Source organism: Lactococcus sp. SK2-659, assembly GCF_020218185.2.
Lineage (GTDB): Bacteria > Bacillota > Bacilli > Lactobacillales > Streptococcaceae > Lactococcus > Lactococcus lactis.
In genome coordinates this window covers 457,278-514,948 of sequence record NZ_JAIWQZ020000002.1, presented here as the reverse complement: position 1 = coordinate 514,948, position 57,671 = coordinate 457,278, and the positions used below count along the sequence as shown (strand labels likewise).

The 57,671-nt window shown below is 34.7% G+C and carries 59 protein-coding genes (2 of these 59 cut by a window edge); 17 read left to right on the top strand and 42 right to left on the bottom strand.

Annotation, left to right across the window (positions count from 1 at the left end; all coding sequences use genetic code 11):
• From LDP15_RS09685 to LDP15_RS09650, 8 genes are all read right to left on the bottom strand, one after another.
• A protein-coding gene (locus tag LDP15_RS09685; RefSeq protein WP_225513393.1) for a PTS sugar transporter subunit IIC crosses the window boundary here: on the bottom strand, window positions 1-9 show its start. The gene continues 1,329 nt to the left of window position 1, outside the view; the window shows 9 of its 1,338 coding nt (coding positions 1-9); it begins with the start codon at window positions 7-9; its stop codon lies off the left edge, out of view.
• A gap of 292 nt (window positions 10-301) precedes the next feature.
• Window positions 302-1,033 carry a MurR/RpiR family transcriptional regulator gene (locus tag LDP15_RS09680; protein ID WP_012897241.1) on the bottom strand — a complete coding sequence of 244 codons (732 nt, stop codon included), beginning with the start codon at window positions 1,031-1,033 and terminating at the stop codon, window positions 302-304.
• 90 nt (window positions 1,034-1,123) lie between these two features.
• Complete coding sequence (locus LDP15_RS09675) at window positions 1,124-1,474, bottom strand: PTS lactose/cellobiose transporter subunit IIA (RefSeq protein ID WP_003131552.1); 351 nt, start codon at window positions 1,472-1,474, stop codon at window positions 1,124-1,126.
• Between the two features lie 84 nt (window positions 1,475-1,558).
• On the bottom strand, window positions 1,559-1,885 hold the full coding sequence (locus LDP15_RS09670) for a PTS sugar transporter subunit IIB (RefSeq protein WP_003131553.1): 327 nt from the start codon (window positions 1,883-1,885) through the stop codon (window positions 1,559-1,561).
• A 241-nt stretch (window positions 1,886-2,126) separates the two neighbouring features.
• Window positions 2,127-2,873, bottom strand: a complete 747-nt coding sequence (locus tag LDP15_RS09665) for a MurR/RpiR family transcriptional regulator (protein WP_010905323.1) — start codon at window positions 2,871-2,873, stop codon at window positions 2,127-2,129.
• Window positions 2,874-3,028: 155 nt separating this feature from the next.
• Entirely contained in the window at window positions 3,029-3,613 is a 585-nt protein-coding gene (locus tag LDP15_RS09660) for a YdcF family protein (protein ID WP_015425858.1), read from the bottom strand.
• A 3-nt stretch (window positions 3,614-3,616) separates the two neighbouring features.
• Window positions 3,617-4,957, bottom strand: a complete 1,341-nt coding sequence (locus tag LDP15_RS09655) for a DEAD/DEAH box helicase (protein ID WP_003131558.1) — start codon at window positions 4,955-4,957, stop codon at window positions 3,617-3,619.
• Between the two features lie 146 nt (window positions 4,958-5,103).
• The gene (locus tag LDP15_RS09650; protein ID WP_136122401.1) at window positions 5,104-6,042 is read right to left on the bottom strand and encodes a YafY family protein; all 939 of its coding nucleotides are present in this window, start codon (window positions 6,040-6,042) and stop codon (window positions 5,104-5,106) included.
• 88 nt (window positions 6,043-6,130) lie between these two features.
• Between LDP15_RS09650 and LDP15_RS09645 the strand changes: the two genes are divergently transcribed.
• Window positions 6,131-6,790, top strand: a complete 660-nt coding sequence (locus tag LDP15_RS09645; protein WP_042230077.1) for an FMN-dependent NADH-azoreductase — start codon at window positions 6,131-6,133, stop codon at window positions 6,788-6,790.
• A gap of 92 nt (window positions 6,791-6,882) precedes the next feature.
• On the opposite strand, the gene LDP15_RS09640 is transcribed toward LDP15_RS09645, so the two are convergent.
• From LDP15_RS09640 to mvaD, 5 genes are all read right to left on the bottom strand, one after another.
• On the bottom strand, window positions 6,883-9,237 hold the full coding sequence (locus tag LDP15_RS09640; RefSeq protein WP_057719673.1) for a carbon starvation CstA family protein: 2,355 nt from the start codon (window positions 9,235-9,237) through the stop codon (window positions 6,883-6,885).
• A 251-nt stretch (window positions 9,238-9,488) separates the two neighbouring features.
• Window positions 9,489-10,109: a superoxide dismutase gene (locus tag LDP15_RS09635; protein ID WP_003131560.1), complete on the bottom strand. Its 621-nt coding sequence runs from the start codon at window positions 10,107-10,109 to the stop codon at window positions 9,489-9,491.
• A gap of 157 nt (window positions 10,110-10,266) precedes the next feature.
• Window positions 10,267-11,310 (bottom strand): type 2 isopentenyl-diphosphate Delta-isomerase, encoded by a 1,044-nt coding sequence (fni, locus tag LDP15_RS09630; RefSeq protein WP_015425854.1) that lies wholly within the window; start codon window positions 11,308-11,310, stop codon window positions 10,267-10,269.
• A gap of 53 nt (window positions 11,311-11,363) precedes the next feature.
• On the bottom strand, window positions 11,364-12,353 hold the full coding sequence (locus tag LDP15_RS09625; RefSeq protein ID WP_015425853.1) for a mevalonate kinase: 990 nt from the start codon (window positions 12,351-12,353) through the stop codon (window positions 11,364-11,366).
• Complete coding sequence (mvaD, locus tag LDP15_RS09620) at window positions 12,340-13,296, bottom strand: diphosphomevalonate decarboxylase (protein ID WP_015425852.1); 957 nt, start codon at window positions 13,294-13,296, stop codon at window positions 12,340-12,342. The genes LDP15_RS09625 and mvaD overlap by 14 nt, the downstream gene beginning before the upstream one ends.
• A 305-nt stretch (window positions 13,297-13,601) precedes the next feature.
• On the opposite strand from mvaD, the gene mvk reads away from it, so the two are divergent.
• Both mvk and LDP15_RS09610 read left to right on the top strand, forming a co-directional pair.
• Complete coding sequence (mvk, locus tag LDP15_RS09615; protein WP_003131564.1) at window positions 13,602-14,534, top strand: mevalonate kinase; 933 nt, start codon at window positions 13,602-13,604, stop codon at window positions 14,532-14,534.
• Between the two features lie 62 nt (window positions 14,535-14,596).
• Window positions 14,597-14,788 carry a hypothetical protein gene (locus tag LDP15_RS09610; RefSeq protein ID WP_003131566.1) on the top strand — a complete coding sequence of 64 codons (192 nt, stop codon included), beginning with the start codon at window positions 14,597-14,599 and terminating at the stop codon, window positions 14,786-14,788.
• Window positions 14,789-14,864: 76 nt separating this feature from the next.
• On the opposite strand, the gene rsmI is transcribed toward LDP15_RS09610, so the two are convergent.
• From rsmI to tmk, 5 genes are all read right to left on the bottom strand, one after another.
• Window positions 14,865-15,740, bottom strand: a complete 876-nt coding sequence (rsmI, locus tag LDP15_RS09605; RefSeq protein ID WP_010905318.1) for a 16S rRNA (cytidine(1402)-2'-O)-methyltransferase — start codon at window positions 15,738-15,740, stop codon at window positions 14,865-14,867.
• Window positions 15,740-16,066, bottom strand: coding sequence for a DNA replication initiation control protein YabA (gene yabA, locus LDP15_RS09600; RefSeq protein WP_015425850.1), 327 nt, complete (start codon window positions 16,064-16,066; stop codon window positions 15,740-15,742). The genes rsmI and yabA overlap by 1 nt, the downstream gene beginning before the upstream one ends.
• Window positions 16,059-16,841, bottom strand: a complete 783-nt coding sequence (gene ricT, locus LDP15_RS09595; protein WP_057719678.1) for a stage 0 sporulation family protein — start codon at window positions 16,839-16,841, stop codon at window positions 16,059-16,061. Before ricT ends, yabA begins: the two co-directional genes overlap by 8 nt.
• Before the next feature lie 51 nt (window positions 16,842-16,892).
• A complete protein-coding gene (locus LDP15_RS09590) occupies window positions 16,893-17,753 on the bottom strand; it encodes a DNA polymerase III subunit delta' (protein ID WP_225513392.1) in 861 nt (286 codons plus the stop codon).
• 132 nt (window positions 17,754-17,885) lie between these two features.
• Window positions 17,886-18,521, bottom strand: a complete 636-nt coding sequence (tmk, locus tag LDP15_RS09585) for a dTMP kinase (protein WP_015425847.1) — start codon at window positions 18,519-18,521, stop codon at window positions 17,886-17,888.
• Window positions 18,522-18,698: 177 nt separating this feature from the next.
• Between tmk and yycF the strand changes: the two genes are divergently transcribed.
• From yycF to LDP15_RS09570, 3 genes are all read left to right on the top strand, one after another.
• The gene (gene yycF, locus LDP15_RS09580) at window positions 18,699-19,400 is read left to right on the top strand and encodes a response regulator YycF (RefSeq protein ID WP_003131580.1); all 702 of its coding nucleotides are present in this window, start codon (window positions 18,699-18,701) and stop codon (window positions 19,398-19,400) included.
• Entirely contained in the window at window positions 19,393-20,835 is a 1,443-nt protein-coding gene (locus tag LDP15_RS09575; protein WP_225513391.1) for a cell wall metabolism sensor histidine kinase WalK, read from the top strand. The genes yycF and LDP15_RS09575 overlap by 8 nt, the downstream gene beginning before the upstream one ends.
• 169 nt (window positions 20,836-21,004) lie before the next feature.
• A complete protein-coding gene (locus LDP15_RS09570; RefSeq protein WP_003131583.1) occupies window positions 21,005-21,817 on the top strand; it encodes an MBL fold metallo-hydrolase in 813 nt (270 codons plus the stop codon).
• Between the two features lie 45 nt (window positions 21,818-21,862).
• Here LDP15_RS09570 and groL read toward each other — a convergent pair whose 3' ends face one another.
• From groL to LDP15_RS09535, 7 genes are all read right to left on the bottom strand, one after another.
• Window positions 21,863-23,491: a chaperonin GroEL gene (gene groL / locus LDP15_RS09565; protein WP_015425845.1), complete on the bottom strand. Its 1,629-nt coding sequence runs from the start codon at window positions 23,489-23,491 to the stop codon at window positions 21,863-21,865.
• 87 nt (window positions 23,492-23,578) lie between these two features.
• Entirely contained in the window at window positions 23,579-23,863 is a 285-nt protein-coding gene (gene groES, locus LDP15_RS09560) for a co-chaperone GroES (RefSeq protein ID WP_003131589.1), read from the bottom strand.
• Window positions 23,864-23,982: 119 nt separating this feature from the next.
• Window positions 23,983-24,372 (bottom strand): single-stranded DNA-binding protein, encoded by a 390-nt coding sequence (locus LDP15_RS09555; RefSeq protein ID WP_015425843.1) that lies wholly within the window; start codon window positions 24,370-24,372, stop codon window positions 23,983-23,985.
• 88 nt (window positions 24,373-24,460) lie between these two features.
• On the bottom strand, window positions 24,461-25,801 hold the full coding sequence (gene nox / locus LDP15_RS09550) for a H2O-forming NADH oxidase (RefSeq protein WP_015425842.1): 1,341 nt from the start codon (window positions 25,799-25,801) through the stop codon (window positions 24,461-24,463).
• A gap of 161 nt (window positions 25,802-25,962) precedes the next feature.
• Complete coding sequence (ytpR, locus tag LDP15_RS09545; RefSeq protein ID WP_015425841.1) at window positions 25,963-26,589, bottom strand: YtpR family tRNA-binding protein; 627 nt, start codon at window positions 26,587-26,589, stop codon at window positions 25,963-25,965.
• Window positions 26,590-26,674: 85 nt separating this feature from the next.
• A complete protein-coding gene (locus LDP15_RS09540; protein ID WP_015425840.1) occupies window positions 26,675-26,992 on the bottom strand; it encodes a thioredoxin family protein in 318 nt (105 codons plus the stop codon).
• Between the two features lie 41 nt (window positions 26,993-27,033).
• The gene (locus LDP15_RS09535; protein ID WP_012897223.1) at window positions 27,034-27,318 is read right to left on the bottom strand and encodes a hypothetical protein; all 285 of its coding nucleotides are present in this window, start codon (window positions 27,316-27,318) and stop codon (window positions 27,034-27,036) included.
• A 102-nt stretch (window positions 27,319-27,420) separates the two neighbouring features.
• Between LDP15_RS09535 and pepA the strand changes: the two genes are divergently transcribed.
• Window positions 27,421-28,488 (top strand): glutamyl aminopeptidase, encoded by a 1,068-nt coding sequence (gene pepA / locus LDP15_RS09530; RefSeq protein WP_015425839.1) that lies wholly within the window; start codon window positions 27,421-27,423, stop codon window positions 28,486-28,488.
• 57 nt (window positions 28,489-28,545) lie between these two features.
• On the opposite strand, the gene LDP15_RS09525 is transcribed toward pepA, so the two are convergent.
• Complete coding sequence (locus LDP15_RS09525; protein ID WP_015425838.1) at window positions 28,546-30,951, bottom strand: transglycosylase domain-containing protein; 2,406 nt, start codon at window positions 30,949-30,951, stop codon at window positions 28,546-28,548.
• A 144-nt stretch (window positions 30,952-31,095) separates the two neighbouring features.
• On the opposite strand from LDP15_RS09525, the gene tyrS reads away from it, so the two are divergent.
• From tyrS to LDP15_RS09510, 3 genes are all read left to right on the top strand, one after another.
• Window positions 31,096-32,355 carry a tyrosine--tRNA ligase gene (tyrS, locus tag LDP15_RS09520; RefSeq protein ID WP_029344840.1) on the top strand — a complete coding sequence of 420 codons (1,260 nt, stop codon included), beginning with the start codon at window positions 31,096-31,098 and terminating at the stop codon, window positions 32,353-32,355.
• Window positions 32,356-32,478: 123 nt separating this feature from the next.
• Entirely contained in the window at window positions 32,479-32,949 is a 471-nt protein-coding gene (locus tag LDP15_RS09515; protein ID WP_042230071.1) for a hypothetical protein, read from the top strand.
• Between the two features lie 89 nt (window positions 32,950-33,038).
• The gene (locus LDP15_RS09510; protein WP_225513390.1) at window positions 33,039-35,081 is read left to right on the top strand and encodes a sodium:proton antiporter; all 2,043 of its coding nucleotides are present in this window, start codon (window positions 33,039-33,041) and stop codon (window positions 35,079-35,081) included.
• Between the two features lie 35 nt (window positions 35,082-35,116).
• Here LDP15_RS09510 and LDP15_RS09505 read toward each other — a convergent pair whose 3' ends face one another.
• The 5 genes from LDP15_RS09505 to LDP15_RS09485 all read right to left on the bottom strand — a co-directional run bounded on the left by LDP15_RS09505 (window position 35,117) and on the right by LDP15_RS09485 (window position 40,492).
• The gene (locus LDP15_RS09505) at window positions 35,117-35,551 is read right to left on the bottom strand and encodes an OsmC family protein (RefSeq protein ID WP_015425834.1); all 435 of its coding nucleotides are present in this window, start codon (window positions 35,549-35,551) and stop codon (window positions 35,117-35,119) included.
• 95 nt (window positions 35,552-35,646) lie between these two features.
• A complete protein-coding gene (locus LDP15_RS09500; protein WP_015425833.1) occupies window positions 35,647-36,252 on the bottom strand; it encodes an FMN-dependent NADH-azoreductase in 606 nt (201 codons plus the stop codon).
• A gap of 145 nt (window positions 36,253-36,397) precedes the next feature.
• Window positions 36,398-37,816 (bottom strand): MFS transporter, encoded by a 1,419-nt coding sequence (locus LDP15_RS09495; RefSeq protein WP_015425832.1) that lies wholly within the window; start codon window positions 37,814-37,816, stop codon window positions 36,398-36,400.
• 213 nt (window positions 37,817-38,029) lie between these two features.
• Window positions 38,030-39,250 (bottom strand): tRNA uracil 4-sulfurtransferase ThiI, encoded by a 1,221-nt coding sequence (thiI, locus tag LDP15_RS09490; protein ID WP_015425831.1) that lies wholly within the window; start codon window positions 39,248-39,250, stop codon window positions 38,030-38,032.
• 267 nt (window positions 39,251-39,517) lie between these two features.
• The gene (locus tag LDP15_RS09485; RefSeq protein WP_015425830.1) at window positions 39,518-40,492 is read right to left on the bottom strand and encodes a TDT family transporter; all 975 of its coding nucleotides are present in this window, start codon (window positions 40,490-40,492) and stop codon (window positions 39,518-39,520) included.
• A 154-nt stretch (window positions 40,493-40,646) separates the two neighbouring features.
• Between LDP15_RS09485 and LDP15_RS09480 the strand changes: the two genes are divergently transcribed.
• Both LDP15_RS09480 and LDP15_RS09475 read left to right on the top strand, forming a co-directional pair.
• Window positions 40,647-41,468, top strand: coding sequence for a LysR family transcriptional regulator (locus tag LDP15_RS09480; RefSeq protein ID WP_015425829.1), 822 nt, complete (start codon window positions 40,647-40,649; stop codon window positions 41,466-41,468).
• A gap of 294 nt (window positions 41,469-41,762) precedes the next feature.
• Complete coding sequence (locus LDP15_RS09475; protein WP_015425828.1) at window positions 41,763-42,707, top strand: L-lactate dehydrogenase; 945 nt, start codon at window positions 41,763-41,765, stop codon at window positions 42,705-42,707.
• A gap of 213 nt (window positions 42,708-42,920) precedes the next feature.
• Here LDP15_RS09475 and LDP15_RS09470 read toward each other — a convergent pair whose 3' ends face one another.
• Window positions 42,921-43,916, bottom strand: a complete 996-nt coding sequence (locus tag LDP15_RS09470) for a YeiH family protein (protein ID WP_080619340.1) — start codon at window positions 43,914-43,916, stop codon at window positions 42,921-42,923.
• A 163-nt stretch (window positions 43,917-44,079) separates the two neighbouring features.
• Between LDP15_RS09470 and LDP15_RS09465 the strand changes: the two genes are divergently transcribed.
• Entirely contained in the window at window positions 44,080-44,898 is an 819-nt protein-coding gene (locus tag LDP15_RS09465) for a LysR family transcriptional regulator (protein WP_015425826.1), read from the top strand.
• A 198-nt stretch (window positions 44,899-45,096) separates the two neighbouring features.
• Entirely contained in the window at window positions 45,097-46,581 is a 1,485-nt protein-coding gene (gene lysS, locus LDP15_RS09460) for a lysine--tRNA ligase (protein WP_080619312.1), read from the top strand.
• Between the two features lie 95 nt (window positions 46,582-46,676).
• On the opposite strand, the gene LDP15_RS09455 is transcribed toward lysS, so the two are convergent.
• The 3 genes from LDP15_RS09455 to LDP15_RS09445 all read right to left on the bottom strand — a co-directional run bounded on the left by LDP15_RS09455 (window position 46,677) and on the right by LDP15_RS09445 (window position 50,014).
• Window positions 46,677-47,654 (bottom strand): FAD:protein FMN transferase, encoded by a 978-nt coding sequence (locus LDP15_RS09455; protein WP_015425824.1) that lies wholly within the window; start codon window positions 47,652-47,654, stop codon window positions 46,677-46,679.
• Complete coding sequence (locus LDP15_RS09450) at window positions 47,654-48,466, bottom strand: NADPH-dependent FMN reductase (RefSeq protein WP_015425823.1); 813 nt, start codon at window positions 48,464-48,466, stop codon at window positions 47,654-47,656. Before LDP15_RS09450 ends, LDP15_RS09455 begins: the two co-directional genes overlap by 1 nt.
• 114 nt (window positions 48,467-48,580) lie before the next feature.
• Entirely contained in the window at window positions 48,581-50,014 is a 1,434-nt protein-coding gene (locus LDP15_RS09445) for an amino acid permease (RefSeq protein WP_015425822.1), read from the bottom strand.
• A 310-nt stretch (window positions 50,015-50,324) separates the two neighbouring features.
• On the opposite strand from LDP15_RS09445, the gene LDP15_RS09440 reads away from it, so the two are divergent.
• Complete coding sequence (locus tag LDP15_RS09440) at window positions 50,325-51,155, top strand: peptidylprolyl isomerase (protein WP_003131617.1); 831 nt, start codon at window positions 50,325-50,327, stop codon at window positions 51,153-51,155.
• A 42-nt stretch (window positions 51,156-51,197) separates the two neighbouring features.
• On the opposite strand, the gene LDP15_RS09435 is transcribed toward LDP15_RS09440, so the two are convergent.
• The 4 genes from LDP15_RS09435 to LDP15_RS09420 form a co-directional block, all read right to left on the bottom strand.
• Window positions 51,198-52,079, bottom strand: a complete 882-nt coding sequence (locus tag LDP15_RS09435) for an RluA family pseudouridine synthase (RefSeq protein WP_015425821.1) — start codon at window positions 52,077-52,079, stop codon at window positions 51,198-51,200.
• Entirely contained in the window at window positions 52,079-52,891 is an 813-nt protein-coding gene (locus LDP15_RS09430) for an NAD kinase (protein ID WP_003131619.1), read from the bottom strand. The genes LDP15_RS09435 and LDP15_RS09430 overlap by 1 nt, the downstream gene beginning before the upstream one ends.
• Window positions 52,878-53,537, bottom strand: coding sequence for a GTP pyrophosphokinase family protein (locus LDP15_RS09425; protein WP_015425820.1), 660 nt, complete (start codon window positions 53,535-53,537; stop codon window positions 52,878-52,880). The genes LDP15_RS09430 and LDP15_RS09425 overlap by 14 nt, the downstream gene beginning before the upstream one ends.
• Before the next feature lie 188 nt (window positions 53,538-53,725).
• A complete protein-coding gene (locus LDP15_RS09420; RefSeq protein WP_015425819.1) occupies window positions 53,726-54,532 on the bottom strand; it encodes a DUF817 domain-containing protein in 807 nt (268 codons plus the stop codon).
• Between the two features lie 216 nt (window positions 54,533-54,748).
• Between LDP15_RS09420 and LDP15_RS09415 the strand changes: the two genes are divergently transcribed.
• Window positions 54,749-55,342: a CYTH domain-containing protein gene (locus LDP15_RS09415; RefSeq protein ID WP_010905301.1), complete on the top strand. Its 594-nt coding sequence runs from the start codon at window positions 54,749-54,751 to the stop codon at window positions 55,340-55,342.
• 64 nt (window positions 55,343-55,406) lie between these two features.
• Here the strand turns inward: LDP15_RS09415 and LDP15_RS09410 are convergent, their stop codons facing one another.
• The 3 genes from LDP15_RS09410 to LDP15_RS09400 all read right to left on the bottom strand — a co-directional run bounded on the left by LDP15_RS09410 (window position 55,407) and on the right by LDP15_RS09400 (window position 56,836).
• Window positions 55,407-55,925: a hypothetical protein gene (locus tag LDP15_RS09410; protein ID WP_003131623.1), complete on the bottom strand. Its 519-nt coding sequence runs from the start codon at window positions 55,923-55,925 to the stop codon at window positions 55,407-55,409.
• A gap of 229 nt (window positions 55,926-56,154) precedes the next feature.
• The gene (locus LDP15_RS09405; protein ID WP_162259447.1) at window positions 56,155-56,469 is read right to left on the bottom strand and encodes a YlbG family protein; all 315 of its coding nucleotides are present in this window, start codon (window positions 56,467-56,469) and stop codon (window positions 56,155-56,157) included.
• On the bottom strand, window positions 56,456-56,836 hold the full coding sequence (locus LDP15_RS09400) for a YlbF family regulator (protein WP_015425817.1): 381 nt from the start codon (window positions 56,834-56,836) through the stop codon (window positions 56,456-56,458). The genes LDP15_RS09405 and LDP15_RS09400 overlap by 14 nt, the downstream gene beginning before the upstream one ends.
• Window positions 56,837-56,982: 146 nt before the next feature.
• Between LDP15_RS09400 and LDP15_RS09395 the strand changes: the two genes are divergently transcribed.
• Window positions 56,983-57,671, top strand: the 5' end (the start) of a protein-coding gene (locus LDP15_RS09395) for an amino acid permease (protein WP_042230067.1). The gene runs 691 nt beyond the window's last position; the window shows 689 of its 1,380 coding nt (coding positions 1-689); its start codon is at window positions 56,983-56,985; the stop codon falls past the right edge of the window.

Genomic DNA, 57,671 nt, shown 5'->3' with positions numbered 1-57,671 from the left:
ATTGTTCATGGTTGAACAGTCTCCTTTACTTTTTTTTGATGAACTGGTTTCACGTTCATCTTTTTTACATTTTCATTATAACACTAAAGAGCAAAAGAAAGAAAGCGGTTTCTTGTTTTTCCAAAACTTTGGTTCTGTACCACTCGTGAAGACTAATGTGCCAAAATTGTCATATAAGTTTCCTTTAAGGTTGCGAAAATTAGCCTTGCAAATTATATTTGTTATCTCAATTTAATTTTTTTTATTTTATCTATCAAATGATTAGGAACGGTCGAGTAGATAAAAAAGCCAATTTGGCTTTTTAATTTGATAATTGATAAACCAAATCTGTTAAACGCTCGGTCAAATAAACTGTTGGTAATTGACTCGTCAAATCATAATGCGTATTGATTCGGTGTTCATTAATTCGATAAGTAAGGACAAAATCGCTCAGTTCAGCAATACTTGAATTCAATTTTGGTGTGATACATGAAATATAGACATCTTTATTAGAGCGCAGACTGGTCAGTACTTCAATGATTTCATTCGTTTCCCCAGAGATGGATAAAGCAATTACTAAAGTGTTGGTGGTATTTTGTAATTTTGAAGCAATTGGATAAGTCACATCACTAAATGAAAAGGTATTAATTCCAACTCCCGCTAATCTTCTGGCCGCATAATCACAAATTAAACCGCTGGAACCTACTCCTGTAAAAATGATATTGTCACTTTCAATGACTCGATGTGCCAGATTATCCAAACGTTGTTCAATATCGTTAGAGAAAATATCTAGTGAAAAGGGAATTGCCGTATTTGAGCTTCCTTTTTCCAATTCTTTTTTATCAATAATGTACTCTTTAAAATCTGTATATGAATCATAACCCATTTTATGAATGAGGCGCATGACGCTAGAAGTTCCAACATGTGCTTCCAGAGCAATATCACGGACTCGCATATAAGGAATTTTATCAACATTATCTCGTAAATAACTATAACAAGTTCTTTCCGTGTAGGTTAATTTTTGAAAGTCAACATTTCCAAAAAAACTCATCATTCTCTCCTTTCTTCTTTAAACTTTTTGGTTAGAAAAAAGTTGCGTCTCCGCAACTTTTAATCTTGCTTTTCTAATAAGCTAGGAGCTATATTATTTGTTTTCAAGTGCTTGCAGGCGTTGTTCTTGACCGACAACTTCTACAGCAAGGTCTTTAAAGGTAATCGCATTCATTAAGTGGTCTTGAGCATGAACCATGTAAAGATTCCAACCAATTTTTTCGCCTTGAGCTAAACGTGTCAAAAGGTCAGTCTGAACGTCATGTGCTTCACGAAGTTGTTCACTCGCTTCGTTTAATGAACTTTCAGCTTCGGCAAATTCACCAGCTTTGGCTTGTTGAATGGCTTGGAAGGCTAAACCTTTGGCATTTCCTCCACTCATGATAATGCCCATTACAACACCCATGTAGTCATCACTTGTTGGATTCTCGTATTTATCAGTCATTTCTTATCTTCCCATTTCTCTTTGCTTAGATTTTTACATAGTAAAAGAGCTTTCGCTCTTTCACAAGTTTGAAATTTTCAAACCTTAATTCATCAAGTTTTCAGCTGCTGCAAGAACTTTATCTCCGCGCATCATTCCATAATCTTGCATTTTGATAACGTCCATTGGCACACCAGCGATTTCAGCTTTTTTAGCAACTTCACCTTTCATGAAGGCAACTTGTGGGCCTAAAAGAAGAACGTCAGGTTTTGGTGAGCCTGTTCCGGCAAGCATGTTATCAATGTCCGCTGTTGATTTTGCGAAAATTTCGTAATCTTTCCCGTTATCTGCTGCTGCTTTTTGCATTTTTGATACCAAAAGTGATGTTGACATACCGGCTGCACATGCAAGTGCAATAACTTTATCTGCCATAATTATTTCTCCTTATTCTTAACGTTTTATAATTTAACGTTCTTTATAAAAATAATTATAACGTTTTCATTTTCATAATGCAAGCGTTATCTATTTTTTGAAAGTGCTTTATATAATTTGCTAATTAGTTTATTTTTCGCTTTACAGCAAGCTTTAACCGACTTTTGTGTCATAAAATAAAAAAGCTACTATCAAATAGTAGCTTTTTGAAATATTTGTTTCTCTTTTTGGAACAAATTTATTATTTTTTAAGATGATAATCAATTGATTTATGAGCTAAAATTTCTAAAATAGCTAGTACTGGGAGTTGCGTGGTCAAATTCCCTAAAGGATACTGTTTGGACCATTCGTTAACAAGATTGTACGAGAGTTGGTAATCAGCAAGTTTAGCAACGGTGCAATCTTCATTATTTGTAATCGAAATAATTTTTGCTCCGCCCGCTTTAAACTCCAATTCTTTATTAACAACTTGTTCTGTTTCACCTGACACAGACATGATTACTGCCACAACATTTCCCATTCCCTGAACTTGAACAGCTTGAAACGGGTCAGAGATAACGAAGCTTCGTAATCCAGTATTTACAAAATATTTAGTGGCATACTCACTTAAGGAACCAGATGTTCCTAAGCCTAAAAACACGGTATAATCAGCTTTAGCAATCATTTGTGCAGCATTATTGAGTTTTGCCTGATAATTATCTGTATTCATTCGACGTAAAAACATGTTGAATTCAAGCATATTATCATAATGTTGCTCTTCTGGTGTTTTTTCTTTGAGTTGATTTTTGAGGTAAAATTTTAAATCAGACCAACCTTCAAAACCAAGTTTTGTACATAGTCGGACAATTGTCGAAGTTGAAACATGGGCTTGACTTGCTAAATCACGAATCGTCATTTGTTGGACTTCTTCAGGTGATTTAATGATAAAATCAAAAACTAGCGTTTCAAGCTCGTTAAGTTTACTGATTTGTTCGGGTAGAAACATCATTTTTTACTCTCCGTATTTGGAAATATTTAGCTCCGCCACAAATTCTTTAAAAAATTTACTGACAGAATCATTGTTTGAAAGGATTTGCCAAATTTTAGCAAAGCTGTCAGTAAAAATTACTGACAGCTTTTATCCTTATTATAATTGAAATTTTCTTAGCCTTTTCCAAAAACGAAAGCATAGATTAAGCCAAGAATTTCATGACCATAATAATTAGGATAATAAAGAAGATTATTGACTTTTGTCTTTGTAGCAAAGCCTTCTACTTTTACACCTTCTTGTTTTGCTAGATACAAGGCTCGGTAAAGATGAAAATCGCTAGTGACAATCACCGTTTTTCCATCAAAATATTTTTTGGAATAAGCGATATTTTCCGCGGTATCACCCGCCTTATCTTCACTAATAATTCTGTCAGCACTAATGTGATGAGTTATCAGATAATTTTTCATACTAAAAGCTTCACTAACAGGCTCGTCAGCTCCTTTTGCTCCAGACACAATAATTTTGGTTTGCGGATTATTCTTAGCAAGCAAAAGTGCTGCATCTAGCCGCTCTTGAGTAATCTTGGCTGGTTTTTTATTTTGATTTATTCGTGAGCCAAGGACTAAAATTGTTTTAATGTCTGTGGAGTTTTCAGCAGTTCTGTCAGTAGATTTGCTGAGAATCAAAGCAAGACAAATTACTGAAATCAAAAGAATTAGACCGACAAAAGCGCCTATAATCTTAAAAAATTTTTTCATTAATTAGAAACTTTGTTTACGAGAATCACGTGTTTTACGGGCATTTTTATTACGCTCAGCACGGCGTTTTTTCTTGTTATCTTCTTCAATTTGCCATTTAATTGCACGTTTGTAACCTGGTTTAACGTGTTTTTTACCTTTTTTTAGGGCACCAATGGTTTTTGTTGAAATTTCATCTTGTTTTTTCGTCCGTTTTTCACGACGATCACGGTCATAAGAATCAACAATTTCACCATCTTTAATAGCTTTTGGTTGGAATGTAACACCCATTTTTTCAATCTCACGAATACTTGAATCATCAGAAGGACTATAGAGTGTAATGGCTGTTCCTTGTAATCCATTACGGCCAGAACGACCCACTCGGTGAACAAAGAAAGTTAAATCTTTTGGAATTTCATCATTGATAATGTGTGATACACCTTCAATATCAATTCCACGCGCAGCAATATCGGTTGCCACAACATATTGATAATCTAAATTTTTAATTGAATTCATGATACGTTTACGTTCACGTGGTGGTACATCACCATGAATTTTTGCAACTTTAAGTCCGTTACTTGTCAAGAAATGATGAATGTCATCAACACGACCTTTGGTATTGGCAAAAATCATTGCCATGTAAGGATTCGTTGCTTTTGTCAATTGGAGCAAAAGTTGGTTATGAGAACTTCCTTTGGTAGAAACAAGCCAATTTTCAATCGTATCTGAAATTACTGTCTTATTGGCGATTTTTTGCATGACAGGATTATGCAAATATTTTTTCAAAAATGGTTGAAGTTTTTGAGGAATAGTTGCTGAGAAAACGAGCATTTGCACGCGTTTACCAAAACTTGAAGCAATTTGGTCAACATCTGCCAAAAATCCCATGTCAAGTGTCATATCCGCTTCATCGACAACAAAAGTATTAGCAGTATGCACAATTAAAGCATTAGATTTGATTAAGTCATGGATTCGACCTGGTGTTCCAATTACGACATGTGGTTGTGATGATTCCAATTTTTTGATTTGACGGGCCTTATCAGTCCCACCGACAAAGTTTGAAACACGAAGCTTGTCATTAACTTTTGTAAATTCTTGAGCTGCTTTGTAAATTTGAGTAGCTAATTCACGTGAAGGAGCCGTAATGACTGCTTGCACTTCATCAAGATCAGTATCAATTTTTTGGAAAATTGGGAGTAAAAAAGTGTGTGTTTTTCCTGAACCAGTTTTTGATTCCCCTACCAAGTCACGGCCTGAGAGAACAATTGGAATCAATTTTTCTTGTACTTCAGTTGGTTTTTCAAATTTGATATTCTCTAACGTTTGGTTAATATAATCTTTAAAATTAAAGTCTGTAAATTTCATTTTTTTCTTTCATTTGTTGAGGATTATTCGTTTCATTTAAAAAATGACGAATCTCTGTTTTTGCTGATTTATCCATGGAAGGGACTTTTTTCTATTATATCAGAAAAAAAACATTTAAGGAACCTGTCTTTGCCCCTGTGACAGACTTATTCTTGATAAACCGCCTTCATTTCTGTCAGTTGTTTTACATAACTTTCTATAAGTTCTTGGGGTTCTTCAATGACCATCTGATTCCCGTAAGAACAGAGATAATGGGTCATATAATCTAACTCGTCAGCATGATAACCACCGATAATATAAGGAATTCCTGCCACTTCTTCTAGTTGCATATTCGGATAATGATGTTTGAGATATAGCTCTTTACCAAATTCTGTCAGCCTGCAGCGAAATGGAATATTATGATATTCTTTTTCATATATTTCTTGTATTTTTTTTAATTCAGATAATTTTTTCGTTTGACGTCCATCATCAATCATTTCGACATTAAACATATAATCACAACGATAAGTTCCCCATTTTTCATGATTAACATCATAAGCGCTGCAAATCCATAAGCCATTTCGATAAAATATTTCGTAAATTTGAAGCTCAATTTCTTGTATTTTATATTGTGAATAAGTCATTTTGACAATTTTCTCTGACAGAATTGCTGTCATCAGTAATTTTAAATCAGTCACTTTACTGACAGGTGCAATTCCATAAAAATTGACTACTGTTAGCATTTTGCTGATATATTCTTGTTGACTTTCAGGTAAAGTCGCTGACAATTTTTGCCGAATATGTCGATAAGATTTTTCAAAAGGTGTACTTGATAATAATTTTAAGGCATCTAAGGCAAAGAAAATGGCTTCAATTTCTTCATCATTAAAATACACTGGTGTCCATAAACCTTGATTAATCAGCTTATAGCCACCATATCTCCCGTTTTCAGTGTAAAAAGGCAGACCCATTGCTTCTAATTCTTCAACATCTCGCAGAGCTGTTCTTTTGGAAATTTGAAATTCCTTCATCAAATCTTTGAGCTGAAATCCCTGTTTATTTCCTAAAAAGATAAGTTCTTGATTTAATCGTTCTGCTTTTTTCATCAACATTTTCCTTTTATTTTTAAAGGTGCCTTATTTTGGCACCTTTATGCTTTATACTTATTTTATCAAAAGAAATGAGGAATTATCGTTGAAAACTTTATTAATTAATGCCCACCCCGATTTTAACAATCCAAATCACTTTTCTAATCAACTTCAAGAATTATTTTTGGCCAAGTATAAAAGTCAATTTTCTGAGAATGAATTGACCATTTTTAATCTTTATGACCTTGATACCAACTTACCAAGAATCGAGCAAAATCAACTTTTAAAGATTTGGAATAAAAAAATTGCTGACGAAAAATTATCAGCCGACGAACTTAAAATAGCGCAAGTTTCTGAGCAATTACTGACACAATTTAAAGCACATCATCGCTTGGTCATTGTTTCTCCATTGCATAATTTTAATATTACATCTCGTCTTAAAGATTACATTGACAATATTCTCATTGCTCGTGAAACTTTTAGATACCTTGATTCCCCTGATGACAAAGGTAAATTATCAACTGGACTGATGACTAATGATTACAAAGCACTGCTACTTTTTGCTAGTGGGTCAATTTATAGTGACCATGAATTTTATCAAAACCTAGATTTTGCACCACAATATCTCAAAATGATTTTTTCAGAAATCATGGGATTTTCAGATTTTGAAATTGTTCGTGCTGAAGGCACCGCCATTTTACCTGAAAATCAAATTCTTGATTTAGCAAAAGAAAATTTAGACGAAGCTTTTAAAAAATTTTACTAAAAGTTACTGACAGCTAACCTCGAATAAAATGAGAATAAATTATAAATAAAAAAGTTACTGACAGAAACTCTGTCAGTAACTTTTATTTTCCATTACTCATTAACTTTACTTTTTAAAACCTTATGTTCAAGCTTACTAGGCCAGAAACTTGAAGTTTCAAAAAGATTTGATTCTTCAAAAACTTCTTCTGAGCTAAATTTATCACCAACTTCATTTGTTCTTAAAATTTTAGCAACTTTAAAGGCACAGATGACTAATAATATAGCCACACAAAGTAAGAAAATGACTGACAGACTTCCTTGAATCATTGTATTACGCATGGTTGCTTGCGCATTTGTTAATGCTAGACCAGATAATTTACCAGAAGCCACTTGGGCTTTTGCTGCTGAATAAGAAGCAAAGTAACCAATATTGACATCATTTGAAAAGATTTTTTGCCAACTGGCCGCAAAAGTTACACAAACATCCCAAACTAAAGGAAGTGCTGGAATCCAAACCCATTTAAGATAACCTTTACGGATAACCATGACACAAACAATAGCCAGAGCTACCGCCGCAATTAATTGATTAGAAATCCCAAAGAGCGGATACATGATTTTTATTCCACCATTCGGATCAGAAACGCCCATCAAAAGCAAAGCACCCCAAACACCAACAATCACTGCTGTCGTTATAATTTTACTAGGTAACCAATCATCATCACCTAAGCGACCTAATTTTTTGAAGCCACGCAAGGCATCATTAAGTAAATAACGAGTCGATTTTGTTGCCGCTGAAACAGCTGACAGGATAAAGAGCGCCTCAAACATAATCGCAAAATGATACCAGAATCCCATCATATTTGTCCCACCAATAAGTGGAACCTTATGTAGAATATTTGACATTGAAACGGCTAAAGTTGGTGCACCACCAGTCCGTGAAACGATTGATTGTTCACCTACATCTTTTGCCACTTGCTCAAGTGCTTTTTCACCAGTCGTTCCTTCCCAGTCAATACTGAGTTTTGAACCATCAGGCATCATGGCTACATTTGGAATTGCTTTGGCAGCATTATATTCAGCACTTTTATCTGCTTGATAACTTGAAGCTGCGAGTTTTTGAATGCTAGCTTGAGGGGTATTCATAGAATAATAAATTCCAGGATTAAGAGAAATCGCAGCGACTAAAGCCATAATAGCAACAAATGATTCAAAGAGCATCCCACCATAACCAATCATTCGCGTTTGTGACTCTTTTGCAATCAAATGAGGCGTTGTTCCAGAAGACATCATTACATGGAAACCAGACAAGGCTCCACAGGCAATCGTAACAAATAAGAAGGGAAAGAGGGAACCAGCAAAAGCAGGACCATCTGTATTATGTGCAAAATTAGTCAGAGCTGGAATCGTAACATCTGGACGCACACCAACCACAGCTATTGCTAAAATAGCAATTGTACCAATTTTCATAAACATGGATAAGTAATCACGTGGCGTAAGTAAAATCCAAGCGGGGATAATGGCTGCAATAAAAGTATAGCCCATGACCCACCAAACTAAAGCAGTTGGTGAAAGCATAAAAATATGCGCAAATGAAGATTCTGAAACCCAACGGCCACCGAAAATAGCAACTAAAAGGAGAATAAAACCAATCGCTGAAATTTCATTCACGTGCCCTGGGCGAATATATTTCAAATAAATTCCCATTAATAAGGCAATTGGAATGGTCATCCCAATCGAAAAGACTGCCCAAGCAGAATTTGCCATCGCCGTCACACAAATCAAAGCTAGAACAGCAAGAACAATCATTGTCATGATAAATACAATAAATGAAGTCAAGCCACCAGCAAATCTGCCAACTTCATCATGAGCCATTGCCCCAATAGATTTTGCTCGACGACGATGAGAATACCAGAGAACAAGCATATCTTGTACCCCTCCGGCAAAAATAACTCCGAAAATAATCCAAATTGTCCCTGGTAAGTAACCCATTTGTGCCGCTAAAACTGGTCCAACCAAAGGCCCAGCTCCAGCAATTGAAGCAAAATGGTGACCGAATAAAACAACTCGATTGGTTGGGTCGAATTCTTTTCCGTCATTATGGCTTTCAGAAGGGGTTGCCCGTAAATCATTTGGACGCATAATCTTACGTTGAATATATAAAGCATAAAAACGATAGCCAATCAAATAAGAACATACTGCTGCAATAACAAACCAAATCGCATTAATCGTCTCTCCTTGAGCCAGAGCAATCAACGACCAAGCAAGACCGCCTAGTAAAGCGACCGCCACCCAAATGATAATTGATAGAAGACTGGGTTTTGGTAAATGTTTTTTCCAGTCTTTCATTGTTTCTTGAAAATTTGCCTGCTTTAAATCTTTAATTCCGACAATTTTTCCTTGTTTATTCCGCAACAAAAATAGCTCTTCTTCTTCGGTAAAGTTTGAAGAGTTTCCAATATCTTTCATAATCCTCTATTCCTATGCACTTATTAATGCATTTAACCTTCCATATTTTTTAAAAACAAAAATGTAACCGATTACAATAATATTTTAGCACTATTTAATCAAAAATATAAACATTTATGTTTAAAAAAATCTCCTTAAAACATCTTTTTGTAAAAATAAGATAAATTTCCAAAAGAATAGTCTAACATTGAAAAAGATTTCTCTAAAATAAAAAAAAGGCTCTCCTTTAAAGGAGAGCCTCATTCATCATTTTATTTTGCTTTAGCATAAAGTTCGTTAACTTTATCCCAGTTTACAAGATTAAAGAATGCTTCAATGTAATCAGGACGTACATTGTGATATTTAAGATAGTAAGCATGTTCCCAAACATCAAGTCCTAAAACTGGTGTCAAACCTTCAGAAATTGGATTATCTTGATTTGCAGTTGATACAACTTTCAATTTTCCAGCTTCATCAACAACTAACCAAGCCCATCCTGAACCAAAACGACCTGTGGCTGCAGCTTTAAATTCTGTTTTGAAAGTTTCAAAACTACCAAATTCTTTCGCAATTGCATCCCCAATTTCGCCGTCAGCATGGTTTTCAGAACCGTCAGTGTTTGGACGAAGCCAAAGCCAGAATTGACTATGGTTCAAATGACCACCACCATTGTTACGAACAGCTGTACGAATGTCTTCTGGAATTGCTGACAAATCTGTCAATAATTCTTCAAGGCTAAGGTCATCAAGTTCATTATGCTTTTCAATTGCTGCATTAAGATTATTCACATAAGTTTGATGATGTTTTCCATGATGCAAACGCATTGTTGCTTCATCAAAGAAAGGTTCAAGCGCATTTGGCGCGTATGGAAGTTCAGGTAATGTAAATGCCATAGTAATTTCTCCTTTTAAGATGTGAACCCATTTTGAAGTCTTAATACTTTGGTATTTTGACTAGATTGAGAATGAATTCAGTTAGTTTATTTTTTTAATTCTATTCTCATTATAGTCGTTTTTGAAACCATTGCCAAATGATTTGATTTATAATTTATTATTTTCTTTGTTGGATAAAATTAAGCATATTAGTCGAGTAAAGGAGCTCAACCTTTCGACATTCTTCAATATTTTTTGAACCAGTTAAAACAAATAATTTTTTTAAATCTTGTTTCCATTGTTCAATAATTTCTTCTACTTTTTCAGGCCCTGTTTGCATAAGATTTTTCAAGATAAAACCAGCAGAACTTGACAAATCAGCCCCTAAAATTAAAGATTTAAAAATCTCTTGAGCCGAAGTAATTCCACCTGTTGCAATCAAACTTTTTCTATTATCAGCCATTTTAGCTTCTAAAAGACTCTCAAGCGTTGACAAACCAAATTCATCCAAGTTAAAACCATTTTTACTCCGTTTACGTTCAATCCAAGCAAAATTAGTTCCGCCAGCTCCCCCAATATTTATTCCTGAGACAGCTGTTTTTGCGAGTGCTTTAAAGGTTTTTTGTGAAATTCCAAAACCGACCTCTTTGACAATGACTGGAACTTCTAATTGACTTGCAATTTCATTAATATTTTCTAACCAATAAAATTCACGGTCTCCTTCATCCATTGGCAATTCTTGCGCTGTATTGACATGGATTTCTAAAGCATTTGCCTCAATCATATCCACCGCTCGCTTGGCATTTTCTAGAGAATGACCTGCGCCGATATTGGCAAAAAGAAAACCAGAAGAGTGAATTTTACGAACTTCACTGAAACCAGCAGCTAATTCTGGAAATTTCAAAGCAATCGATTGAGAGCCGACCGCCATAGCTAAATGTTGATTTTTCGCAATTTCTGCTAATTGAGCATTGATTTTATCTGCTCGCTCTGTTCCACCAGTCATAGCTTCAATATAAAAGGGAAATTCAAAATTCTGTCCAAATACTTCTGATGAAAAGTTGATTTTTTCAGTAGATAATTCTGGCAAACTATTAGGAATGATTCGACTATCAGAAAAAGTCAGGCCCAAGGTCTGATTTTTTTCTTCACGCCAATATTTATAAGCTAACGATAAGTGTTCATCTTTGCGATGTTGATGGATTTCTTTTTCAGTTTTCATCAGTTATTTCTCAATTCATTAAAATCTAACTCTGCTTTTTTAGCAGACTTATCTCAGTTATTTTTTTGAGCAACCTTAAATTTTTCAAGATTGATTCCATATTCCGATAATTTATTTTGGACTTCAGCAATAGCTTGGGTATTTTGAGCAAATAAAATAATATTCTCCCCAAAACCAGCCCCAGAGATTTTAGCAGCAAATTCAGGATAGCTATTGAGTAAGTTTAAAGCAATAGCTAATTCTTTAGTCATATAACCTTCTGGAATATTCTCCAAAAGCAAAAGTTGATTTTCTGATAACTTTTCTTTGAATAAAGCAAAATCTTGAATATCAATCGCCGTTGCCAATTCAATGACCAGCTCATTTGAAGCTTGATAAAATTCATCAGAAAGCTTTATTTTTATTTTTTCACTCGTTTTTGCCGCTTTTCCTGTTTGAACGACAAAAGTTGCCCAAGGAATTTCGAGAGGTATGACTCGCTTATGATTTTGATAAAAAACAGAACCACCATACATAATAGCAGCAATATCGCCCATTGAACCTGAACCTTGAACTTCAAAATGTGTTTTTGCGGCAATTTCAAAACGTTTTTCAAGTGACAACTGCAAATCAAAAAACTGATTGACTGCATTAACTAGACCGCAAACGACTGAAGCACTTGAGCCGTAGCCTTTTTTATTTTCACCAAAGCCTAAATCACTGACAATCTCAAGAGATATTTCTGGAGATGAAGATAAAATTTTACTGACAGAATTTTTTTCAATGCTGTCAGCAGCTGACAAAGTATTTTTTAAAGCTGTCAGTGCAAAATTCCACGGATTTTCTTTAGTAAATTCAATTTTAGACAAAGAAAATTCAAAATCAGACAATCCAACATTTGTTTTAAAAATTGATTTCCCTGTAGTAGCTGAAATTCTTACTTCAAAATTTGTTTCAATTGTTGTGATAAGGGCGAGATTTCCTTCTTTTGTGACCGAATATTCCCCCGCAAAAAAAAGTTTTCCTGGCACTTTGATTGTCATTTTCTTCTCAGAGATATTCATAAGCACCCCCAGCACGTGCGATATCAAATGTTAATCCTGGAAATTCCGCTTGTAATTTAGCTAAGAGAATTTTTTCAGTCGCGTGGTCAGTAATAATTTTGACGTTTGGGCCGGCATCGATAGTCACAAAAGCAAGCAATCCTGATTGGTAGGCCTGATTCACAAAGTCAATCACTCGTCTTGTTTCATGCGTGAAATAATCAAAAGGTTGGTTAGAGAGACGATTTTGTTCATGCATACCTAATGCATTATCCTGAGCAATTAGACCAACTTTTTCAATATCAGCATTTAAAATGGCCCGCTTCATTTCTTCCAGTTGAATGGCTGATTTTTCAACCCAAGCACTGTAAGTTGGTGCAGTTTGTGCCAATTGCATGCCCTTAGTTGACGACATTTTTTTCTTTTCAGCAGAGATTTCAGCAACAATCATTGAAAGACCAATATCTTCGTTGTAAAAAGATTCCGCAAAGGAAGATTGATGATCTTCTCCTTTATTCCAAACTGAAAAATTTCCAAAAATTGACCGAGAAGCTGACCCTGAACCGCGTCTGGCTATTCGTGACATTTCTGAATCATCTTTTTCTAAATCTAAAAGTCCAAACATAGCAGCTGTCAGAGCAGCAAAACTTGAAGCACTTGAGGCCAAACCAGCAGCTGTTGGCACATGATTTTCTGATTGAATCATTACTTTAGGGAAATTTCCATATTGTCCACGCATCATTTCCAAAAATTGACTGACACGGCTGCTATCTGCCACTTCAGAATTCAAAATCAAGGAATCAGACTCATTGTCAGTAAATTCAACAGAGGTTGTTGTATAAAATGGCTCCAGAGTCATTGACAAAGAAGAGGTTGTTGGAATATTTAGAGCGATATCCGCTTTTCCCCAATATTTAATCAAGGCGATATTTGTATGCGCCCTTGCAGTAACAATATTTTTCATGAAACTATTATATCAAAAATTTGATTCTTTCTTCTCTCCTATCATTTCAATAAGTTATTTTTTACACTAAAAAATACATTTTTTCAGACTAAATGATGAATTTACAGCCAAAAGAGAAACAAAAACTTGATTTTCAAGAGGAAATTTTATAAAATTGTCAGGTACGTTTTTGTATTCATAATTATGATATTGGAAAAAGTTTATCGAATTTTTCCTTCGATAAGACTTTAATTTAACCAAAATATGCTAATTTGCAGTTCACATTTTCAAAATGAGAAACTAATCTAGCAGGAGAATTGTTAATAATGACTATCAATAAAATGGGGACGGGAATTGCCCATTCCAAACTAATCTTAATTGGAGAACATTCCGTTGTATATGGTCAGCCAGCAATTGCCTTACCTGTAACAATTCTTAAAACTACAGTGACAATTACCTCATCAAAATATGGCCAATACATTGAAAATAACGAATTTCGTAGAAGACTTGATTTAATGGGAGATGAATTTGAAGGAATTCGTCAACTCATTATGCGCTTACTCTCTAAATTTCATTCATCAAAAATGCCATTCTCTTTAGAAATTGATTCAAATATTCCTCAAGGACGTGGCTTGGGAGCTTCTGCTTCATTGGCAACTGCCATTATCAGAGCTTTTTATGATTTCTTTGATGCTGAACTTCCGCAAAAAGATTTACTCTTTTATGCCAACTTTTCAGAAAATATTACTCACGGAAAATCTTCTGGAATTGATGTGGCAACTGTAAATTCTGAACACCCTTTGTGGTTTATTAAAGACAGCACAATTGAACCCTTTGAACTCAATCTTCATGGTTTTATCGTGATTGGCGATACTGGTGTTCACGGCTTTACGAGTCAAGCCATCAATATTGTTCGCGAAAAACTTGTTGAAGAAAAAGAAAAAACACAAGATTCAATTAATCATTTAGGTCAATTAGCGACCGATTCAAAAGATTTTTTGATGACAGACAAACTCAAAGAATTTGGTCATGTCATGAATAAAGCTCACGAAAGATTATCTGATTTGGGAGTTTCTCATCCACGTCTAGATAATTTAGTCGAAACCGCTCGTAAAAATGGTGCACTTGGTGCTAAATTAACTGGTTCAGGGCTAGGTGGTGTCATGGTTGCTCTTGCTGAAAATGAAAAAGATGCTATTCGTATCAGTCAACGTCTTCTAAAAAATGGCGCTAAAAATACTTGGATTTACTCTTTTTAAGATGGTTGATGACCATCTTTTTTTGTTATAATGAATCTATCAATTTGCACTAAGGATAACTTATGGAAAATCAATACGAAATTCTTCAATCACTCATCGAAAAAATGGAAATTGTTACTGTTGGCTCGGCTGTCAGTAAAACAAAGCTAAATCGTAAAGAAATCATTGATTTTGTACGTTCACAACATTCTTTAAGAATTTTTGATGAGGAAAATCAAAAATGGATTAACGAAAATGTTGACGGACACTGTTAAATTTTACTGACAGAAATTTTAATCAATCAAAAATATAAAAAAGTTACTGACAGACTGCCTGTCAGTAACTTTTTGCTTATAAGTCATGAAATTCTGCATATAATTCTTGACGATTTAGACCTCGTTCTTTAGCAATTTGTTTAATGGCAACATTGGGTTTTACACTTTGTTCAACTAAAACTTTAACTGCTTCGAGCGCTGTCAATTCTGGCTCTTGAACTTCTTGAGCCACTTCATCCGCTCCTGAAACAATAATTAGACATTCCCCTTTTATTGGTTGGTCCGTTAAAGATTCTAAAACCTCTGAAATCTTACCACGACGATATTCTTCATAAATCTTCGTTAATTCGCGAACTAAAACAACTTCTCTATCTCCATAAATTTCCTGCATGTTAGCCAAAGTATCCCCAACTCTAAAAGGACTTTCATAGAAAATTTGTGTTTCTGGATAAGAAAGCTTACTTTTCAAGAACTTTTGTTGCTCCCCTTTTTTTCTAGGAAGGAAGCCATAAAAAATATGAGGTTGAGGAACTAATCCTGAGGCAATCAAGGCAGTAATTCCTGCTGAGGCGCCAGGAAGAGCGATAACATCAATTCCTTCATCAATTGCAGCTAAAACTAAATCATGGCCTGGGTCAGAAATCGAAGGCATTCCAGCATCAGAAACCTGTGCAATAGATTGTCCTTTTTTCAAAAAATCAATTAATTTAGGAATTTTTTCTTGGGAATTATGTTCATGAAACGACTCTTGCGGAACTTTAATTTCAAAATGATTTAAAAGGCGCAAAGTATTTCGCGTATCTTCTGAACAAATCAAATCTACAGTTTTCAAAGTTTCAAGAGAACGTAGAGTCATATCTTGCATATTGCCAATTGGTGTTGGAACCAAATAAAGACTTCCAGCAGTTTTTAGGCCTTTAAATGACCGTTGAATACTAAATTTATTTTCCATCAGCGATACAAAAGCTCCAAACAATCTAAACAAGATTCCCCTTCAGCCAATCGTTCTGCATAATGCAGATGACAAACATGAAAACCTTCATTAAAAATTTGAATCAAGTTAGGATTTGGCTGGTCTTTAGGCGTTTCTTTTTTAACTTCTTTTTTCTCAAATTCTGCCAAACGGTCACGCAATTTTTCTAATTCCATGCGTAAGGTTGCATTTTCAGTCATTGATGATTCAAGCACTTGGCGAATTCCTGAAATTTGCGCTAATGTGGTATTTAATGTATTTTCAAGTTCGCCCAGTTGGTCGAAAACATCATATTTATCAGCCATGATTCACCTCAATTTCTGCAAGTTCAAAATCCTTGCTATATTCTCCAAAGCGGATTTTCACTCTATTTTTTAAAACATTTAAGCCAACAACTTTTCCTTTTCCTTCTGAAGTAGTTACAAACTCACCAAAATCTGGGAAAAGTTGTTGGGCTTCTTTATAAAAACTATCTTCATAAGTTAAACAGCACATCAAACGACCGCAAAGACCGTTTAATTTATTTTGTTTCAAAGATAGATTTTGATTTTTGGCCATTTTGATTGAAACATTTGGAAATTCATAAACAAACTCAGAACAGCACAAAGGACGCCCACAAGGTCCAAGTCCACCATGAATTTTCGCCGCATCTCTTGGCCCAATTTGGCGAAGTTCAATCCTAATTCTAAAAGTTGTTGCCAACTCACGCAAAAGTAATCGAAAATCAACACGATTCTCTGCCGTAAACGAAATAAAAAGTTGCATTTGGTCAAAATTATAAGCAACATCAATAATTTTCATTTCTAAACCTTGTTCAATGACAAGGTGGCGAACTTTATCTTTGGCTTGTTTAGAACGTTCTTCAAGTTTTGCTATAACTTGGAGATCATCCTCATTTACTTCACGCACAATCGTGTGGTGAATTTCAAGATTCGCTTCTTCAGAAATTTCACGTACAATTTTTCCGTAAAAGTTTCCCTTATCTGATCGAAGGATAACTTCTGTTTGTGGAGCAAGTTCTATATCACTTATTGCAAATACATTTGATTCGCCATGTGCAAATTTTATTTCATAAATCATAATATTCTCCTGATATAAGATTTTTCAATCAAAGGATAAGTTTGACAAGTTTCATAAAACAATAAAAGTTAAACTTGACTCAAATCGGACATTGCTTTTCCACATTTTTATTGCCTGAAATGTTTTTAAAAGTTCCTGACTCATTCTTTCTTGATTAAAAAGTTGTAATAAAAGTTCAAACGCTTGATTTTGTTTTTCTTTGTCATCAAAAATTTCGACTAATTCTTTCAAATACAAGAATGCCTCGTCAGCAGATGTTTTTAGAAGTTTTACAAATTGTTGAAGTCTTTGAAGTCCTTCGTTAAACCAGCTCTGCTGAGCTAATTCTAATGCTTTGTCAGTCGAATTACAGATTTCCGCAAGAAGTTCTGCTTGTGTTTTTAAAATACCATTCTTTTCCAAAAAATCTTGTAAGTATCGAACATTTTTTGGAAAATTAATAATTTGTGTCCGTGATTTTATTGTTTGTAAAATCATATTTTCATTGTCTGTCAGTAAAAAAACAACAATTTCTGTTTCTGGTTCTTCAATTGATTTCAATAGAGCATTTGCTGCATTAGGATGCATTTTTTCAGCTTCCTTAATTAAAAGCACCTGTTGATTTCCCTCATAACCAGATTCATTGAAAACCTGTGTCAGCTCCCGAATTTGTGCTGTTTTAATCGTTTGTCCATCAGGTTCAACGATATGTAAGTCGGTAAATTCTTGTTGTGCAACAAGACGACAAGAACGACAATGTCCACAAGGCAAAGAATTTTCAGGATTCTCACAAAATAAGGCTTGACTCAGCCAGATTGCTAATTCAAAAGAACCAAATCCACCTGAAAATAAATAAGCATGACTTAATTTTCCATGTTGCAAAATCGTTGAGAACTGCTTATAAAGTTGAGGCTGAATATCTTTTATTTCCACAAGAAACCTTTCTAAATATTTACCAAATCTAGTCTAAATAACAAAATTAAAAAAACTATTTAACATCCTCATTTTTTGAAAAATGTAAGTATTTTTTAGCATTCTTAATTTTGCTGACAGATTAAATTGTCTTTAAAATTCACTGACAAATCTTTTTTTGAGGACGGAAAGTGTATCAGCTACCACTTTTTCTAAAGGTTGACTTGCATCTATTTTTACAAAACGCTCAGGTTCTTTTGCAACAATCTCCAAATAACCTTCACGAACTTTACGATGCATCTCAGCTCTTTCCAAATCTAAACGATTTACCTCATCAGCTCGATTTTTCATAATTCGCTCAAGGGCAACATCCGTATCAACATCAAAATAAAGCGTCAAATCAGGCTTCAACCCATCTGTTGCAAAATAGTTAAGCCAATCAACAACTTCGACACCCAAATCACGGCCATACCCCTGATAGGCGACAGATGAATCAATAAATCGGTCAACAATGACAACCTTACCTGCTTGTAAAGCTGGCAACATTTTTTCTTGCATATGTAAACGGCGCGCCGCCGCAAAAAGCATTAACTCAGTTTTAGAATCAATCTCTGTATTCTTTGGATCAAGAATAATTTGGCGAATTTCTTCCGCTACTCGAACACCACCTGGTTCACGAGTTGGGACAATTTCACGCTTCATTTTTTGGATTTCAGGTAAAATTTCTTTTAAAACCGTTGTTTTTCCTGCTCCATCAGGTCCCTCAAGGGAAATTAGAATTCCATTCATAGCCTCTATTATACCAAAAAAACAAATATTTTATCTTTTTTCTAAAAATAATAGGGTCTCTTTTTGCGTAATTTTACTAAAAATTGTATAATATAACTGAAACAGCTTACTTGATTTGTTAATTCAAATAAATACGAGTAACATTCAATAAAAAATTTTCCACTTGAAAGGACAACTATGAAAAAAATTCTTGTTGTTGATGATGAAAAACCAATCTCAGATATCGTAAAATTTAATTTAACCAAAGAAGGTTTTGAAGTCTTTACAGCTTTTGATGGTGAAGAAGCTCTTGAAGCATTTAAAGAAGTACAACCTGACCTTATTTTACTTGATTTGATGTTACCTAAACTTGATGGTCTTGATGTTGCACGTGAAATCCGTAAAACTTCTGACACTCCAATTATTATGGTGTCAGCTAAAGATAGTGAATTTGACAAAGTAATTGGTCTTGAACTTGGTGCTGACGATTATGTCACAAAACCATTTTCAAACCGTGAACTTTTAGCTCGTATTAAAGCAAACTTGCGTCGTATCAATGTCGCGCCTGCTGAATCTACTGACAATGTCAAAAAAGAATTGATTATCGGAAACCTCCGTATCAATCCAGCACACTATGCGGCTTATAAAAATGATAAACAACTCGACCTTACACACCGTGAGTTTGAATTGCTTTACTACCTTGCTCAACACCTTGGCGAAGTAATCACTCGTGAAAACCTTTTGGAAACCGTTTGGGGTTATGACTACTTTGGAGATGTTCGTACAGTTGACGTTACTGTTCGTCGTTTACGTGAAAAAGTTGAAGATACACCAAGCCGTCCACAATACGTTTCAACACGCCGCGGGGTTGGCTACTACATGAGCAACCCACATGATTAGATTTTTTAATTCAATGATTTTTAAAGGAGTAGTTGCACACCTACTTCTTTTTGTCATCCTTTTTATGAGCAGTTTTGATTACAATTTTGCTCATTTAAGTACTTTTATTGGTTATTACTTATTTTCACTCGTCTTTGTTTTAGTCTTTCTCAATCAGCAACATCGCATGATTGTGAATGTTTCTAAACAGATGAATGACATAAAAAATGGCTATTTAAATCGTGATAAAATCCCAAAAGGGACGAGTGAAATCAATGAATTATACGATGAAATTTTAAAACTTGGTGAAGATATTGTTCGCACACAGAACAATCTTGAAAATCAGCGTAATCAATTAGATAGTATCCTCGCATATATGGTTGATGGCGTCATTGCCACCGACCGGCGCGGAAATATTATTATGGCCAATAAATCAGCTTTGCACTATTTGAATACAGATAATGATCTCTTGATGCAAAAAAATATTGTTGAAGTCTTAAAAATTTCTGACCAATATAATTTTTATGATTTATTAGAAAAAGAACCTGAAATAACTATTGAGACACAGGATGCTGGGAATGAATCCATTTCGCTCCACATTAAATTTGCCCTCTTTCGTCGTGAATCTGGTTTCATCTCAGGAATTATTGCCGTTTTACATGATATGACTGAACAAGATAAGGCCGAACGAGAGCGCCGTCTCTTTGTTTCCAATGTTTCTCATGAACTCCGAACTCCGCTCACCTCAGTAAAAGCCTACTTGGAAGCACTAGAAGACGGAGCTATTGAGGATAAAGAAACAGCTTCATCCTTTATTAATGTTTCACTTACTGAAACTAATCGGATGATTCGAATGATTTCCGACCTTTTGACTTTATCAAGAATGGATCAAGACCGAATCGTTCTTAATAAAGAAATGATTAATTTAATTGCCTTCTTAGACTATCAAATTAACCGTTTAGACCAAATTTTAGAAACCGAATCAAACGATTTAATCTCTTCTAATTTCACTCTAGTCAGAAAATACTCTGAACAGCCCATCTGGGTCGAAATTGATACCGATAAAATTGCTCAAGTCATTGACAATATCATCGGAAATGCAATTAAGTATTCACCTAAAGGTGGAACTATTACAATTTCCGTTGAAAAACGAGAAAGTGATGTTCTAATCTCCATCAGTGACCAAGGAATGGGAATTCCAAAATCTGATTTACTTAAGATTTTTGACCGTTTCTACCGAGTTGATAATGCTTCAAGAAATTCAAAAGTTGGGGGAACAGGTTTAGGCCTCTCTATTGTCCATGATATTGTTAAAATACATGGCGGAACAATTTTTGCAAGTTCTGAAGGAGAAGGAAAAGGAACTACCTTTAGTTTCACTCTTCCATATTCTTTAGAAGCCGCAGATGACTGGGATGATGGCACTGATGAGTTTGAATTTGAGGATAATGAATAATTTTCCCTAAAAAGAGTCCATACATATTTGTGGACTCTTTTTTATGAATAAACCTAGACTTTTACCACAAAAAACTCTCTTAAGCTAATGAATTTCCTGATAAATTTATTTTCAAATAAAATATAAAAGCTCATGGCAATCCCACTATTTTTCTGCTACAATAGACTGTATGACTGAACAAAATGGCTTTAAATATTCCATTTTAGCCTCTGGTTCAACAGGAAATTCTTTTTACTTAGAAACTCCAAAGAAAAAAATTCTTGTTGATGCCGGACTATCTGGAAAAAAAATAGAAAGTTTACTATCAGAAATTGACCGTGACATTCATGATATTGATGCTTTATTAATTACCCATGAACATAGTGACCATATCAAAGGGATTGGTGTTTTGGCAAGAAAATATGGTATTGACCTTTACGCAAATGAAGATACTTGGTCTGAACTAGATAGTAAAAATGCTTTAGGAAAAATCCCTGTTGAACAAAAACATCTGTTTGAAATGGGAAAAACAATGACTTTTGGTGATATTGATATTGAATCTTTCGGCGTGAGTCACGATGCTATCGCACCACAGTTTTATCGTTTCATGAAAGATAACAAAAGTTTTGTTATGCTAACTGATACAGGTTATGTATCCGATAGAATGCGTGGAACCATTGAAAATGCAGATGCTTATCTTATGGAATCAAACCATGACATTGAGATACTCCGCATGGGAGCCTATCCTTGGCGGACAAAGCAACGTATCCTAAGTGACCAAGGCCACTTATCTAATGAGGACGGCGCTGAGGCTGCTTTTAGTATTCATGGCAATAAGACAAAACGAATTTTTCTAGGGCACTTGAGTTTAAATAATAATATCAAAGAACTTGCTCATCTTACTATGGATGGTTACTTACAGCAACATGATGTCGATACTAAAAAGGACTTGAAGATCCTTGATACTAGTCACGAACATGCTAGTCAACTTTACGATATTTAGTTACTCATCAGCAAATAAAAAAAGAACCCTAAGGGTTCTTTTTTATTACATCATACCACCCATTCCCATGCTAGGGTCCATTGGAGGCATAGCTGGAGCAGCTGGTTCTGGCTTATTAGCAACTACTGCTTCAGTAGTCAAAATTAAACCAGCAACAGAAGCCGCGTTTTGCAGAGCTGAACGAGTTACTTTCGCAGGGTCAACAATTCCTTCTTCAATCATATTAACCCATTGACCAGTTGCAGCATTGAATCCTGTACCTACTTTTTCTGAACGAAGTTTATCAATGATAACTGAACCTTCATATCCTGCATTGGCAGCAATTTGACGAACTGGTTCTTCAAGAGCACGGCGAACAATGTTAATTCCTGTTTGAATATCTCCTTCTTCTGAAAGTTTATCCAAAGCAGCAATAGCATTAACAAGTGCTGTACCACCACCAGAAACAATACCTTCCTCAACGGCTGCACGTGTTGCATTAAGTGCATCCTCAATCAAGAGTTTCATTGCTTTGAGCTCTGTTTCAGTTGCAGCACCAACTTTAACAACTGCAACACCACCAGCTAATTTTGCAAGACGTTCTTGTAATTTTTCACGGTCAAAATCAGAAGTTGTTTTTTCAATTTGCGCTTTAATAATAGCTACACGATCAGAAATAGCATCAGCAGAACCAGCACCTTCAACAATTGTTGTGTGGTCTTTATCCACAGTTGCTTTAGCTGCTTGTCCTAAAGCTTCAAGAGTAGCATCTTTAAGATCAAGACCAAGTTCTTCAGTAATTACTGTACCACCTGTCAAGATAGCCAAATCTTCCAATTGAGCTTTACGACGATCACCAAATCCTGGTGCTTTTACAGCTACAACATTGAAGACACCTTTAATCTTATTAAGAACAAGCGTTGGCAATGCTTCTCCATCAACATCATCAGCTACAATAAGAAGTGGACGATTTGTTTTCAAGATTTGTTCAAGGAGAGGTAAAATTTCTTGAATGTTTGAGATTTTTTTGTCGGTAATAAGAATATAAGGATTATCTAACTCAGCAACCATTTTTTCTGTATTAGAAACCATATATTGACTCAAATATCCACGGTCAAATTGCATTCCTTCAACAACATCGAGTTCAGTTTGCATCCCTTTTGATTCTTCAATGGTGATAACTCCGTCAGAACCTACACGTTCCATTGCATCAGAAATATACTCACCCACTTTTTCACTACGTGATGAAACGGTAGCTACTTGCGCAATTGCTGATTTATCGTGGACAGGAATTGCCATCTCTTTAATTGACGCAACAGCTGTCTCAGCAGCAAGCTCAATTCCTCGGCGAATACCAACTGGATTTGCACCTGCGGTAACATTTTTTAAACCTTCACGAACAATAGCTTGTGTCAAAACTGTCGCTGTTGTTGTACCGTCACCTGCGATATCATTTGTTTTTGAAGCAACTTCTGAAACAAGTTTAGCTCCCATATTTTCAAAATGATCTTCAAGTTCAATCTCTTTGGCAATCGTTACACCATCGTTTGTAATTAAAGGTGATCCATATGATTTTTCAAGAACAACATTGCGACCTTTTGGTCCAAGGGTTGTTTTTACTGTATCAGCAAGAATATCAATCCCACGCATCATCGCTGTTCTAGCATCACTTGAAAATTTAATATCTTTTGACATTTTAGCTCCTTTTTAAGAATATATTTTTAATTTTATAGATTTTAAGATAGACAAAAGACAACCAAAAAAATGATTGCTTTTATAATTTTACTCTACAATTGCAAGAAGGTCTGAATCTTTGAGAATCAAGAATTCTTCACCATCCATTTTTACGGTCGTTCCAGCAAATTTTTCAAAAATTACTGTGTCCCCTACTTTTACGAGTGGAGAAATCAGTGTTCCATGATGATTTGTTTTCCCTTCACCGACGGCAACAACTTCAGCTGTTTGAGGTTTTTCTTGGGAAGCGCTTGTTAACACAATTCCACCCATTGATTTTTCCTCTTCTTCTTTTACACGTAAAACTACGCGATTCTCTAAAGGTTTCAACATTATATTTTCCTCCATTTTTTATTTTTTAGCACTCTTATTAAACGAGTGCTAACATATTCTTATTTTATCTCAATGGTCAGATTTAGTCAAGAGAAAACATTTAGATTTTATGAAATAAATTAGAAGGGGAGTTCTTCCGCATCAAGTAAGGTTTCTTCAACCTTTACAGCGCTTTCCCGTAAAGCGATTGTTGCCCTACTTTCAAGTAAATCATAACTCAGTCCTAAGATTTCTGTGACATAATGTTTTTGATTTTGCTTATCCGTATAATTTCTAGTTCTAATTTCTCCTTCAATTGAAATAAGACTTCCTTTTTTTGCGTAAGAAACCAAAGTTTCTGCAGATTTTCCCCAAATAATAATTGAAATAAAATCTGCCTCGCGTTCTCCTTTTTCATTTTTGAAACGGCGATTGACTGCTAAGGTCACACGGACATATGATTTATCATTTGTTGTTTTTGAAATTTCTGGCGCACTGGTTAAGCGTCCAATTAACATGGTTTTATTCATAATAAAATCCTCCTAACTTTTTATACGAAAAGTTAGAGCATTTGTCACAAAAAAAATAAAAATCTATCAATTGATAGATTTTTATGGTTTATTTTGCATTTAAAGCTGCAACGGTCATGTAATTATATGGACTATTGAAGTGTGGTAAGAAGAATAAATCAAGTAAGGCTAATTCATCAATCGTTTTCTTTTCTTGAATAGCTAAACTAAACATATTAATATTTCCTGCAATTATTTCACTCTTGCTAGCAAGTTGAGCACCAATAATTCTGCGACTATTTGTTTCATAAACGATACGAATTTTCACACTATCATTATTTTCATGAAGGAACCATGCTTTTTGCTTATCTTCAAAATCACTAAATGAAACTTCTAGGCTGATTTTTTTCGCAGCTTTAACCGACAAGCCCGTAGAAGTCATATTGTAACCAAAAATAGAGATTCCATTAGAACCTTGTACACCAACAGATTCTATTGATTTTCCTCCAATATTATGACCAGCAACAATCCCTGAACGAACAGCGTTTGAGGCAAGGGCAATGTAGGTGAAGTCTTGTAAAGCATTAGAATAGATTGTCGCAACATCTCCTACGGCGTAGACATCTGGGTCACTACTTTGTTGATGTTTATCCACTTTGATTGCTCCATTTTTAAAGGTTTCTAAATGTTCACCAGCCAGTGCACTATTGGCTGTAAATCCAATACAATTAATAACGAGGTCAACATCATAAGTTGATTTATTAGTTACAATCTGTGATACATGACCTTTTTCATTTGCCTTAAACTCTTGAGCTAATTCCCCAAAATGGAGTTCAATTCCATGTTGGGCAAGATTTTCATCCATCCCTTTAGCAAACTCTTCATCATAATATGAAGCAAGTGAAGTACTTTCTGCATCAAAAAGTAGGACTTCTTTTCCACGACGTTTGGCAGCTTCAGCAATTTCTGTCCCAATATAACCAGCACCAATCACAGCAATCCGTTTCACATCATTCTTAGCAAACTCTTCGTCAATGGCTTGCCCTTCTTGAAAAAGTTTTAAAAAATGAATGCCTTTAAGATCTTTTCCTGGCAAGTTAGGAATAATTGGACGTGAACCTGTTGCCAGAACGAGTTTATCATAACTTTCTGTAATCTTTTCTCCAGTTTTTGACTTGGCATAAATCATTTTATTAGTAAAGTCAATTTCTGAAACTTCTGTTTCTGTTAATATCTTTACTCCCTTTTTTTCAAAATCTTCTGCTTTGGCATAAAACAGCTCATCTGGTTTTTCAATTTGTCTTCCGACCCAAATAGCTGTTCCACACCCCAAGTAACTCATATTACTGTTACGGTCAATCATAACAATCTCATGGCCTGGATATTGATCAATTAATGTATTTGCTGTAGCGATACCTGCGTGGTTCGTACCGATAACTACGATTTTCATGCTAATAATTCTCCTTTAAATGTAAAATTCTTTTTACATTATTCAGTTTAGCATAAGTCATTCTATTTTCTTTTGTAAGCGCTTGTGAACTTTGTGAAAAAATTATTTTATTTTTTTAGATAAAAAAACTGCCAAAATAAACTATTTTGACAGTTTTATTATTATGCTTGCCACATTGTTTCTGAATCAAAAGCTTTACCAGCAGATAAATCTGATGATAATTCAATGATTCCACGAACCTCAGGAGCATTAGGTAATTCAAGTTCACGAGCTGAACAAAGCATTCCGTAAGATTGAACACCTCGAAGGGCTCCTGGGAAAATCAATGAGCCATTAGGCATCATAGCACCAGGTAAAGCAGCAACTGTTTTTAAACCAAGGGCTGCGTTTGGAGCACCACAAACAATTTGTACTGGGTCGGCAAAACCAACATTAACTTTACAGATATGTAAATGGTCTGAATCTGGATGATCTTCCATTTCAACAATTTCAGCGACAACAAATTTGGGTTGTGCATCGTGAACAAGAACATCGCTAAATCCTGATTTCCCAAGCTCTTTGTTCAACGTTTCAATATCATCAGATGATAAGTTGACTTGACCATCTCCTGATAAATTACCCAATAGAGATTTCGCTTCAAAAATATTCCAAGCAACCGTCGCTCCAGTTTCTTCAATAAAAACACGAGCTACTTTTCCCTTACGTTCGAAGTTTACTTTTTCTCCCTTATCATTTGCAGTGATAAGCATTAAAACGTCACCGACATTTGTGTTGTATGTTGCAATCATTTTCTTATTTTTCCCTTTTAATTTCTTAACATTGATTATTATAGAATATAATTCTTAATATATCAATGCTTGTCCTGCGATGATACTATTTCGCACTCGCTAAGAAAGTATTGACTTCTTCTTTTGTTTTACGTAATTTATTTACTAAACGAGCTTTTTCTTTACCATCCTCAATCACGACAAAACTTGGAATTCCCATAATTCCCCATTCAATCGCAAGATCGATATATTCATCACGGTCTACTTCAACAAATTTAAAGTCTGGATTTTCTACTTCAATTTCTGGCATTTTTGGCTTAATAAAATTACAATCTCCGCACCAACCAGCCGTGAAAAAGAAGACTGTCTTTTCCGGTCCTTTTACAAGTTCGGCTAAATTTTCAATATTTTCTGGAATAATCATTCTACATTCTCCTTTTATTTCTAAATGAATACTAAGCTTTCTTACAGAATTTCTTCATTTTTTTCAAAGACTTCTAAAGTTTTAGCATTGATTTCAAAAGTGATTGCCTTATTTTCACTGACAAGTCCTCCCTCAAAAAGAGCACCCGTAGTTGGCTCCTCAAAAATCCAAAAAGCGTCTATTTTTCTTGTTGAAAAATGTTGTCGAGCTCTGTCAGTAAGTTCATGAATCACTTCTTCTTCCATAGTTTTATAGCCATGATAGGCAACGTGAGCAACTGTTGCACCCGCAATAATTCCCAAACCAAACTTTAGTATTTTTTTCATATGGAAATTTTAACATATTTATTGGTATAATTATAGTGTAAATCATCAAAATTTTTGCTGACAAATCTGTCAGTAAATTTTTCAGTATTCCGGAGGAGAAAAATGGAACTATTCGATAAAGTAAAAGCACTGACAGAAATTCAAGCGACTTCTGGTTTTGAGGGACCTGTTCGTGACTATTTAAAAACACGCATGATTGATCTTGGTTATCAACCAGAATTTGATGGTCTTGGTGGTATATTTGTCACTAAAACTTCAAAAGTAGCAAATGCCCCACGTATTATGATTGCAGCCCACATGGATGAAGTTGGGTTTATGGTCAGCTCAATCAAAGCTGACGGAACATTCCGGGTCGTTCCACTTGGCGGTTGGAATCCTTTAGTTGTCTCTGGACAACGTTTTATATTATTCACACGTACAGGTAAAAAAATTCCTGTCGTAACTGGTGGGCTTCCTCCACATCTTCTTCGTGGAACCGGTGTCACTCCTCAAATTCCAGCCATTTCTGATATTGTCTTTGATGGAGCTTTTGAGAATGCTGCAGAAGCTACAGAATTCGGAATCGCTCAAGGTGATGTAATCATTCCAGAAACTGAAACAATTCTCTCTGCTAATGGTAAAAATATTATTTCTAAAGCTTGGGACAATCGTTACGGTTGTTTAATGATTCTTGAACTTCTTGAATTTTTAGCTGACAAAGAATTACCTGCTACATTGATTATCGGAGCCAATGTTCAAGAAGAAGTTGGCCTTCGTGGAGCCAAAGTTTCTACAACTATGTTCAAGCCTGATTTGTTCTTTGCTGTTGATTGTTCACCTGCTAGCGATACGTTTGGTGATGACAACGGTCGTCTTGGAGAAGGAACAACGCTTCGTTTCTTTGACCCAGGTCATATTATGCTCCCTGGAATGAAAAATTTCTTGCTTGAAACTGCTGATAAGGCTAAAGTTAAAACCCAAGTTTATATGGCTAAAGGTGGAACTGATGCAGGTGCTGCCCACTTAGCTAATAATGGAGTCCCTTCAACAACGATTGGTGTTGTTGCTCGTTATATTCACAGTCATCAAACAATTTTCAATATTGATGATTTCAATCAAGCACAAACTTTCTTGAGAAATATCGTAACATCACTTAGTACTGAAAAAGTAGCTGAAATTAAAAACTATTAAATTTAAAAAACAAAAGAAAAAATCACTAGGAAACCTATCCTAGTGATTTTTTGTATTTTATTGACCAAAGTTATAATTAGGCAATATCTTTTTCCAACCAGCAGCTATATCACTTGCCGAACCACCAATAGAAAAATCATATGTGGTTGTAGGAGCACCAGACTTTGTAGCCCAGAAGCTTGTCGTAGTGTCTCCACCGAGATTAACCTCTTGTGTCTTACCATTTGATAATTTAACATTAACTTTTCCTGGTTTTTCACCCGTAGAAACTAATACTTTACTCTTAGTCACATTTGGATCACTATTAGGGTCAGTAAATTTTTGACCAGGTCCGAAAATATTTGGATCGGCAGCATTAATTGCATTCACCAAATTAGCTGTAAATTTTGCGTTATTAATAAAACCTGAATTCTGAGACATTGCAGAATTGTCATCGTGACCAGCCCAACTACCAAGTGTCACTGAAGGTGTCGAAAGCATCATCCAAACGTCTGTATAATTATCAGTTGTTCCTGTTTTACCAGCCCATTGAACATTAGTTGCAAGAGAAGAATTAAGGCTTTGTAGCTCACCATAAAACTTACTTGTTTTTTGAGATTTGATAGCATCTTGAAGCATATATTCCATAATGGTAGATGTTGCTTCAGAATATACTTGAGTCCCCCCAGTAGTTTGATGTTGATAAATTACATTTCCTGTATCATCTTTGATACTATCAACAATATACCATGGTTCATATTTTCCACCATTGGCTAAAGTTTGATAACCATTCGTATGTTGAACTACCGTTGGATCAATTCCTCCTCCAAGAGGAAGTGACTCTACAGAATAATCTGCAACATCATATCCCATCTTCGTCATGTAAGGTTCAACAGATTTTCCTTTATTCAAAATCGTTTGGTAGGTCCAATAAGCAGGAATATTATAAGAAACATTCAAGGCTTCTGAAAATGGCATCATCTCCGTTCCCATATTGCCGACGTGTTCGATGTCTTGCCCACTCGAATATTTTGCGGGATAGTTAGATAGAACACTTGCTGAACCCATCAAGCCCATGTCAATTGCCGGTCCATAAGCTAGTATTGGTTTGATTGAAGAACCAGGTGAACGTTTAGTATCAAAGGCATGGTTTACTTGGCTTTGTGAAAAATCCAAACCGCCAATAAAGCCATAAACAGCCCCTGTTTTATTATCCATTAATACATTACCAGTTTGAATAAGACCCGTACCGTCTTGCATCAAGCCACTGTAATTGGTTACAGCGTTTTGCATTGCATCATATACTTGTTGATTAATAGTTGTAGTTACTGTATAACCACCGTTTTGCAATGACTGTTCAGCTAATTCTCGATAACGTTGTTTAGTACTATCATTTCCTAAATCAGTTGCCGAAACTTTATCTCGCTTAATCAAATAATTATAGATATCAGTAATTGCTTCATTATAAACAACATTATATAAATAACCATGTTCTTGTGATTGAGCTACTCCTGGTTGTAAAAATTCTGTTGAAATATCATAAGCTTTGTATTTCTTGTAATCAGCTTCTGAAATATAGCCCCCACGATAAAGATAAAACAAGACTTCTTTTTGACGCTCGAGACCGTAACTCATGTTTTCTTTTGACTTTAGAGAACCATCAGCCGCATAAGGAGAATAGACGATAGGGCTTTGTGGCAACCCAGCAATAAAAGCAGCCTCAGGTATTGTTAAATCCTTAGCAGATTTTCCAAATATACCAAGAGCGGCTTCTTGAATCCCTGCAATATTTTGTCCTTTATTGTTTCGCCCAAAAGGTGAGACATTTAAATAATCAGTCAAAATTTGGTCTTTACTCAAGTAGCTATTAAGTTTAAGAGCATAGACAATTTCACTAGCTTTACGTTGGAAGGTAACACTATCTCCTAAAACTTGTTGTTTAATTAACTGTTGGGTAAGGGTTGAACCACCAGAACTTGTGCCACCACCTACTGAACCAAGAATTCCACGAACAACTGCCTTAGGAACCACGCCCTTATTCGTTTTAAAGCTATCATCTTCTGTTGCAATTAAAGCATTTTTGACATTAGGAGAAATCTCGTCACTTTTGACAGTAACACGCACCAAATCACTAGAGATATCCGAAATTGGTTGACCATTACTATAATTAATGACAGAAACGCCATGAATATCATTAATTTTTGCAAGCATTTCCGTTTTATCTGGTGTCTTCGTTTGCTCAACCAATCGAGCAAAATAGCCTACACCTGTCGCCGCACCAAAGACACCCGCTAAAGCAAAAATTATTCCAAAAATTACAATTAGTCCGCGGACCACCTTAAAAGTGATTGACCAACCCGATTTTTCATCATTATCTTTAGGATTTTTGGACAGAGGCTTACTTTGTTTCCGCCGCTTATTTTCCATTTTTTCTTTTAAACGCGCACGTGCTTCTTCTTGCGAGTCAATTGAGGATTTTTTCATGCCTTTATTATATCAAATTTAAAATAATTTTTCGCCACTTTCAGAATTTTTTTTATTAATTTGTTATAATGTAAAACAGTGCTGTTAATTTTTTTACTTTTTATCCAAAGTGGACAGCTCAATCATTATAGAAAGGATTTTTTTATGAACATTTTTGACGAACTTAAAGCACGTGGTTTGGTTTTCCAAACAACGGACGAAGCTGCGCTTTCTAAAGCGCTGACGGAGGACATGGTTTCCTATTATGTAGGATATGACCCTACCGCTGATTCCCTTCATTTAGGTAATCTTGTACTAATTTTGACAATGAAACGTCTACAAATGGCTGGACATAAACCTTATGCGCTTGTTGGTGGTGCAACTGGTTTGATTGGTGATCCTTCTTTCAAAGATTCAGAACGTTCACTCCAAACAAAAGACACTGTAACAAAATGGTCTGGAAAAATCCGTAGTCAGCTTGAGCGTTTCCTGGATTTTGAAAATGGTGAAAATAAGGCAGAAATGACCAATAACTACAACTGGTTTGAAAATCTGACTTTTATTGATTTCCTCAGAGATGTGGGTAAACATTTCACCGTTAACTACATGATTTCTAAAGACTCTGTAAAATCACGGATGGAAAGTGGAATTTCTTATACAGAATTTGCTTACCAAATTATGCAAGGTTATGATTTCTACGAATTGAACCAATTGCACAATGTTACTTTACAACTTGGTGGTTCTGATCAATGGGGAAATATGACTGCTGGAACAGAGCTTTTACGTCGTAAAGCTAACAAGCAAGGTCATGTTATTACTATTCCATTAATTACAGATTCAACTGGTAAAAAATTCGGTAAATCAGAAGGAAATGCAATTTGGCTTGATGCTGATAAAACATCTCCTTATGAAATGTACCAATTTTGGCTTAATGTTGATGATGCAGATGCTGTAAAAATGTTGAAAATTTTCACCTTCCTTTCATTAGAAGAGATTGCTGAAATTGAAGAACAATTTGAAGCAGCTCGTCATGAGCGTTTGGCCCAAAAAGTTTTGGCTCGTGAAGTTGTCAGCTTAGTTCACGGAAAAGCAGCTTATGAACAAGCAGTTAAAACATCAGAAATCTTATTTGGCGGTGGAGATTTGCGTCAATTAGATGCTAAATCAATCTTAACTGGTCTTAAAGCAGCTCCACAACATCAAGTTACTGATGATGAAGATTTAACTTTAGTTGAACTTTTAATCTCTGCTGGAATAGCTCCTTCAAAAAGACAAGCTCGTGAAGATATTACAAATGGTGCGATTTATATCAATGGTGAACGTGTTCAAGCACTTGATTATGTTCTTACAGATTCAGATAAAATTGAAAATCGTTTAACTGTCATTCGTCGTGGGAAAAAGAAAAACTTCGTTTTGACTTATTAATAAAACAAAAATTCTGTTCTAAATGGGACAGAATTTTTTATTAAAAAAATTTGAGCATTGCTCTTTCTTTTAGGCCACAATATGTTATAATAACTGTACTGAATATGTTTTTAGGTGATCAAAATGATAGATAAAAAATTTGAAGATAAGTTAAATAAATTGCGTGAGATGTACATCAATAAACGTCCTGAAGAATCTGAAAAACTTGATGATAGTAAGAAATTTGAAGCTTTCATGGCCCTTTCGGATGAAGAAAAAGAAGAAAAGCTCAACGCTAAACTTGAACTACTTACTGATAAGCTTGTTACCCTTGATGAAAAATTAGGGGATTTGTTGGCTAAAAATGCAAGTGCCGATGATATTTCTGAGCTTAAATATTATATTGATGCAGTTAAAAATAAAAAATTAATTCTTGAACAAAAACTTGAATTAATTAAAAATGGTGAGTTTGATGCTGCTCGTAAAGAACGTGTAAAACGTCAACTCACTGATTTGGAACTCAAACGTTGTAAAGCGCTTTTAGGTAAAAAAGACTGCTCAAAAATCAATGAAAAAATTGCTTTAAAGAAAAAAGCAATTAATCGTTTGAGATAAATTAGTAGATTAGGTACGGTAGAGCTAGCTTTGATAGCTCTACTTTGTACTTTTTGGCGCTCATTAATCAATTACACAGAAAGGACTCTATGCTCCATATTATTTTTTATGTCATTGTTTTCCTTTTGGTATTAGTTTTTTCAAATGTCCTTAACAAAGTTTTCCCAAAACTTGCCCTCCCTCTTATTCAAGTGGTTTTAGGACTTATTTTGGGCTTTTTTGGTGCTGACGAGGTTTTACATGTCGCACCTGAATATTTCTTAGGATTTATTATTGCTCCTCTTCTTTTTAGAGAGAGCGAGGAAGCTGATGTCAAACACATTTTAAAACATAGTAAAATTATTTTAGTTTTAATTTTCCCTCTTGTCTTTATTACAACCCTTGGATTGGGTTTGATTTCTAATTGGATTTATATGGGATTACCTTTAGCCGCTTGTTTTGCTTTGGGAGCAAGTCTCGCTCCTACTGATGCTGTAGCTGTTGGAGCTTTATCAAAAAATTTCTCTTTCCCTCGTCGGGTTATGAGTGTTTTGCAAGGTGAAGGTTTGCTCAATGATGCTTCCGGAATTATTTCTTTTCAGATTGCTTTAGTTGCTTTAGTTACCGGTTATTTCTCTTTCCCAGATGCAACAATGAAATTGGTTATTTCAGCACTTGGTGGAGCTGCTATTGGTTTTACTTTAATTTACATCAAAGGACTTGTCTTAAGACTTCTGGAAGATGTTGACGCACGGGATGTTTCTGGTTATCTTCTTTTAGAGCTGGTTGTCCCTCTTGCTGCCTTTCTCATTTCCGAAGAATTACATGTTTCTGGAATCATTGCTGCAGTTGTTGCTGGAGTCATGTCAGCAAACGGTCTTAAGAGAACTACTTTATTTGATGCTCAAGTTGAAAAACTCAAGAGTACAATTTGGGATACTTTAACATTTATTTTAAATTCCTTTGTCTTTCTTTTCTTAGGAATTGAACTTTATCAACTTGTAGTTCCACTTTTAGTTGATCCTGTTTATTCATCAGCACTTTTAATTGTTCTTGCTCTTGCCTTGACTGCTGGATTATTTGCACTCAGATTTGTTGTCATTGCTTTTTATTATTGGCTTCGCTCCCTTAAACAAAAACAACCATTTTCTGCTTATTGGAACGATGTATTTCTCCTCACTTTTGCTGGTTCTAAAGGAACAGTAAGTATCGCAACGATTCTTTTGGTTCCACGAACTGTAGATGTTCAACCCGTTCTCGTCTTTCTAGCCGCTGCGGTAACTGGCTTAAGTTTCTTAGTTGGAATGTTCATTCTTCCTTTCTTTGCGGTTAAAAAAGTTTCTAAAGTTAATAATATCTCTAAAATTGCGATTTTATCTGAAGTAGTTGATGAATTACATCACGATATGAAATCGGCTAAAAACCCTCAGGGTTATGATATCGCTATTGATGCTTATCAGGAACGAATTCAACAATTAATCATTGAACAAGAGTCAACAGATATGGCGATTGATTACAATGATTTGCAACTTTTGATTATCCGAATTGAATCTGAAGGTCTTGAAGTTGCCTTGCGTGAAAATAAAATTTCAATGTATACTTACCGAACTTATCAACGATATATTCGCTCATTAGAAACAAGTATTGTCCATTCACTGGTTTCTAGTATCCAATTTGTTTATGTTATTGCCTTACGTGCTTTTCATTTACTTACCTCTCGTGTCTTACATGTTGACTTTTATTTCAAGAAAACAAAGGCGGCAATGGAAACAACACGAGATGAAATTACTGAACTTTATTTCAATAATACCGAACTTATCTTGCAAGCTCTTGATAATTTAAATGGTGTCTTTGATGAGCAACTATTGAATTTCTTACAATCAGAACGTTTAAGAACATCTGAAATTGTCGCAACTGGTGGTCATATTTCACGGATGATGAATAAGGCTCAGCCTAACAACATTACCGAAATGATGCGGGCCTATTATTTGGAACGTAAAGTCATTTTTGAACATGAACTCTCTGGAGCAATTACTGCTCGAGAAGCTAAAGATATGCGTCTTAATGTTAACATTCTTGAAGATTATTCACTTGCAAGTAATCATCATACATTACTTTTTGACTTCTTAGAACGTCGGAAAAATAAAAATTAAAATAAAAAGTTACTGACAGACCTGTCAGTAACTTTTTATTTTTCAATTCTAATAATCGTTTCTAACTCAATATTTCCTTGAATCGCTCTTGAAATCATGCAAGAACTTTCTGCCCGTTTGGCAAGTTTAATTGCTTTCACTTCATCGGACTCTTTTGTCAATTTCATAGCGACATGATAAGTTATTTTTTCATAAGTAAAGATTCCTTTTGTCACATCAACTACTCCTTTAGCATCTACTTTCAGATGTTCCAGGAGAATATCATTTCGCTCAAGCATGGCAGCTAATGTAATCGAATAACAAGTACTGGCTGCTCCGAGTAGCATTTCATCAGGATTAGTTCCGACTCCTGGACCATCCATAGTTTTAGGAATTGAAATTTTTTCATTCAGTGCCCCAGCCTGTAAGTCACCGATGGAATTTCTTCCCCCTAACCAATCAATATGTGAATTAAAAAGATGTTTTACCATTTTTTATCCTTTCAATTTACTGACAGAAAAAATATGACTCTCCTAATTTCTGTCAGTAAATTCAATAAAAAGTCTGTTCAATGACAGACTTTTCTTTAGAATGTTTGAGCTTCTAACTCTACCTTATTAATGAATTCAGCAAGAAGTTCTTCTGTTTTTTCTGGATCATAAGCATGTCCTTCAACGGCAATTTGTCTAAAATCGCTACCGATAAAATTGAAGATTGCTGACATGTAAATTGTTGCTGGATCTTGTGCTCCATAAACTCCACCATTAGCTTGTAAGTGCAAGACTTTTTTGCCATTTGCTAAACCAACAGGACCTTCGGCTGTATATTTGAATGTTTTACCGGCAACATTGACTGTATCAACCCAAGATTTAAGTTCAGCAGGAATCATCAAGTTATACATTGGATTAGCAATGACTACTTTATCAGCTGACAAAAATTGTTCTGTAAAACCAGCAAAACGAGCCAATTTATCTTTTTGTGAAGCTGTAAGTTCAGCATTTTCACCTGCGAACATTGCACTGACCAATTCAGTATTCAAAGTTGGAATATCAGCACTGAAAACATCTAGTTCTTCAATTTCATCTTCTGGATGAGCAGCTTTATAGGCTTTGACGAACGCATCAAGACCTTTGAGTGAAAGTGAATAATCAGCAGTAAGTGGGTGACCTTTTACAACAAGAAGTTTAGACATATTTTGTTCCTTTATAGAAATTATTTTTGTGTTATAAAAATTATTATAGCAAACTTTTCTAAATTATCAATATATTTAGTACGTGAAAATTTACACATGTAAACATTTTACTGACAGAAATTCTGTCAGTAAAAAAAACAATCATTTAGATTGTTTTTATTTTACTTTTACGTCCCAACAAACGGAATAAGCCAAGAACCCAAGTCACTAAAACAAGAAATGTTGAAAAATAGAAGGCCACGTGGAAACCGTGTAAAAAGACATCTGGTTGATTGTGCAAATAAGTTGTTACCTTATAACCCAACTGATTAGACATCGCTGTGAATAAAATCAATGTTGCTAAAGATGTCCCTAAAACAAAAGCCATATTACGGGCAAGAGAATTAACTGACCCAGCAATTCCTAAATACTTACGGTCAACAGTTTCCATAATCAAAGCATTGTTCGGACTTTGGAAAATCCCCATAGACATTCCTTGAATCAAAAGAATAACAACAACTAGCCATGGAGCAGAATGCGGATTTATCAGTAAATAGCCGAGCTGTGACAAAACAATCCCTGAAATTCCTACAAAAGTAACAATTTCTTTATCCATTTTATCTGCTGCCGAACCTGCTAAAGGGCTAGCAATCAGCATAGCAACAGGATAAGCCATCATAATCATCCCTGCCAAGCCTGGCCCATAATTTCTAAAATCTTGTAAGTAGAATGGTAACAAAATACTTGAGAACATCGCTACTGTAAAATTAAAGAGAGCCATAATAATACTCATTGAAAATAATTTTGATTTAAAAATTCCTAAATCAAGCAAAGGCTGAGCGACCTTTTTCTCTGTTAAAATAAATATTCCAAAGAGAATAAAGCCAAGCAATGCACCAATAATAATTAATGGATTGGTCCAACCCAAAGCTTGCCCAAAATTAAGAGCTAAGAAAAGTAAAACAATAACAGAAGTCATTAATGTTCCACCTTTAAAATCAATATCCGACCATTTTCCACTGGTTTTTTCTTTTGGCAAAGCATGATTTCCAAAAATCCATGCTAAAATTCCGATAGGGACATTTATCCAAAAGATATAATTCCATGAAGCAACCTGTAAAATCAGTCCTCCAAGGGCAGGTCCAGCGATTGAGCCAACCGATACAAACATCGCTGAAATGGAAAGTGCTCTTGCTCGACTTTCAGGTGGGAAAATTTCTGAAATAATTCCAAAACCGGTTGCCATAAACATTGACGCCCCAATAGCCTGAATCACCCGTGCAAAAAGAAGAAAACCTAAGCCCCAACCAAAATTTAACCCAGCAAGTGCCGAGCCTAAAATAAAAATCCCCCAACCAATGCGGGCAATTCGTGATTTACCTATTAAATCGCCTAAACGGCCAAAAATCAGTACAATCGCTGAAATTACAATTAAATAGATTGTCACCACCCAAGTGATTTGAGAAGTAGAGACATGAAGCTCCTTTGACATTGTTGGTAGAGCAATATTAACAATTGAACCATCCAATGTTGACATAAATGTAAATATCCCTAAGGCAATTAAAGCCTTTATTCTGTCTGACATAAAATCCTTTCCTATAAATTGAGTATCATCTTCTTTAAATAAAATTCCTAATAAGTCTTGCTATACTGATGAACTCAATTAATTTTTTCTAAGTTTATAAATAACGTTGGTAATTATATCCTTGTTTCCAATCTTTGTCAAGTTTAGACTATCAATCGTAGTTTCCTAATCAAATGAAAATGCTACTCATAATATTATAAGTAGCATTTTTTATTATAAGAAATCAGCAAACTCTTCTTCTTCAGTTTGGTCCCAGTTTTCACCAGTAATTGTTGTGAGCATAATTCCTTTGACCGCACGGTCAACCATCCCCTCAACATCCATTCTCTTTTCATATTGAATACAATTTTCAAGTTTTGGATTTGTTTTTGGAGAAGGTGGTGCAAAGACAGTACAACAATCTTCAAATGGTAGAATTGATAAATTAAAAGTATCGATTTTTTCAGCTATTTCAATAATTTCATTTTTATCCATTGTTACTACTGGTCGAATAACTGGAGTATTAGTTACTTCATTAATGGCAGACATTGAGCCAAGCGTTTGGCTAGCAACTTGTCCCAAAGATTCTCCATTAATAATCACTTTTCCACCACGTTCTTCACGAACCCGATCAACCACGCGCATCATAAAACGGCGTGTAATTGTCATCAAATATGCTTGTGGAGCCTTGGCTTTTATTTCTTCTTGAATCTCGGTAAATGGTACTTCAATAAAGGTAATTGAACCTCCAAAAACGGTTAATTTAGCCGCTAAGTCTTTGGCTTTCTTCAAAGCTCCTGGTGAAGTGTAAGGAGGGCTAGCAAAGTGAACAGCCTCAATCTCAACTCCGCGTTTCAACGCTAAATAACCTGCAACTGGCGAATCAATTCCACCTGAGAGCATTAGATGTCCACGTCCTGCTGTTCCGACTGGCATTCCTCCAGCACCTTTTATATCTTCAAAACTAAGATAAGTCGCATCTTGTCTGATTTCAACGCGCAATGTGATATCAGGCTTTTTCATTTGTACTTTTGCGTAAGAGAAATTATCAAAAACAACATCTCCTAAAGCAATATTTAATTCTGTTGAATCTAGTTCAAAGTTATGGTCAGCTCGTCTGGCAGCAATTTTAAAGGTCTGCCCTTCGCGATAAATCTCCTTAAAAAGTGCCACAACTTCTTCTTTGATAACGGGCATTGATTTTTCAACTTTGATTGAAGGTGAAAAATTTTGGATTCCAAAAACTTTTGTTAAACGATTTGAAACTTCAGCATAATCTGCTCCATTAAGTTCAATGTGTGCTCTATCTCTTACTGCTGTAATTTTTAATTCAGGCATATCTGCAAGGACTTCGCGGATATTTTTTGCCAAACGATTGATAAAGTAACCACGATTTTTTCCTTTGGTTGAAAGTTCACCATAACGAACCATGATTTCATCATATAATACAGTCATTTTTATTCTCCTATATTCTTTTGCATACTTTTAATCATTAAAAATGAATGATTTAAGTCAAAAAACCAGTCAAATCTTCTTTATTTAAAGAAAAAAAGCACGCAGCGTTCTAATTATAACACAATGTATCCTTTTTTTTATAGGCTTTTTTAAAATTATTGTCTCATTTTCTAAGGCTCTATTGAGCTTAATATACTCCATTTTAAAAGCAAAATAAAAAGCCACTAGATTATTGACCTAGTGGTAATTTTTATCAATGATTTATTTTTATATACTTTCAGGGGAATATTTTTCAGACATAATCTGAATTAATTTTGATCCTAAAAAAATACAGTATCTGATGAGCACATAAGTAACGATTGCAATTGCTATAAGGATTTCCATATTCGCTAATAATTCTAAATTCAGGAACTGAAAAACGCTGAGTTTACTTGTTAAATTTACCGCAGTTGCAGAAATAACGAGAGGAAATGTAAAGGCAGCATAACTAGGATAAAAGGCACTTCTCAAAAGTTTTGTCAGCAAGCCTAAAGTTATAAAATAGATAGCTTGCGATAAAATAAATAAAAAGATAACGAATATTTTAGATTTTGCTTCTACAACAGTGAGGTATCCTACTAAACCAAGTGAACCTGGTGCTGTGATAATTGTAATCAAAGGAAGTAAAGATTTGTGCATTTTTCGTAAAATGAAAACTCTATGCATAACAATAGGAAGAAGAATAAAGTAAAAGAGTAATGTTATCCAAACCACAACTTTACCCACTTCAAGACCGAAATCTGGTGATGTTGCCGATATTACCCCAATGCCTACAAAAGTAATAAACCAGCTTGGATAAACATCATGTATTTTTAATTCTTTTGGTAGCACATGAAGATAAATAAAATACATCATTAAGATAAGATGCAAAATTAAAGCAGTCCACCAAATAACATTCGCAAGAGGACTAAAGCCGGACAAACGTTTTAAAAATACGCTTAGTACCATTAAAGACATCGTAAAAGTTGGTGAAACAGAGGCTACAATTGGGTCATTCAAAGTCGAAATTGTATGTTTCATTGCCAGTACTATCTTGAGCAAAATTAAAAACATCAGGAATAAACCTAACATATCGTAAAAATTTCCTAAAATAAGGTAACCTTTACTGTAAAGGAGATTCCCTAAGGATATTAAACCCAAAATTAAGCCACATATCGGGAGGGGAATTTGTTTTAAAAATGATATGAATTTTGAATACATCATAAACTTCTCTTTCTATATTTTTTATTAATTCGTCTTAAATAATTGATTCTATTAATAATATATAATAGTTGAATTAATTTGTAAAATAAATTATTATAATCATATAAATTAAAAAAAATAATTTTTTATTTTTGTATTTTAGGGAGAAAATCACATGTTTTCATTATTTGAGACCTTTATCGTCGTTTATGAAACTAAAAGTTTTACCTTAGCTGGAAAATATTTATTTATTTCCCAACCCACTGTAACCGTGAGAATCAAGAAACTCGAAGAAGAGTTAAAATCAACATTATTTTTAAGAGGAAAACACCAAGAAATCATTCCGACTGAAGCCGCCATATTATTCTATCCCAAGGCTATTGCCTATCTAAAAAAATGGGAGGAAGACCAAGCAGAGGTACAAAAAAAATCTCTTGCAAAACATCCTTTCAAAATTGGGGTTTCACACAGTGCTGCTCTAAGTATTATGCCAAGAATCTTTAAAGTATTTGAAGACGAGTTGGAACATTTAGATGTAGAAATTAATATGTATGACTCAGAAAAAGTATTTGAATTAGTTGCAAATCATGATTTACATTTTGGAATCATTGAGCGATTACTCATTAGCGATCAAACCGAAACATTTCCTTTATTTTTAGATGAATTAGTACTTGCCGGAAATACGGATTCAGAAACATTCTTTACCAGAGAATCTGGTTCAGGAATTGGATATTATATCAAAAGATATCTCAAATCCGCTCCTTCTGCTCAAAGAAATATTGTTCGTATGAATAGCAATGAGATGATTATTTCCCATATCAAAGCAGGCTTAGGTTCTTCTTTAATTTCTAAATCATTTTTAACTGATGATATCCCTTATCAAGAACTTGGGAGTAATTATCATAGAGAGTTTCTAGGAGTTTCTTTTGATGAAGAAAAAGACCCTATGATTCAAAAATTAATTAGTAAAATAAAAAAAGAAACCGAAATTCATTAGAATTAATAAAAATAGAAAAACATGAGCAAACTGCTTTTGTTTTTTTATTATTTTTATTAATAATAATGATAAAATAAATTCATTTTACACATTATAAAAATAGAGATAAAATAATTATAGATTTTATAAAAAACATCAGAAAAAGGGGTTGAAGGAGGAGATAAAATTGGCTTTTATCATCATTAGTTTTGTAATTTCTATCATTTTAATTTTATGTACTATGATTAGTTATCTTTGGCTTTTTAACAGATAGGCTTTATAAAAATATATATAAAAATTGAAAAGGAGCTAAAAATGAAAATTACAAGCAGAAAAGTAGTCGTTATAGGAACAGGTTTTGTTGGAACAAGTATTGCTTATTCAATGATTAATCAAGGACTTGTTAATGAGTTGGTTTTGATAGATGTTAATCAGGATAAAGCTGAGGGTGAAGCCTTAGATTTATTAGATGGCGTTTCTTGGGGGCAAGAAAATGTTATTGTGAGAGCTGGAGATTACAAGGATTGTAAAAATGCTGATATTGTGGTCGTTACGGCTGGTGTGAATCAAAAACCAGGTCAATCACGTTTAGATTTGGTTAATACAAATGCTAAAATTATGCGCTCAATCGTGACTCAGGTTATGGATTCAGGTTTTGATGGTATTTTTGTAATTGCTTCAAACCCTGTGGATATTCTTACCTATGTCGCTTGGGAAACTTCTGGTCTTGATCAATCTCGAATTGTCGGAACTGGTACAACCTTGGATACTACTCGTTTTAGAAAAGAGTTGGCCACAAAGCTAGAAATTGATCCACGGAGTGTTCATGGATATATTATTGGCGAACATGGCGATTCTGAAGTTGCGGTTTGGTCACACACTACGGTAGGTGGAAAACCTATTCTTGAATTTATTGTTAAAAATAAAAAAATAGGGGTTGAAGATTTGTCTAATTTGTCAAATAAGGTAAAAAATGCTGCCTATGAGATTATTGATAAAAAACAGGCTACTTATTACGGCATTGGAATGAGTACAGCTAGAATTGTCAAAGCCATCTTAAATAATGAACAAGCAATTCTACCAGTTTCTGCCTATTTACGTGGTGAATATGGTCAAGAAGGTGTCTTTACCGGTGTTCCATCTATTGTAAATCAAAATGGTGTTAGAGAAGTCATTGAACTAAATATTGATGCTTATGAAAAGAAACAATTTGAAAAATCTGTCAGTCAACTTAAAGAGGTAATAAAATCTATTAAGTAATCTATCCAAACCTTACAAACATAAAGGAAAATAAAATGCTTGCTCTACTCTTTTTAGTCATTGCTTCACTTTGGGGATTAATCTGGTTTAACATTAATGAGTCCGATTGATTAATAATTTTTTACTAGGTTCAAAAATTTAACTGATAATAATTAGCACAAAAAAGTCACTAAATCTCTGGTTTAGTGACTTTATTATCGTTTTTTATTCTAATTATTTGATTAAAAGACTTATTAAAATAAGTGCAAGAACTACTTGAAAGACTAAAGTAGATAAACCATAAATCAGTAATTTTTTTCCTGCTTTTATAAATTCAACCAAATTTAGTCGTAAACCAATAGCAGCTAAGGCAATGGTTTCACACCAACCGGATAGAAATTTTGCGGTAGCTGAAACTTCCGGCACAAAATGAATCAATGTATCTAAAGTGCAAAGCACTAAGAAACCAAGAACATACCATGGTAAAAAAGAATTTCTTTTAATTTTTATTTGAGTAGGTCCTTGTTCATTTATTATTTGTTTTTTACTTCTGAAACCAAAATATAAAACAACAAAAACGAGCATGATAATTCGCATAATTTTAAATAGAGTGGCTAAGGTTGTTGTGTTTGGATTTACCATTGTTGCTGAAGCAACGACTTGACCAACAGATTGTTCTGTTCCACCAATCAGTGCCCCCCTTAATAAATCATTATTACCGAATATCCAAGTTCCTAAAAATGGAAGACTTAGCATTAAAATAGTTCCCATAAGATTGACCATCGCAATTGATGTTCTTTTCTCACTGGTTTCAGCTCCAATAACTGGTTCAACTGCGGCAATTGCTGATGAACCACAAACTGCATTCCCAGAAGCCATTAGGGCAGAAACATTAGCAGAAAATCCTAGTTTTTTACCCATAAACAAAACAAAAATAATTGTTGAAATCATTTGTATTAGTATAAATCCTACTCCGGAGAATCCTAACTTACCAATGGTTTGGAAAGTGACTGTGGCCCCTAAAAACATCACTGAAAATTCCAGAAGTTTTTTTTCTGACCAAGCTGTTCCTGCAAACAAAGTGACTTGTTTGAAGTACAAATTACCTAAAATAATTCCTAATAATATTGCAATGGTTGCTGAACCTAAACTATGGAAGATGAAACGATTGAGTAAATAACTTACTATAGCAATGGCAAAGGAGAGCAGAAATCCTGGCAAAATACTCATTATGGCCTGTCTATCATTTTTAATATAATTTTTTAATTTTAACATTTTTCTACTTTTTCCTTTTTTAATTGTCTAGCATCAATTAGTTTACACAATCTCCTTTATTTTGTAAAATAAATTATTATCATTTTTAAAATTACTTTTATTAATTAAAGGAAGATTTATGTTCGCTTTACTCGAAACTTTTATTGCTGTGTTTGAAACCAAAAGCTTTACCAGAGCTGCTAATCAATGTTTTATTTCACAGCCAACCGCAACTGTTAGAATTAAAAAATTGGAGGAAGAACTAAAAGTTCAACTCTTTTCAAGAGGGCAACACCAAGAAGTAATTCCCACAGAAAGTGCCCACCTTCTTTATCCTAAGGCTTTAAAAACGCTCAATGATTGGAATGAATTACAATTTTCCCTAAAAAATCAGACACCTAGTCGTAAACCTTTTAAAATTGCTGCTTCCCATAGTTCAGCAACTACTGTTTTACCTTTGATTTTTAAAAATTTAATTCCTGAACTTGAACAACTTAACATTGAATTAATGATGCTTGATTCTCAAGAGGTTTTTGATTTAATTCGTAATCATGAAATTCATTTTGGAATTATTGAAAAACCGATGATGGATGAAACCATCGAAACTTTCCCACTTTTTAAAGATGAACTCGTTCTTGCTGGCAATCCAGAAAGTGACATCTTTTTTATTCGCGAAGCAGGGTCTGGTGTGGCTCATTATACACATAATTATCTTAAAGAAAATAATCTTAATCCAAAGAATTTGGTCAGCGTCAATAACAATGATATGATTGTCAGTCAACTTAAGGCTGGCATTGGCCTGTCATTGATTTCAAAACGATTTATTAATGAAAATATTGCTTTTCAAGGTCTTGGCGAACGTTATCAACGCATTTTTTATGGTCTTTCTTTTTTGTCTGAACAAGACAAATTGCTCAAAACTGTGATTAAAAAAATCAAAAATTTAAGTGAGTTTTAAAAAATTTACTGACAGAAATTCTTTAAGGTCATTCATCATTTTCTAAATTTCTGTCAGTCATTTTATCAGCATTTTTTACTGACAGTAAAAAAATCTTCTCAAGCCCATGCTTAAAGCGTTTACTGACAAAAAAATTTCTGTTAATTTTTTGAAAATATGTTAAAATAGAGAGAATAAAAAATTACAAGGAGTACTATTTTGGCTGAAATCGAAGAACTTAATGACCAAATGAAAGTCCGCCGTGAAAAAATGGAAAACCTGCGCGAAGCGGGAATTGACCCATTTGGACATAAATTTACACGTACGCACAACTCACAAGAACTACACGAAGCTTATGACGAAAAGACGAAAGAAGAATTGCATGAACTTGCACTTTCAGGAATTGTCGCTGGTCGTTTGATGACTAAACGTGGTAAAGGTAAAGTCGGTTTCGCCCATCTTCAAGACCGCGAAGGACAAATTCAACTTTATGTTCGTAAAGATGAAGTCGGCGAAGAAAATTATGAAATTTTCAAAAAAGCTGACCTCGGAGATTTCCTTGGCGTTGAAGGCGAAATCATGAAAACTGATATGGGTGAATTGTCAATTAAAGCAAAAAAATTGACTTTCCTCTCAAAAGCGCTTCGTCCTTTACCTGAAAAATTCCATGGTTTGACTGACACTGAAACACGTTATCGTAAACGTTATTTGGATTTGATTTCAAATAAAGAAAGCTTTGACCGTTTTGTCACTCGTTCTAAAATTATCAGTGAAATCCGTCATTATATGGATGGTCGTGGCTTTTTGGAAGTTGAAACACCAATTCTTCATAGTGAAGCTGGTGGTGCTGCTGCCCGGCCTTTCTTCACTCATCACAATACTTTAGATATTGATATGGCGTTGCGTATCGCGCTTGAACTTCATTTAAAACGTTTAATTGTTGGGGGAATGGAGAAAGTTTACGAAATCGGGCGTGTTTTCCGTAACGAAGGTATGGATACAACTCATAATCCCGAGTTTACTATGCTTGAAAGTTATGAAGCCTATGCCGATTTCCATGATGTTATGGATTTGACAGAAGGAATCTTCCAACATGTTGCTAAAACAGTGGTTGGTCAAGATGTTCTTGAATACGATGGTAAAGAAATCAATGTTGGCGGAAAATTCAAACGTGTTCACATGGTTGATGCTATCAAGGAAGTTTCTGGAGTTGATTTCTGGCCTGAGATGACTTTTGAAGAAGCAACAGCTCTTGCTAAAGAACATGATATTCATGTTGAAAAACATTTCACTTCTGTTGGTCATATCATTAACGAATTCTTTGAAAAATATGTTGAAGAAACTTTGATTCAACCTACTTTCGTTTTTGGTCATCCAAAAGAAATTTCACCACTTGCTAAAATGAATGAAAAAGACCCACGTTTTACTGACCGTTTTGAACTTTTCATCAACGGTAAAGAATACGCCAATGCTTTCAGCGAATTGAATGACCCAATTGACCAATTGGAACGTTTTGAAGCTCAAGCTAAAGCTAAAGAACTTGGGGATGATGAAGCAACTGGTGTCGATTACGATTACGTTGAAGCACTCGAACACGGTATGCCACCAACAGGTGGACTCGGTATCGGGATTGACCGCTTAGTGATGCTCTTTACTGGCACAACTTCAATCCGTGACGTTTTGCTTTTCCCAACTATGAAATAAAAAATAAAAACCGCTTTTGGCGGTTTTTTTATTTCTGTCAGTAAATTTTTATTGGAAAAAGTACTGACAGAAATTATCTACACTTAAATTTTAACTTATTCAAATTCAAAACTTTGGTCAGCAACATAAATCTGACTTTTGGGAATTCCAACGGCTTTTATTTTCTTATCTTTACTAATAAAAATAGCGCCATAAACTTCCGGATTTTCTGTCAGCCAATTTTCAATTGGACCGTCAGCAAAAAATAATCGGGTCGTTTCAATTTCACCATCAATTGATTTTTTGGATAAAACAGTAACACTGGCCAGCTGATTATGGTGTGGATAACCTGTTTTGGAGTCAATAATATGATGGTAAATCTTATCATTCACTTTCAAGTAACGCTCAGAAATTCCCGAAGTCACAACAGAACCTTCACCAGACAAAAGCTGTAGCACAGGTTTTTTATCATTAGTTAATGGATTTTTAATGCCTATGCGCCATTTTTTATCTGTCTGATGTGGAGCTTCACCTACCAATAGAAGATTTCCTCCTAGATTAATGATGCCGGAAGAGATACCGTAAGCATGCCAAAAATCTTTAATCCGGTCGGCAATATAACCTTTTGCTATCGCTCCTAAGTCAATTTCCATCCCTTTTTCTGGCAAAAATATCGAAAATTCATCATCCCTTAGAATAACCCTATCTGGATTAATTATTTTTAACTTTTCATCTATTTCTGCTTGAGTTGGCAATTTAGCGTCTGAAAAGCCAATATGCCAAAGTTTAACGAGAGGACCAATTGCTGCATTAAAACCAAATGCTTCCTTGCTTTTTTCAAGCGCTATTTTTGTTAAGCCATAAACTGCTCCTGATACATGAACAGGCTCTATTCCTGCTTTATGATTGACAGCCATCAATTCTGATTGGTCACGATTTACCGTAAAAAGCTGCTCATAATACTTGATTAATTGATAAGTTTTATCTAATAACTCCTCGTCTTGATGACCATAAATTGTTAAGCTAATGACTGTCCCTAACGCTCGATAAGTTTTGGAAATTTTCAAGGTTGACTTTTTTTCTAAAATTTTCATCAGTCTTCTTCTTCCGATTTTCCTCTTAATTCTCCAATATCATCAAACTCCCAAGTTTCTCCCTCTTCCAAAAATTGTAGATAAGCCGAATTTTCAGGTTCAATCACTTCTTCATACTCAGAAGCTCCTGTATCTGCATCGGAAAGAACTGGCAATCCTTGATTCGTTTCTTTAGTCCACCAAACTTCCTCGGTTTCTGTAGAGTTTTTACTTTCCTCACTCTCAATTATTTCTTTATTATTCTCTTTTTTTGGCGAAGGAAATCTCATCGGTTTTAATGTTTTACTGTAAATCATAAAATTATTAAAACAATGCTCCAACCAGCTAATTGTCCGTTCATCTATCAATTCATCTTGTTGATTAAATGCTTCAGCTGCTCGTCCTAAAAGAAATTGATTGGAAGGTAAAACAAAAGCATCCAGACCCGGTGAACTCAAAATTTGTCGAAGGTTTTCTTGGGCAAAAACAGTTCCCATATTTCCCAGAGAAACCCCAACAATCATAACCGGTAGACTGTTCAATGGCTGAGGTTTTATCCATGACAGCCATTCTATCAATGATTTCAAAGCAGCAGTAATCGCATGATCATATTCAGGCGTTGAAAAAATCAAACCATCCGCTTCTCCTATTGCCTCTGCAATTTTCTGAACGCCTTCAGGAATTTCTCTGATATCCTCAGAAAATAGTGGAAGGTCTGTAATTTCTACTATTTCAATTTGTGCTTCTTTTGTAAAATGCTTTTTCATGTACCAAAGGAGTTTTCGATTATAAGAAAAACTAGCATTGGTCCCAACAATGGCGATAAACTTCATCCCATTTCCTCTTTCACTTGGTAATTTTGGGTAAGTAACTCTTAAAAAATGTCATTACTTCTCTTTATATTATAAATAAAAAACCACAACTCTATACGAATTGTGATTCAGATATTATTTTTCTCGACTCAAATCTACTTCTTCAAGTGGAATAATTTTTGTATTATACTTCCATTTATAACCAAAATAAAGAATAATGAAAATAGGAATTGCAGCGTATAAAGCTAAGCCTTCACCCCAGTGCTCACTAAAGAGCATGGCTGGGTCAAGATTAATGGCAATTGCCGCAGTCATCAAGAGCGCAACAATTGGACCAAACGGGAACCATTTAGCTTTGTAAGGAAGATCTTCCAATTTTTTCCCTTGAGCAACATAGGCTCTTCTAAAACGGATATGACTGATAGAAATTCCAAGCCAAGCAAGAAATCCTGTTAGTGATGATAAATCAACTAAGAAAAGATAAATTTGTGTTCCAAATATTCCAGTTAAGAAAGCAATAAAACAAATAATTGTTGTGGCTAATAGGGCATAAAAAGGAATTCCATTTTTTGCTGTTCGTCCAAAGAATTTTGGTGCGCCTTTTTCTTGTCCCAATGAATAAAGAATACGTGTTGAAGCATACATTACTGAATTTGCTGATGAAATTACCGAAGTAAGAATGACCGCATTCATAACTGAAGCTGCAACTGCAAAGCCAATATTTTTAAAGACAATAGTAAATGGACTCATGACAGCTGTCGAATTTGGATTTAACAAGCGAGGGTCTTTAAAATTGATAATTGCAGCAATCACAATGATTGAAAAGATGTAAAAGAGTAAGATACGCCAGAAAATAGAGTTCATTGCTTTAGGAATTGACTTACCTGGGTCTTCAGATTCACCTGCGGTAATCCCTAAAAGCTCAGTTCCTTGAAAAGAGAATCCGGCAATAAGTAAAACTCCAACAAATCCTGAAATTCCACCAACAAAGCCATGATTGCCAGCACTTAAATTGGCAACGACATCAACATTTCCTTGTCCCAAAACTCCAAAAATGGTAAGTAAACCAATAACTAAAAAGAGGACAATCGTAATCACTTTAATCGTTGATAACCAATATTCTGTTTCCCCGAATGCTCCAACCGCCATAACATTAATAATAAAAATTAAGACCGTCGCAATTCCTGAAAATATCCAAGACGGAAGGTGCGGGAACCAAAACTGCGTAATCAATCCTGCTGTCGTTAAATCCACGGCAATGGTAATCGCTCCATTGAGCCAATAGTTCCACCCTAATGCAAAGCCAAAAGCAGGATCAACATAACGACCGCCATAATCGGAGAATGAACCTGAAGTGGGCAAATATGTCGCCATCTCACCCAGAGAAGTCATTACGAAGTAAACCATAATACCAATAAAACAATAAGCAAGAACTGCGCCCCAGGGACCTGCTTGACTAATTGTTGCTCCTGAGGTTAAAAATAAACCTGTTCCAATTGTACCACCCAATGCAATCATGGTGATATGGCGCTGTTTAAGGTTGCGCTTGACCTGATTTTGATTTTCCATAATCTTTGCTTTCTAATCTCTTGTTTTTTTCTACAAACCAGAGCACGAACAAATAAAAAGACCAGTTGTCTTTACAACCGGTCTCTTGAGAATCACCGGCATAGATACTTGAGCGTACTCTAAAGCTGTATCTATACCTACTGTATGACACAACTCTTATCTATGCAAATGATGATGGCGTAATGAGAAGTTATTCATTTCGTGATTCTCCTTTCGTGATTTTTCTATATTCTATACCTTTTTTTTAGAAATTGCAAGAATTAATTTGATAAAAATTTATAATTACTCATTTTTATGTTAAAATATTCCTATGAATACGAATAAAAAAAATAATACAATTCTTTTTACAATCTTTGGGATTGTCTTAGTTATTGTCGTTGGACTCCTTGTTTTCTTTGCAAATCGTCCAAAAACAACTGATAATACAGCAAGTAGTACAAGCACTTCTTCAAGCCAAAAAGTTGATTATCCAACAAATTATAAATTACATGATGCAGTAAAAAATTCTACAACTGCCCTTAATGATTTGACTTTGCCACAACTTTCTACAACTGTTGCTGAGGATGAAGCTGAGGTCGAAATTAAAACGACTGCTGGAAATATCAATATTAAACTTTTCCCTAAATTGGCCCCTAATGCGGTTCAAAATTTCCTTGTTCTTGCCAAAAATGGTTACTACAAAAACAATGAATTCTTCCGTGTCATCAAAGATTTCATGATTCAATCTGGTGACCCTTCTAATCAAGGAACTGGTACTGCTTCAATTTTTGGTGGGAAAACATTTGATACTGAAATTTCTAATCAACTGTACAATATCCGCGGCGCACTTGCTTTAGCAAATACTGGCCAAGCAAGCTCTAGCAGTTCACAATTTTTCATTGTGCAAAATTCCCAAGATATGACCAGTCAAATTCAAGACAAGACTAAATATCCTCAAAAAATAATTGATGCTTATAAAAAAGGGGGCTATCCAAGTTTAGACGGAAGTTACACTGTCTTTGGTCAAGTTATCTCAGGAATGGATGTCGTTGATAAAATCGCTAAAGCCGAGGTTACATCAAGTGGTTCTGGCGAAGCTTCATCTCCTGTTGACCCTGTAAAAATTAAATCTGTTAAAATTCTTAAAAACTGGAAATTTTAATAAATAAAAAGTTACTGACAGAAAATCTGTCAGTAACTTTTTTTATTTCAATAAGTTTTTCATATCTTCTGGCATGTCTAATTCAACATGAACCATTTCGTCAGTAAAAGGATTTAAGAACTGTAAATGATGACAGTGAAGGGCTTGACGTGAAATCAAATCATGATTTCCACCGTATAAATCATCACCAATTAAAGGATAACCCAAATGAGAAAAATGAACACGAATTTGGTGAGTTCTGCCTGTATGCAAAATAATATCAAGAAGGGCTAAATCATTTTTCCGCTCAGCAACAACGTAAGAAGTCAGTGCATCTTTTGCTTTTTCATCAAAGCGAACTTGCCTTTGAATAATCGAATCATCACGACGTCCAATTGGTAAATCAATTCGACCAGAATCTGGCAAATCTTGGTCATTTACAATGGCAAAATAGCGTTTTTCCATCGTGTCGCGAAATTTATGTTGATTCACTAAAGCATGTGCATAACGATGTTTAGCTAAAAACATGATTCCACTGGTATCACGGTCTAGTCTAGTGATAATATGTACCGTTTGATTAGCATAATTTTTTTGACTAATATATCCTTTGACAGCATTTGACATGGCACCAGTCGGATGCAAGGACCCTGTAATTGATGGCTTGCCTGCTGGCTTTTCAACAACTAAATAGTGGTCATCTTCAAATAGGACATTGAGTGGAAAATCATCGGGAATTAACTTTTCATTATCTGGCTCATCTGGGACTGTGACCGTCACCAAATCATCCTTTTCCAGGCGATAAATGGCATTTTTTTCCTGACCATTAACTGTTATTTTCCCTCCATCAAATTTCACTTTTGTCAGTAATCTCCTAGAAATACCGTGACGGCTTAGCATTGACTTAACCATGCTTCCTTCAATCTCGTTTCTAAAAGCAAACTGCATTACTCAACCTCCCCAATAAAGGACTTACTGACCCGTTCCCAAAATGGTGTATGAGCGCAATTTGCAAAAGAAATCGTTGTTCCATCCAATGAAAACTCAATTGATTTGATATTTTTGTATTCAAAAGTCAACTGATCAAAAGTTAAACTATAATCATCCTCTGGCGCAGGACAAACGGTAATTGTATCTTTCTCAGCTACAATCATTGGTGAACCTAATGTTCGATAAACGACATTGTTCAAACTTGCAATTTCAGCAACTTGCATTGCTTTTACCCGCGGATGAACAACGGCTCCTCCAATTGATTTATTGTAAGCCGTTGAACCTGTTGGAGTTGAAATTGACAAGCCGTCCCCACGAAAACGTTCAAAAAGATAATCAGAAATTCTAACATCCCCAACCATCGTTTTACTTGCACGTCGAATCGTTGCTTCATTGAGAACGTGCCGTACAATTTGATATCCGTCAGTAAAACTAACTTGAACACGAATGAGTGGATAGTGAATCGCTTGAGCTGGATTTTCATCATAAAGAGCCTCTACGACTTCAAACAAATCTTCGTCAGTAAAATCAGTATAAAAGCCCAAATGCCCCGTATGAACACCTAAAAATCGCACACGATCTAGCTGATATTCGTACATATGCATTGCTCGTAGAAGCGTCCCATCTCCTCCAACTGAAATCACAATTTCAGGATTAATATCATCAAAAACGAAATGTTCAGCTTTCAAAATCTTGCTCAATTTATTGAGCGTTTTTTTGGATTTTTCACTCGAATTTCCAATAAGCCAGACTTTTTTACCAAAGTTCATTTTCTTCACCATTTTCTTTTTTAAAGTCTTGTTTTTGCTGAGGACTATCAAAAAGCAACTGTGCTTCTTGAATATCCTCACGGATTTCACCCATTTCCAAATCAAGTTGAGCAGCTTCACGCGCTGCATTAGTCAATCTTGCCTTGACATCCTCAGGAATTAAGCCCCCGTATTTATAATTAAGGGAATGTTCAATCGTTGCCCAAAAATTCATGGCTAAAGTTCTAATTTGAATTTCAGCATTGACAATTTGGAAACCATCAATTGTATCAATTGGATACTCAATGATGACATGATAAGAACGGTAACCAGAAGCTTTTTGGTTATTAATATAATCACGTTCTTCAATAATTTTAAAATCTTTGCGTTTACGTAAAAGCTCTAACACATCCCAAACATCATCAACAAATTGGACCATCACTCGAACACCAGCAATATCTTCCATTTCAGCTAAATTTTCTCGTGTGTAACCACGAAGTTTGGCCTTATTTCTGATTGATTCTCGACGTTTCACGCGCCCTGTAACAAATTCAATCGGAGAATAAAGTCCTTTCTTCAAATATTGCTTACGAACGCCCCGAAATTTTATTTTTAACTCGCCAACTGTTTGGACGTAAGGGTCCAAGAATTCTTCCCAATTAAACATTTTTTTCACTTTGCAAAAGCAATTGCTCTCGCATACTCCTTTTTTGAGTATTTAAATCTTAAACGATTTCTGACTTCTATATTTATTAGAATCACATCTAATATTTTAACATAAGTTTGCTTTATTCACATTATTGCTACTTAAATGCTTTAAATTTCAATAAAAAAAGAGCAATCATTTTGCCCTTTTTAGTTCTTAATTATATTTTTTATTTTTATCTTTTTTGAAAAATATCTCTGTAGTTCAATAACAATAATGATTGAAACGATGATCAATAAAGTCCATGAAGAGATTTTACCTAAATCAACAAATTGCCAAGCTTTTAACTGATAAGAATAAGTCCAAGCACTAAAATAAGAACCAATATTCTCTGCAAAATAAATAAAGAGACCGATTAAAAAGAAACTCAAAATTGCCGGCATTTGATAACGTTTTGTCCGCAATACAAAAGAAAATTTAGTTTTCCAGAAAATCATTAAAATAAAGAGATAAAAGATATTTCTGAAATCAAAGCCAAAGGTTCCACTAAAAAAGTTGAGATAAATAAGAACAGAAATACCAATGGACATCAACCAATGCGGCCAATTGATTGCTTCTAAATCAAACTCTTTTATTGCCCGAACAATATAAGAACCAATTGCCGAGTACATAAAAGCACTGTATAAGGGAACATCCATAATTTTAAATAAGCCGGCATCTGGATAGGACCAACTCCCATGCTTTACTTTAAATATTTCTAAAATCATTCCCAAAACATGGAAGACCATGATTGGAATTAAATCATAAGCTCGCTCATATTTGCTGACCAAAAGTATCATTTGAATGACGATGACACAAATCAATAAAGTGTCATAGCGTGCAAGATGTGGAATTTTGATAAAGGTAGTCACAATTAATGACAGAATAATGGTAATTCCAAAAATTGCTGACCGAAATTGTTTCAAACCAAAATCCCAAAAATCTTTTAAATGATATTTCTCTTCTACTTTTTCCATAGCCTTAATTCTATCATATTTTCAGTCCTTGTCTAGTCTCCTTCATTTTTAAAACTTCCCTTTGTTTCTCTGCTTTGAGCCAGCTTTTCTCTTTCTTCAACTTAGGGCGCAACTTTACTTATAGTCAGCCTTTTGATATACTTTTAATTAATATATCGTTTAACCCAACTGAAAGGAAAGATATTTTCTTTAGAAAATAATCTTAAAAATTAATTAATGAGTACGAATTTGGAGATTGAGTATAAGTCGCTATTGTCGCTGGCTGAGTATGACCAGCTCAAAAAACTCTTTACTCACGTAACCCCTGTTAGGCAAACTAACCACTACTTAGATTCAAAAGATTTTAAATTACGCAAGAAAAAATTGGCTTTGCGTATTAGAACTTTTGATAAGTCCGCAGAAATGACTTTAAAAGTTCCTCAAGAAGTTGGAAATATTGAATATAATATTGATCTCAGTCTTGAAGAGGCTCAACAACTCCTTGGCGAGCGAAATATTGTCTGTGGAGAGACTGATTTAAGTGAAATCTGTGAGTTACTGACTGCACGAGATATTAATCTTGAGGAAATCACTTTAATTGGAAGTTTGACGACGATTCGTTATGAGCAACATCTTCCAATTGGGCTTGCTGCATTAGACAAGAATGATTATCTAGGGCATACTGATTATGAGCTTGAGCTTGAAGTAGATGACAGCAAACAAGGGAAAAAAGACTTTTTTGACTTTTTAGATAAAAATCGAGTTGAATATCGTTTTTCAAAATCCAAAGTTGTTCGTTTTTTAGACTGTTTAAGACATTTACGAAAATAATTTTTAAAATTTTACTGACAGAATCCTGTCAGTATTTTTTTATAAAAAAAATGTCTGACAAGCATCAGGCAGTTTTTTCAATTTGTTCTAAGTATTGTTGTAAGAGGGCATGAGGACAATCTTCAATTTTCAAACATTCCTCATTAGTCATAATCAGACTTGCTGGAGAGGCTTGAAAATCATTTTTTCTAAAATCTTTTAACATTAAAGCGAGATGTCTTTTAGCAAAAGAACGATACTCCATAAAATTCAGAGTAGACACGCCGATTTCTTTCAAAATCTGTTGACGAACTTGTACTGTATAATCTAAAATCGTCGTTTCTTCTAAAACATCCTGCAACAATAAGAGAAAAGCTCTTCCTTGTTTTCGTCCGTAAAGATTTACAGTTAGATAATCAAGTGATACTTTTCGCAAACGGTCATAACAAGCATTTAACGAAACAATATTTTTAGGCAAATCTTCTGCATCCCGTAGTTGCTTAGCCGCAGGTAAAGTGACAATCGGATATAAATGCCAATCATTATGATCAAATGGTTCTAAATGGTCTAAAATGGGAGTGAAGTAATAATGAGTCTCCAACATAGTTTTTCTTCCTTGGTTTTGGGTATCGTTTCATGGTTGAGAAGAAGTGATAATCGGAATCTATAGAATACAACTTTTTTACAAATTCCAGACTTCATCTAATGAAGTAGTATTACTCTACCAAGTCTCCTCTCTTTTTTTACTATATTAACAAAAAAAGTCTGCTCACTCAAATAATACACAATAGCAATTACATTATTGACACGTGAGCTCACTTTTATTCCCTTACTTACAAGCGCTCAATTTCCTCTTTAACGGCAAGATTAGTTTGAGCAAAAGCTTCAGAAAAGTTTTGGTCAAGTTCTTTAATATGACCCACACGCACCTTTTTAACAAATTTCAAATCTTTTAATTTACTCAATAAATCTGAAAGATTTTCATTATTGATATAGAGTAAACTATAATTTGATTTTTGGCTTGTATAAATCACATCGCCAAATTTACTTAATTGTCTTGTTCCTTTATATGAATAGCAATAAACATAAACTGCGATTCGCTCCTTTATAAAAAGGGGGCGAATTTCTTTTTTCTCAATGCTTTCCATGATGTCGTCCATGTTGCCCTCCTCTCAATGGTAAATTCTCATCAACATAAATCTGTTCCGAAATACTATTTGTAATTTTCTTAGTCAAAGTTGTCAAAATTTGCTGAAGGTCGTTTTCTGCCAAACGAAAAGCATAAACCTTCTCATTCAAATTTATTTCATGCTGAAGCGCTCTTAGCTCTGGGCGAAAAGCGATATATTCAGAATTATCCTGTAAAGTTTTAAGCTGACTTTGTAAATTTTCATCTGCCATAAAATCAGCTTTAGCTTTCTGATAAGCTTCAACTTCTGGAAATTTCAAAAACTCGTCCATTATCTTTTCTAACAAATTATCTATTTCCAATAGATTTTGGTCGATTATTAACATATTTTTATTATATCATAAATATCAAATGATACACTTTACTGTTATTTTTAGCAAAAAAGAATATGACTCTTGATACAAATTTATTAATTTGGTATAATAATTAACACATTATTGGAATTATCTGATAATTTAAGGGAGGAAAACTTTTGGAAAATCTTCAAGAGAAACATGAAGCTCAACGGGGCTTACAGAACCGACATATTCAACTTATTGCTATTGCTGGAACGATTGGTACCGGACTTTTTCTAGGAGCTGGGAAAACCATTCAAATGACTGGTCCAAGCGTTATCTTTGCTTATATTCTTATTGGGATTGCGATGTTCTTTTTCTTAAGAACAATCGGAGAAATGCTTTACAACGACCCTAGTCAGCATTCATTTTTAAATTTTGTCACAAAATATTCAGGCGTCAGGACAGGTTACTTCACTCAGTGGTCTTATTGGTTAGTTATTGTTTTTGTTTGTATCTCTGAATTGACAGCAATCGGAACTTATATTCAATTTTGGCTTCCTCAGGTTCCACTTTGGTTGATTGAAATTGTCATGCTAGCTCTTCTTTTTGGACTTAATACTTTAAATTCTCGCTTTTTTGGTGAAACTGAATTTTGGTTTGCGATGATTAAAGTAGCAGCAATCATTGGAATGATTGTCACTGCGATTATTTTAGTAGCTGGTAATTTTCACTATAGCACTGTTTTAAGCGGAAAAACCGTTCATGACTCTGCTTCACTAAACAACATTTTTGATGGCTTTCAACTCTTCCCACACGGTGCTTGGAACTTTGTTGGTGCCTTACAAATGGTTATGTTTGCCTTTACTTCTATGGAATTTATTGG

Coding starts and splice junctions, on each gene's coding strand:
- LDP15_RS09680 (WP_012897241.1), bottom strand. CDS start 1,033: ATGATGAGTTTTTTTGGAAATGTTGACTTTCAAAAATTAACCTACACG.
- LDP15_RS09675 (WP_003131552.1), bottom strand. CDS start 1,474: ATGACTGATAAATACGAGAATCCAACAAGTGATGACTACATGGGTGTT.
- LDP15_RS09670 (WP_003131553.1), bottom strand. CDS start 1,885: ATGGCAGATAAAGTTATTGCACTTGCATGTGCAGCCGGTATGTCAACA.
- LDP15_RS09665 (WP_010905323.1), bottom strand. CDS start 2,873: ATGATGTTTCTACCCGAACAAATCAGTAAACTTAACGAGCTTGAAACG.
- LDP15_RS09660 (WP_015425858.1), bottom strand. CDS start 3,613: ATGAAAAAATTTTTTAAGATTATAGGCGCTTTTGTCGGTCTAATTCTT.
- LDP15_RS09655 (WP_003131558.1), bottom strand. CDS start 4,957: ATGAAATTTACAGACTTTAATTTTAAAGATTATATTAACCAAACGTTA.
- LDP15_RS09650 (WP_136122401.1), bottom strand. CDS start 6,042: ATGAAAAAAGCAGAACGATTAAATCAAGAACTTATCTTTTTAGGAAAT.
- LDP15_RS09640 (WP_057719673.1), bottom strand. CDS start 9,237: ATGAAAGATATTGGAAACTCTTCAAACTTTACCGAAGAAGAAGAGCTA.
- LDP15_RS09635 (WP_003131560.1), bottom strand. CDS start 10,109: ATGGCATTTACATTACCTGAACTTCCATACGCGCCAAATGCGCTTGAA.
- fni (WP_015425854.1), bottom strand. CDS start 11,310: ATGAAAACTGAAAAAGAAATCCATCAACATCGCAAAGATGAACACTTA.
- LDP15_RS09625 (WP_015425853.1), bottom strand. CDS start 12,353: ATGAATATCTCTGAGAAGAAAATGACAATCAAAGTGCCAGGAAAACTT.
- mvaD (WP_015425852.1), bottom strand. CDS start 13,296: ATGAAAAATATTGTTACTGCAAGGGCGCATACAAATATCGCCTTGATT.
- mvk (WP_003131564.1), top strand. CDS start 13,602: ATGACTATCAATAAAATGGGGACGGGAATTGCCCATTCCAAACTAATC.
- LDP15_RS09610 (WP_003131566.1), top strand. CDS start 14,597: ATGGAAAATCAATACGAAATTCTTCAATCACTCATCGAAAAAATGGAA.
- rsmI (WP_010905318.1), bottom strand. CDS start 15,740: ATGGAAAATAAATTTAGTATTCAACGGTCATTTAAAGGCCTAAAAACT.
- yabA (WP_015425850.1), bottom strand. CDS start 16,066: ATGGCTGATAAATATGATGTTTTCGACCAACTGGGCGAACTTGAAAAT.
- ricT (WP_057719678.1), bottom strand. CDS start 16,841: ATGATTTATGAAATAAAATTTGCACATGGCGAATCAAATGTATTTGCA.
- tmk (WP_015425847.1), bottom strand. CDS start 18,521: ATGAATGGAATTCTAATTTCCCTTGAGGGACCTGATGGAGCAGGAAAA.
- yycF (WP_003131580.1), top strand. CDS start 18,699: ATGAAAAAAATTCTTGTTGTTGATGATGAAAAACCAATCTCAGATATC.
- LDP15_RS09575 (WP_225513391.1), top strand. CDS start 19,393: ATGATTAGATTTTTTAATTCAATGATTTTTAAAGGAGTAGTTGCACAC.
- LDP15_RS09570 (WP_003131583.1), top strand. CDS start 21,005: ATGACTGAACAAAATGGCTTTAAATATTCCATTTTAGCCTCTGGTTCA.
- groL (WP_015425845.1), bottom strand. CDS start 23,491: ATGTCAAAAGATATTAAATTTTCAAGTGATGCTAGAACAGCGATGATG.
- groES (WP_003131589.1), bottom strand. CDS start 23,863: ATGTTGAAACCTTTAGAGAATCGCGTAGTTTTACGTGTAAAAGAAGAA.
- LDP15_RS09555 (WP_015425843.1), bottom strand. CDS start 24,372: ATGAATAAAACCATGTTAATTGGACGCTTAACCAGTGCGCCAGAAATT.
- nox (WP_015425842.1), bottom strand. CDS start 25,801: ATGAAAATCGTAGTTATCGGTACGAACCACGCAGGTATCGCTACAGCA.
- ytpR (WP_015425841.1), bottom strand. CDS start 26,589: ATGATTGCAACATACAACACAAATGTCGGTGACGTTTTAATGCTTATC.
- LDP15_RS09540 (WP_015425840.1), bottom strand. CDS start 26,992: ATGATTATTCCAGAAAATATTGAAAATTTAGCCGAACTTGTAAAAGGA.
- LDP15_RS09535 (WP_012897223.1), bottom strand. CDS start 27,318: ATGAAAAAAATACTAAAGTTTGGTTTGGGAATTATTGCGGGTGCAACA.
- pepA (WP_015425839.1), top strand. CDS start 27,421: ATGGAACTATTCGATAAAGTAAAAGCACTGACAGAAATTCAAGCGACT.
- LDP15_RS09525 (WP_015425838.1), bottom strand. CDS start 30,951: ATGAAAAAATCCTCAATTGACTCGCAAGAAGAAGCACGTGCGCGTTTA.
- tyrS (WP_029344840.1), top strand. CDS start 31,096: ATGAACATTTTTGACGAACTTAAAGCACGTGGTTTGGTTTTCCAAACA.
- LDP15_RS09515 (WP_042230071.1), top strand. CDS start 32,479: ATGATAGATAAAAAATTTGAAGATAAGTTAAATAAATTGCGTGAGATG.
- LDP15_RS09510 (WP_225513390.1), top strand. CDS start 33,039: ATGCTCCATATTATTTTTTATGTCATTGTTTTCCTTTTGGTATTAGTT.
- LDP15_RS09505 (WP_015425834.1), bottom strand. CDS start 35,551: ATGGTAAAACATCTTTTTAATTCACATATTGATTGGTTAGGGGGAAGA.
- LDP15_RS09500 (WP_015425833.1), bottom strand. CDS start 36,252: ATGTCTAAACTTCTTGTTGTAAAAGGTCACCCACTTACTGCTGATTAT.
- LDP15_RS09495 (WP_015425832.1), bottom strand. CDS start 37,816: ATGTCAGACAGAATAAAGGCTTTAATTGCCTTAGGGATATTTACATTT.
- thiI (WP_015425831.1), bottom strand. CDS start 39,250: ATGACTGTATTATATGATGAAATCATGGTTCGTTATGGTGAACTTTCA.
- LDP15_RS09485 (WP_015425830.1), bottom strand. CDS start 40,492: ATGATGTATTCAAAATTCATATCATTTTTAAAACAAATTCCCCTCCCG.
- LDP15_RS09480 (WP_015425829.1), top strand. CDS start 40,647: ATGTTTTCATTATTTGAGACCTTTATCGTCGTTTATGAAACTAAAAGT.
- LDP15_RS09475 (WP_015425828.1), top strand. CDS start 41,763: ATGAAAATTACAAGCAGAAAAGTAGTCGTTATAGGAACAGGTTTTGTT.
- LDP15_RS09470 (WP_080619340.1), bottom strand. CDS start 43,916: ATGAGTATTTTGCCAGGATTTCTGCTCTCCTTTGCCATTGCTATAGTA.
- LDP15_RS09465 (WP_015425826.1), top strand. CDS start 44,080: ATGTTCGCTTTACTCGAAACTTTTATTGCTGTGTTTGAAACCAAAAGC.
- LDP15_RS09455 (WP_015425824.1), bottom strand. CDS start 47,654: ATGAAAATTTTAGAAAAAAAGTCAACCTTGAAAATTTCCAAAACTTAT.
- LDP15_RS09450 (WP_015425823.1), bottom strand. CDS start 48,466: ATGAAGTTTATCGCCATTGTTGGGACCAATGCTAGTTTTTCTTATAAT.
- LDP15_RS09445 (WP_015425822.1), bottom strand. CDS start 50,014: ATGGAAAATCAAAATCAGGTCAAGCGCAACCTTAAACAGCGCCATATC.
- LDP15_RS09440 (WP_003131617.1), top strand. CDS start 50,325: ATGAATACGAATAAAAAAAATAATACAATTCTTTTTACAATCTTTGGG.
- LDP15_RS09435 (WP_015425821.1), bottom strand. CDS start 52,079: ATGCAGTTTGCTTTTAGAAACGAGATTGAAGGAAGCATGGTTAAGTCA.
- LDP15_RS09430 (WP_003131619.1), bottom strand. CDS start 52,891: ATGAACTTTGGTAAAAAAGTCTGGCTTATTGGAAATTCGAGTGAAAAA.
- LDP15_RS09425 (WP_015425820.1), bottom strand. CDS start 53,537: ATGTTTAATTGGGAAGAATTCTTGGACCCTTACGTCCAAACAGTTGGC.
- LDP15_RS09420 (WP_015425819.1), bottom strand. CDS start 54,532: ATGGAAAAAGTAGAAGAGAAATATCATTTAAAAGATTTTTGGGATTTT.
- LDP15_RS09415 (WP_010905301.1), top strand. CDS start 54,749: ATGAGTACGAATTTGGAGATTGAGTATAAGTCGCTATTGTCGCTGGCT.
- LDP15_RS09410 (WP_003131623.1), bottom strand. CDS start 55,925: ATGTTGGAGACTCATTATTACTTCACTCCCATTTTAGACCATTTAGAA.
- LDP15_RS09405 (WP_162259447.1), bottom strand. CDS start 56,469: ATGGAAAGCATTGAGAAAAAAGAAATTCGCCCCCTTTTTATAAAGGAG.
- LDP15_RS09400 (WP_015425817.1), bottom strand. CDS start 56,836: ATGTTAATAATCGACCAAAATCTATTGGAAATAGATAATTTGTTAGAA.